The following is a 56,875-nucleotide window of genomic DNA, read 5'->3' on the forward strand; positions in this document are numbered from 1 at the left end:
ACTCGGGCAGCGGCCGCTGCGACAGCGGGTGCTGGTCGCCGTGGCCGGTTTGGCCGGCCTGCTGGGTGTGACCCTGCTCGCCGGCTACCCCCGCTCCATGGTGGCCACCGTCGGCGCGGTGGAGTCGAACATCCTGCCCACCAACGCCGCCATTGCTGCTCTAGCGGTGTTCCAGCTGGGGCTGCTGATCACCGTGACCCCGGCCGCACAGCGGCTGCTGCGGTGGCAGGTGCTGTGGAAACCCGTAGTCGTGCTCAACGCGGTGGCGCTGACGGTGTTCCTCTGGCACATGACCGCATATCTGGCCGTGGTGTGGGCCTACGAGCGAACCGGCGCGACGCTGTTGGCCGAGCCGGACCAGGCCTGGTGGGCGCAGCGCTGGCTGTGGCTGCTGGCACCGTTGGTGGTGCTGGTGGCGCTCACCGCTGTGTTCGCCCGAGTCGAGGCCGCCGCCCGGCGTCCGCGGGGGTGAGTCCTGGATCCAGCGCCGCGGCACAACGCAGCACCACGACACCACGCAGCACAGCGACGCAATGCCCACTCAGCAGCGTCGAGTCACCGCCCACCGTGGGTTCACCCCAGGCCAGCAGCACCTCCCCGGTGACGGGGACGTCCACGGTGTCGGTACCGAGGTTGCAGGCGATCGCGAGGTTGCCGCGATGCATGACCAGCCATCTCTGAGTTTCGTCGAAGTCGATCCGCAGGTGATCCAGCCATGGATCGCCGAAGTCGATTTCGCCGCGGCGCAGGGCGATCAGGCGCCGGTAGAAGCCATGCAACCGGCGGTGGTCTCCGTCGTCGACCTCGTCCCAGTTCAGCTTCGAGCGCTCGAAGGTGGCGGGATCCTGTGGGTCTGGGATCTCGTCGGTGTCCCATCCGTGCTCGGCGAACTCGCGCTTGCGGCCCTCGGACGTGGCCCGGGCCAGTTCCGGTTCCGGATGGGAACTGAAGAACTGGAACGGAGATGATGCTCCCCATTCCTCACCCATGAAAAGCATTGCTGTATAGGGTGATCCCAACACGAGCGCGGCTTTGATCGCAAGCTGGCCGGTGGTCAGGTTTTGCGAGGGACGATCGCCGATCGCCCGGTTTCCCACCTGATCATGGGTCAGCGTGTAGGCCAGCAGGCTGGTCGCCGGGATCTTGGCGGTGTCCAAAGGGCGACCGTGGCGGCGTTGCCGGAACGACGAATAGGTACCCGCGTGGAAGTACCCGTGCCGCAAGGTCTGCGCCAGTGTCTCGAGAGTGCCGAAATCGCAGTAATAACCCTGGCGTTCTCCGGACACCGCGGCGTGGATGGCGTGGTGGATGTCGTCGTCCCACTGTGCGGTCATACCGAGGCCCCCGCGGTCTCGTGGAGTGATGAGCGCAGGATCGTTGAGGTCGCTTTCCGCGATGAGGGACAGTGGCCGCCCGAGTTCGGCTGCCAGAGAGTCAGTTTCGGCGGCCAGCTCCTCGAGAATGTGGTGGGCGGTGGTATCGACCAGCGCGTGGACGGCGTCCAGGCGGAGGCCGTCCACGTGGAAGTCGCGCATCCAGCCAAGCGCACAGTCCAGAATGTAGCGCCGCACCTGGTCGGCCCCGGCATCGGCGATGTTGATCGACTCGCCCCACGGGTTGCTTCCGGCTGACAGATATGGCCCGAACTTGGGCAGATAGTTGCCTGAGGGTCCGAGATGGTTGAACACCGTGTCGATGAGTACGCCGAGACCGCGGGCGTGGCAGGCATCGACGAGGCGGACAAGTCCGTCCGGACCACCGTATGGTTCGTGCGCCGCATACCAGAGCACGCCGTCATAGCCCCACCCGCGGGGGCCACTGAACGCGTTTACCGGCATCAACTCGACAAAATCGATGCCGAGGTCGGCCAGATAGTCCAGCTTTGCGATTGCGGAGTCGAATGTCCCTCCGCCGGTGAATGTCCCGACGTGAAGCTCGTAGATCACAGTGCCCGCAACCGACCGGCCTTGCCAATCCACGTCGCTCCAGGCGCCGGTTCCCGGACGCCACAGCTGGGAGCGCTCGTGCACTCCTTCGGGTTGACGCACCGAGCGGGGGTCGGGCAACACTGTGGGGTCGTCGTCGAGTACGAACCCGTATCGCGCGTCCGGTGCGGCCTCGACGGTCGCGCGCCACCAGGCGTCATCGCTACGGGTCATCGAGTGCAGCACACCGTCGAGGTCCAGACGGACAAGGGCGGGTCGTGGCGCCCAGACTGCGAATTCGTGCTCAGGCATCGGCACGGGCCAGCAAGGCGACGGGCATTTCAGCGAACAGCTCGCCGGCGGGAACCTGGCCGCTGAAGGTGGCCTCGGTGAGCACGTCAGTCCAGGCCCCGGCCGGCAACGTGAGAGTGGTGTCACCCCAACCGTGGTCAGCCAACCCAACGGTCCACCGGCTGACAGCGACCAGCACATCGTCGCCGCGCAGGAAAGCAACGATATGCTCGGCGGCGGTGCCGTCGGCCGGCACGGCCTGATATCCGCCGGCCAGGAACGTGTCGGGCCGCTGGCGTCGCAGCCGCAGCGCGGCGTGCACCACCCGCAGTTTGGGGTGTGCCGCTGGATTCGAGACAGCAGCCAGCTGAGCTCGCCGCACCGTGTAGTCGACCGGACGTCGATTGTCCGGATCGACCAGGCTGTCCTCCCAGAGCTCGGTGCCCTGATAGACGTCGGGAATTCCGGGGGCGGTCAGCGCGATGAGCTTCTGGCCCAGTGCGTCGGCCTTGGCATGTTGGTCCAGTCTGGCTGCGGCCTCGGTCAACTCGACCGCGACCGGGCCGTCCAGTACCGAGTCCAGCCAGTTGTGCACCGCCGCCTCGAACTCCGGTGCGGGATCGTTCCACGTGGTGTGCACAGCGGCCTCGCGGATCGCCTTTTCGGTGTAGCCGTGCAGGCGGCCGCGCAGTTCGGTGCTCACCGTGCCGTCGGCGGGCCACACGCCGAAGATGTTCTGCCACAGAAACAGTCCGGTGAGCGGATCCGGCGACGGGGAGGTGATCTCCCAACGTTGCACGAGTTCGACCCACAGGGACGGGACCTGCGAGAGTACTCCGATGCGCGCGCGGACGTCCTCGCCCCGCTTGGTGTCGTGGGTGGTCAACGTGGTCATGGTGCGCGGCCAAAGAAACGCTCGGTCGGAAGCCCGCTGGTGGAATTCGGCGGCAGTGACCCCGAACTGGCCGGGCTCACCTCCGACCTCGTTGAGTGACACCAGACGCGCGTCCCGGTAGAAAAGGCAGTCCTCCATCGCCTTGGCGGTGGCGGCACCGCACAGCTGGTGCAGCCGTGCGCCCACCTCGGCATCCGTGCTCAGCGCTGCCGTGAGAATTGCGAGCGGATCGGCCAGTGCGGTGTCCTCGGCTGCGGTTTCGGAGATAGCGACGGGCAGAACGGATGTCAGCGTCAGGTAGTCCGAACGGTAGACGCCGATATGGCTCACCAGGGCGGCGACCGCGCGCGGCAGACGCTCATGGTCGCGACCGGTAGCTGCGGCCACCGCCCGGCACAGCCGCCGCAACTCACTGGCCAGCGTCTCGGTGACGGCCTGTACTTTGAGTTCACGCGCCGTCGCGGGCTGCGCCGAGTAATTCAGCCCGGCCGATTCGACAAGCCCGGTGAGTGCGTTGACACCGGCGGGGTCGACGAAGAGTCCACCGATCTCGCGCAGTGCGTCGTATCCGGTGGTACCGGCCACCGGGAGACTGGGGTCCAGCGGCTCATCGACGGCGAGAATCTTCTCGATGACGATCCACGCGTCCGGTCCGGCGAGTTCCCGCAACCAGGCCAGATAACCGGTGGGAGAGAATAACCCATCCGGGTGGTCGATGCGGATCCCGTCGACCAGGCGCTCTGCGAACCATCGACCCACTTCGGTGTGAGCGGCGTCGAACACGGCGCGGTCCTCCTGGCGCAGGCCGGCCAGCGAGGTGATCGAGAAGAACCGCCGATAGCCGCAGGTTCCGTTGCGCCAACCGGTCAGCTTGTAGTGCTGCCGACGGTGGACTTCGCTGCCGGAGAGTCCCGGTTCACCGCCGGTATCCGGATCGACCGGAAACTCGAGGTCGCCGAGTCGGAGGACCTTCTCCTCGCCTGCGCCGCGGGCTCCCTGGCCGCCTCTGGTGTGGACGACGAGGTCGGTCACATCATCGTCAGAACCCAGAACGGGCACTACGATTCGGCCGTCTGGGTCGGCGTTCCAGTCGATATCGAAGTAGGAAGCGTAGGCCGAGTGCCTGCCGTGGGTCAGCACGTCCCACCACCACCGGTTCTGCCGAGGCACGTCGACCCCGACATGGTTGGGCACGATGTCGACGATGAGGCCGATATTCCGATCTCGCGCCGCCTCGGCGAGGCGCCGGAAGCCGTCGGGTCCGCCGAGTTCGGCGGACACCGTGGTGGGGTCGGTCACGTCGTAGCCGTGGCTGGAGCCCTCGCCGGCAGTGAGGATGGGGGACAGGTACAGGTGTGAGACACCGAGTTCGGCGAAGTAGTCGATCAGTTTCTCGGCATCGGCGAACGTGAACGCCGCGCCACTGGCAGGCCCCCGCAGTTGTAGCCGGTACGTCGACAGCACGCGCATGGGTCAGGCGTTCTTACACAACACGAGGACCGACCGCGGCTGCAGCGAGATCTTCTCGCCGGCAGCCACGACCAAGTCGGTGCTACCTGTCGGGTCGGCGGTGTCCAGTTCGGCAGTCCACCGCTGTGCGTACTCGCCCGCCGGCGCCACGAAGTCCTGTATCTCGTCTCGGGCGTTGAAGCACAACAGAAAGGAGTCGTCGATCACCCGTTCGCCGCGCTGGTCGGGGGCAGAGATGGCCTGGCCGTTGAGGAAAACTGCGACACACTGCCCGAGTTCGGCTTCCCAGTCCTGGTCGTCCATCTCGCTGCCCGACGTTGTCAACCAAGCGATGTCGCGGATCTGGTCACCGCTGCGAATCGGCTTGCCCTCGAAGAATCGCCTGCGCTGGAAGACCGGATGCCGGGTGCGAAACTTCGCCATTTTTCGGGTGAAATCCAGCAATTCGCCATTGGTCTGGGCCAGTGACCAGTCCATCCAGGACAGCTCGTTGTCCTGACAATAGACATTGTTGTTGCCGCGCTGGGTGCGGCCGAACTCGTCGCCGTGCGAAATCATCGGAGTGCCCTGCGACAACATCAGGGTGGCAATCACGTTGCGCATCTGCTTGCTGCGCAGCGATATGATCTGCGGGTCGTCGCTCGGCCCCTCCGCGCCGCAGTTCCACGACCGGTTGTGGCTCTCGCCGTCGCGATTATCCTCGCCGTTGGCCTCGTTGTGCTTCTCGTTGTAGCTGAATAGGTCGTTGAGTGGAAAGCCGTCGTGGCACGTGACGAAGTTGATGCTGGCGCTGGGCCGACGTCCCGTCGCCTCGTACAGGTCTGAGGACCCGGTGAGCCGGGACGCGAACTCGCTCAGCGTCGCGGGTTCTCCGCGCCAGTAGTCACGCACGGTGTCGCGATATTTGCCGTTCCACTCCGTCCACAAACCGGGAAAGTTACCGACCTGGTAGCCGCCCTCGCCGATGTCCCACGGTTCTGCGATCAGCTTCACCTGGCTGATGACCGGGTCCTGCTGGACCAGGTCGAAGAACGCGGATAACCGGTCCACGTCGTAGAATTCGCGCGCCAACGTGGCCGCCAGATCAAACCGGAACCCGTCGACGTGCATCTCGAGCACCCAGTAGCGCAGCGAATCCATGATCAGCTGCAGCGTGTGTGGGTGGCGGGCGTTGAGGCTGTTTCCGGTGCCCGTGAAGTCCTTGTAGTACCGGTTGTCGCCGTCGAGCAGTCGGTAATAGGCGGCGTTGTCGATGCCGCGGAAATTGATCGTCGGGCCGAGATGGTTGCCCTCGGCGGTGTGGTTGTAGACCACATCGAGGATCACCTCGATGCCGGCTTCATGAAAAGCGCGCACCATGGTCTTGAACTCGGCGACGGCGCCGCCGGCATTCTTGGTCGCCGCGTAGTCCTGATGCGGTGCGAAGAAGCCGAATGTGTTGTAGCCCCAGTAATTCCGCAGATCCAGCTGCAGGAGCCGGTGGTCGTGAAGGAATTGATGTACCGGCATCAACTCAACCGCGGTGACGTTCAGTGAGGTGAGATGCTCGATGATCGCGGGGTGCGCGAGGCCCGCGTAGGTGCCGCGCAACTCCTCGGGTATGTCGGGGTGCGTCTGTGTCATGCCCTTGACGTGGGCCTCGTAGATGACCGTCTCGTGATACGGCGTGCGGGGGGCGCGATCTGAACCCCATTGAAAGAACGGGTTGATCACTACGCTGGTCATGGTTCGGCCGAGCGAGTCGATCTGTGGCGGCTCGCCGCCGCTGACCAGATCCTCGGCCTCCAGATCGTAGGAGTACAGGGCCTGGGAGAAGTCGAACGCGCCGTGAAACGACTTCCCGTACGGGTCGAGCAGCAGTTTGCTCGGATCGCAACGGTGCCCCGACGACGGACTCCAGGGGCCGTGTACCCGGAAGCCGTACCGTTGGCCGGGGGTCACCGTAGGTAGGTAGCAGTGCCAGACATAGCCGTCGACTTCCTCGAGTTCGACGCGATGCTCGCCACCATCTTTGCCGATCAGGCACAGTTCGACCCGGTCGGCCACCTCGGAGAACAGCGAAAAGTTGGTGCCGGCACCGTCGTAGGTGGCGCCGAGGGGGTATGCGGTCCCCGGCCAGACGGTGGGTACCGGCGCCGGCCCGGGGGATGGCATCAGCGTTACCACCAGCCCGTGATGGCGGCGATCTGACGGCCCAGTTCATCGGTCATCGTGCGCATGTAGGTGCGTGAGATGTGGTGAGAGTCGTGATATATCAACACGTTTCCCTCCACGACCCGGCAGTGATCGGCCCGACACACAGCATCGCTCATGTCGAGCGGATTGAGTAGCGGGAACTTCGCTACGTAGTCCAGTGTCGGGTTGCGATCCGACAGCACCTTGGATCTTTCGACCCCGCAGGATTCGGCGTCATCGCCTCCGGCCAGGCAGTCGGTGGGGAAGTGGGGCTTCCCGTCGCGCACCAGCCACGGCGTGTCCCGCATCGCCAAGACCGGAATATCGTTGTCGGACAATTCCTGCCAGATGCCGAGGTAGCCGGCGGGCATCACATCCCCGGGTTTGATGTTCCACGGGCGGGTAGAGGTGGTGAAGACATAGTCGGGGCGGTCGGCGATGAGTCTGGGCATGACCCGCTTGTTCCATTCCCGGCACTCGGAATACTTGCTGTTGTTACCCATCACCCGCGGCGCCTTCACCGTTGTCAGCGGGCAGCCCATCTTCAGGTAGGTCACGACTTTGAAGTCATGCTGCCGGCCCAGTGTGTCCAGCGCAGTGATCCAGTGCTCGGCGTGCGAACCGCCGGCCAGCGCGATGGTGCGGGTGGCCGATGGGTCGCCGTAGGTGCAGTTGATCACGTTGACGGTTCTGAAATCGCTGATGCAGCGATCGAGGGTGGATTGCGGGACGTCCTTCTTGGCCTCGTGCACTGTTGGGCGCATCGGCAGCTTGGGCACCCTGGCGTCGCTCAACAGTGCCCGCGCGCCCGGATAGTCGGTCGTCGATAGTCCGGAGAGCTCTTTGCCGTTCGCGCGTAGTACCGTCACGTGCTCGCGCCAGGTGAACGACGTCGCGGTCAGCGCCACCCCGAGCAGTGCGACGGTCGATCCCAGCACGATCGTCGGCCGGCGCAACCGGCTGCGCAGTGTGGCCGCAGAGCCACCAAGGACATTGGTGACAGCTGCCCCCGGCGAGTGGCGAGCCCGCAGTGGCTCTTCGACGTACCGGGTCGTCAGCCAGGCCAGCAGACCTGAAACCAGCAGCACGGCTGCGCCCTCGATGAAGTTGACGTTTCGGTTGCCGGTGTAGGCGAGGTAGAAGATCAGTAGGGGCCAGTGCCACAGGTACAGCGAATACGCCATGGCCCCCAGCGCCAGGAACGGGGCGGATGCCAGTAACCGGTTTGGTGCGGGCATCTGGCCCCGGGTGTGGGGATCGGCGTACCGGTTGGCGGCCGACAGAATGAACAGCAGTGTGGCACCCACCGGGACCAACGCCCACGGGCCGGGAAACTCGTTCACCCCGTCGATCAGCGCGCCGCAGGACAGGATCGCGGCCAACGCGACCACGGCCAGAACGGTGCGCAACCACATCGGCAAGCGCAGGGAGGGGACGAGCGCACCCACCAATGCGCCCAGCAGCAGTTCCCATGCCCGCGCGAAGCTGTTGTAGTAGGCGGTGGCCTGGTCGGCGTTGTGCGCGATGATCGCGTACACGAACGAGGCAATCGTCAGTGCGCTCAGCAGCACCACGAATGCCACCCGCATGTGCCTTCCGAGCAATCGCCGGAAGAGGAACGCGAACAACAGGATCAAGATCAGGAAGGCAATGTAGAACTGGCCCTGAACTGACATCGACCAGATGTGCTGCAGCGGACTGACCCCCTCCCCGGCCCGCAGGTAGTCCGACGCGGTGCCGGCGAGTTCCCAGTTCTGGTAGTACCCCAGGCTTGCCAGACTTTGGTCGGCGAAGACCTCCCAGCGGGTCTCGGGTTGGATCAGGATCGTCAGTACCGCCGAGGCGGCCAGCACGACCACCAGGGCAGGCAGCAACCGGCGGATCAGTCGGGTGACCTCGGGTCGCGGCCGCAGCGCGGCTCCGGGCGTCAGTGCGCCGCGCAGCAGGCGTCCGCCGAAAAAGAAGCCGGACAGCACCAGGAAGACGTCGACGCCGCCGGACACTCGGCCGAACCAGACGTGGAACACCGCCACCAGGGCGATCGCGATACCCCGGAGTCCGTCCAGGTCATGGCGGTAGAACCCCGACGAGCGCGTGCTGACGCGAGGCGTCACAGCACGCGGAGGTGGGCCCGGATCGGGGCGGTAAGCCGGCCGGGCAGGGGCAAGGGTCATCATGGTCGACGGCTAATCTACCGAAGGTGCCTGCATTGACGCCCGCCGAGATCAGCGCTGTGGACGCCGCTCACATCTGGCATCCGTACAGCCCCATCGGGGTCGACGCGTTTGCCCCGGTCGTGGCGGTGGGTGCGCGCGGCGCCTGGCTGACCCTCATTCACCAGGGCCGCAGGGTCGAGGCACTGGACGCGATGTCCTCCTGGTGGACCGCGGTCCACGGGCACGCCCACCCGGTCCTGGACGCCGCGATCACCGGGCAACTGGCAACGATGAACCACGTCATGTTCGGCGGGCTCACCCACGAGCCGGCAGCCCGGCTGGCAAAGCTCCTGGTCGAGGTGACACCTGAGGGCCTGGAGACGGTGTTCTTCAGCGACTCCGGATCGGTGTCGGTCGAGGTCGCGGTCAAGATGGCGCTGCAGTACTGGCGCAGCACCGGCCGCGGCGGCAAGCGCCGGTTGATGACGTGGCAGGGCGGCTATCACGGCGACACGTTCACCCCGATGAGCGTGTGCGATCCGCAGGGAGGCATGCACGAGTTATGGGCAGGTCAGAACTCCCTGCTGGCCGATCAGGTGTTCGCTCCGCCGGTGCCGTCGGCCTACGACCCCGGTTACAGCGCGTCCTTCAGGCGGCAGCTCGCCGAGCACGCCGAGGAGCTCGCGGCGGTGATCGTCGAGCCGGTGGTGCAGGGAGCAGGCGGTATGCGCTTCCACGATCCGCGCTATCTGGTCGATCTGCGAGAGGCGTGTGACGAGCACGGAGTGCTGCTGATCTTCGATGAGATCGCAACCGGGTTCGGTCGCACCGGTGCCATGTTCGCCGCCGACCATGCCGGCGTCTGTCCCGACATCATGTGTGTTGGTAAAGCACTGACCGGCGGGTACCTCACGCTGGCGGCGACGCTGTGCACGCGCGACATCGCGAGCACCATCAGCAACAACGCTCCGGGTGCGCTCATGCACGGTCCCACGTTCATGGCCAACCCGCTGGCCTGCGCAGTGAGCGTGGCATCGGTGGAGTTACTGGCTTCCGGAGACTGGCGCTCGCAGGTGTGTGCGATCGAAGCCGGCTTGGCCGAAGGGCTGGCACCGGCCAGAAACCTGGCCAACGTCGTGGACGTCCGTGTCCTGGGTGCCATCGGGGTGATCGAACTGGACCGTCCGGTCGACCTGCGGATCGCCACACCTGCGGCCGTCGAGCGCGGGGTGTGGCTGCGTCCGTTCCGCAACCTGATCTACGCGATGCCGCCCTACATCTGCACCGGTGCCGAGGTGGAACAGATCACCTCGGCGATGGTGGGCGTGGCAGGTGCTCTAACCTGAACGGTGTTCAAGTGCGGGTCGGGCCGGAAGGAGCCTGCGTGATGCGCTCTGATCTTTCCCAACAGGTGGGCCTTCACCAGCATGTCGGTCCTGCGCCGTTGGCCTGGCTCGATGAGGTCAAGGCGCAGCGACGCACCGCCGGGTTGCGACGTACGTTGCGCGCCCGCCCTGCCGTCGGCGCCGAATTGGACCTGGCCTCCAATGACTATCTGGGGTTGTCGCAGCATCCGGCGGTCATCGACGGTGGCGTCGCCGCACTCCGCACCTGGGGAGCAGGTTCGACCGGTTCCCGGCTGGTCACCGGCAACACCGAGTTGCACGAAGCCTTCGAGGACGCGTTGGCCGAGTTCGTCGGGGCCGACTCGGCGCTGGTGTTCTCATCGGGGTATACCGCCAACCTGGGTGCGGTGGCGGCGCTGTCCGGGCCCGGTTCGCTGCTGGTCTCGGATGCGCGCAGCCATGCCTCCCTGGTCGATGCGAGTCGCTTGTCGCGGGCGCGGGTCGTGGTTACGCCCCATGCCGATGTGGCTGCCGTCGAGGAGGCGCTGGCCGCACGGGCCGAGGACCGTGCGGTCGTGGTGACGGACTCGGTGTTCTCGGCCGACGGGGAGATCGCGCCTTTGCGGGCGCTACACGACGTCTGCCGCGGGCACGGCGCGCTGCTCATCGTCGACGAGGCCCATGGGCTCGGGGTGCGCGGTGAGGGCGGCCGAGGGCTGCTGCACGAGATGGGCCTGGCCGGTGCGCCGGACGTGGTCATGACGACCACGCTGTCCAAGGCCCTGGGCAGTCAGGGCGGTGTCGTGCTGGGCCCCTCGGCGGTCCGCGACCACCTGATCGATGCGGCGCGACCGTTCATCTTCGACACCGCAGTGGCGCCCGCGGCCATCGGTGCCGCGCACGCTGCGCTGCACGTGCTTGCCGCTGAGCCGTGGCGGGCACAGCAGGTGCGCCACCATGCCGCGGCGCTGGCATCGATGTGTGGCCTCGCCGATGTCCCGGACTCGGCTGTGGTGTCGGTGATCCTCGGTGAGCCCGAGGTTGCCCTGGCCGCCGCCACCGCATGCTTGCAGCGGGGACTGCGGGTCGGGTGCTTCCGGCCGCCCACGGTGCCCGCCGGTACGTCACGGCTGCGGTTGACAGCACGCGCGTCGTTGACCGCCGAGGACATGGCGCTGGCGCGCGCCGTGCTCTGCGACGTGCTGTCGCCGAAGTGAGCGTTCTGTTCGTCACCGGAACCGGCACCGGTGTCGGTAAGACCATTGCCACCGCGGCCCTGGCCTGCAACGCGAGATTGGCCGGCGTCGAAGTCGCGGTATGCAAGCCGGTCCAGACCGGGATCCGGGATGGCGAGGACGACCTCGCTGAAGTGGCCCGGCTGGCCGGCATCGCCGACGTGCATTCGCTGGCAGCATTTCCCGAGTCCCTGGCCCCGCTGGCAGCCGCTCAGCGGGTGGGATCGGCGCTGCCGGGCAGGGCAGCGTTGGTCGACATGGTGGCTGGGGTGGATCGACCGGGCATGCTCACCCTTGTGGAGGGGGCCGGCGGGCTGCTGGTCGAGATCGGCGACGCCGGAGTGACACTGCGGGACCTCGCCGGAGACCTCGGCGCCCCGGTGCTGACCGTAGTCGCCCCGGGGTTGGGCACGCTCAACCACACCGCCTTGACGCTGGAGGCGCTGGCCACCAAGCGGGTCGGCAGCGCCGGTCTGGTGATCGGCGCATGGCCTGCCGAGCCAGGGGCGGCCGAGGTAGGAAATCGCGAGGCATTGGCGCTGCTGGGGCCGGTGCGCGCGGAGTTGCCCGCGGGTCTCGGCTCGTCGACCGCGCCGGAATTCGAGTTGATCGCCGCGCAAGCCTTCGACCGATCGTGGGTCGAGAGCCTGGTCGGCTGATGGTCGACTCCGTCGAGTTGCTGTTCGATACGGAAACAGAAGCCGCCCTACGACGCATCTGGGACGACCTTTCGGCCGAGGGGTTGCCCAGTCAGGCCAGCCACCGGTCGGCGAGCAATCGCCCGCACGTCACGCTCACCGCGGCCGGACGACTGGCCGAGGCCGCGACGGTCGCGTTGCGCCCGGCGTTGACACAGCTGCCGCTGGACTGCCTGATCGGGGCGCCGATGCTGTTCGGCGGCCGGATCCTGGTGCGCCTGGTGGTGCCGTCGGCGCAACTGCTTGCCCTGCAAGCCCAGGTGCACCGGATCTGCCTACCGCACATGCTGGACATTCCGCTGCCGCATGTTGAGCCCGGAAACTGGACGCCGCACGTCACCCTCGCGCGACGAATTGCGCCCGATCAACTGCCGACTGCCCTGGCGCTGCCCCGACTCGGCCGTGACATCCGTGGCCGCCTGACGGGCTTGCGGCACTGGGATGGCACCGCCAAGGTCGTGCACCCGATCAGCTGAGCCGGTCCGGCCCAAGTCCGTCCCAGGAGTTCGTCACAGGGTGGCGCGGCTGTGAGCGGCGATCCCGTCCACCAGCAGGCTGAGGCCGAAGGCGAACCGGGCGCTGGAGTTCTCGGCCCAGATGGTGTGTGTCACCGCGGCACCCGCAGCGTCCCATTGCATTCGCGACTGCTCGTCGGCGGTGAAGCCGAGCACGTAATAGATGACCGTGCGTGCGGCCAGTTCCGCGTGGCAGGAATCGACACCGGCATGGGCGGCCGCGGCACTCAACCGGGCGAGAACCTCGCCCATGGCCGCTGACTGGCCGGCGGCGAAGCTGGCTGACACGAGTTCGGCACCGTCGGTGTGTGACAGCAGGGCGTCGCGGAGTTGTCCGCAGCTGTCGACGATATGGGCGCGCCAGCCGCCGGGCTCCGGGGCGGGGATGCCGACGGGCTGCAGGATCTGGTCAGCGACCGCACCGAGGAGTTGTTGTTTGTCGGTGAAGTGCCAATACAGCGCGCCGGGAGAGACAGCGAGCTCGCGGGCCAGGCGCCGCATCGACAGATCGGCGATCCCGTACTCGTCCAGCAGAGCGGTGGCAGCCTCGACGACGTCCCGTTTGTGGAGCTGCACATCAGTACCCTAACCTGAACGGTGTTCAATTGTCGGCACCGCCGACGAGACATGCGAGGAGGCCGACGGGTGAGCGACATTCTGGCGGTGGCACGAGAGCAGGTGCTGGAACGGGGCGAGGGTCTCGATCAGGACCAGACCCTGCAGGTGTTGGAACTGCCAGACGACCGCCTCGATGACCTGCTGGCTCTGGCGCACGAGGTCCGGATGGCGTGGTGCGGTCCCGATGTCGAGGTCGAGGGAATCATCAGCCTGAAGACCGGCGGTTGCCCGGAGGATTGCCACTTCTGTTCTCAATCAGGGCTTTTCGCGTCGCCGGTGCGCAGCGCCTGGCTGGATATCCCGAGCCTGGTGGAAGCTGCCAAGCAGACCGCCAAGACGGGTGCGACCGAGTTCTGCATCGTCGCGGCGGTGCGGGGCCCAGACGAGCGCCTCCTTGCTCAAGTCGCGGCCGGTATCGAGGCGATCCGCAACGAGGTCGACATCCAGATCGCTTGCTCACTGGGCATGTTGAGCCCCGATCAGGTCGGGCAACTGGCGGCGATGGGGGTGCACCGCTACAACCACAACCTCGAGACCGCGCGGTCGTTCTTCACCAACGTCGTGACCACCCACTCGTGGGAAGAACGTTGGGGCACATTGCAGATGGTTCGCGAGGCCGGCATGGAGGTGTGCTGCGGCGGCATTCTCGGCATGGGCGAGACGCTCGAGCAGCGCGCCGAGTTCGCGGCCAATCTCGCCGAACTGGACCCCCACGAGGTGCCGCTGAACTTCCTGAACCCCCGGCCGGGAACGCCGTTCGGTGATCTCGAGGTGCTGCCGGCCGCCGAGGCGCTCAGGGCGGTGGCCGCGTTCCGGTTGGCGCTGCCGCGCACCATGTTGCGCTTTGCCGGCGGGCGGGAGATCACGCTGGGCGATCTGGGTGCCAAGAAGGGCATCCTGGGCGGCATCAACGCTGTCATCGTCGGCAACTACCTGACCACATTGGGCCGGCCCGCCGAAGCTGACCTCGAGTTGCTCGACGATCTGCAGATGCCGATCAAGGCGCTCAACGCCAGCCTGTAGGCAGGTGGTGATGATCACGGACAGCGCAGATATTTCCCACCAGCCAGACTTGCCGGCGCCGGTCGGTGCGGGTCGCTACAACATGTACACCGGCGCCATGCAGACCCGCGCCATGCACACCCGCGCCGCGGCGAACAGTACCGGTCCCAGCGCTGCCCGGCTCGGGCTGGAGCCGCCCCGATTCTGCGCCGATTGTGGCCGGCGGATGATCGTGCAGATCCGCCCCGATGGTTGGTGGGCGAAGTGTTCGAGGCACGGATTGGTGGACTCGACGGATCTGGAGAAACAGCGATGAGCGCACCAGACGCCTCGGGCGAAGGTCCCGGGGTTTCGCGGGCCCGGGCGGCACTGACCGTCGTTGCCGGCATGGTTGCAGCCGGTGTCGCGGTGGGAGCGCTGTGGGCGTGGCTGGCGCCGCCGATTCACGGTTTGGTCGCGCTGACGATTAGCGGCGACCGAATCACGGCGTACCTGGGCAGCGAGTCAGATCACTGGTTCACTTCGGCGTTTCTGATCATCGGCATGCTGGCGGTGCTGGCTGCGGTCGCGGCAGTTCTCCTGTGGCAGTGGCGCGCTCATCGTGGACCGGTGATGGTGGCGGCGCTTGCGGTCGGCGGCGCGGCGGCAGGGGCAGTGGCCGCCGGAGTGGGTGCCCTGACCGCGAACTGGCGCTACGGGACCATCGACGTGGCTGCAGCGCCGGTTTCGGCAGATAATCGGGTGCATTACATCGTGGAAGCGCCCGCCGTGTTCTTCGGCCACTCGCCGCTGCAGATCGCGGCGACGGTGTTGGTTCCCGCCGGTGTCGCGGCGCTGGTGTATCTGTTGGCCGCGGCGGCGACCGTACGTGACGACCTCGGAGCCTGGCCGCCGGTCGAATACCCCTTGCTGCCTACTGGTCGAATCGGGACAGTGGCTGACGTTCCACCCGTCGCCCCGTTACGACCCTGGCGGTGATGACAGCGAGGGTCAGCATGCCCCGGTAGGTCGATGGATTCAGCAGCGTCGGCCACTTGGTGCGTGCGATGTGCACACGCATCGGCTGACCGGCGAAGCGTTCCCTCAGCCAGCGCAGCGTCATCGGCGCCGACATCGGATGCAGGAGCATGTGCTCGCTGAACAGGTCGCGGTGGTACGTGACGCTGGCGCCGCCGCGGGTGTAGGTCTCGGTCAACTCATCGATGTCGTCGACCGAGACGATCCGGTCATGCACGGCCTGGACGATGAGCACCGGCACCTTGGGTGCCAAGGTCCCCAGCTTGATGCTGTCGAAGACGTGTTGGACTTCGGGCGTCAGCAGGATTTCCTCGAGCGGCCGGTCGATCAGGTCCGCCATGTCTTTTCCGGCCAGCCGCAGCAAGGCGTGCGCGGTGGTCATCCTCTCGACCCGCGCGAGCATCGCCTTGCCTTCGTCGGTGGCGTGCTCGGAGATGACCCGTTCCAGGTCGGGGTAGATATGGGTCAGCGCGGCGACCACCATCGCGGGCAGGCCCGAGTAGACGCTGCCGTTGAGTCGTTTGAAGGTATGGCCAAGGTCACCCACCGGGGAACCGAGAACCGCGCCCACGACGTTGAGTTCCGGCGCGTAGGTGCCCTGGACTTCGGCGGCCCACGCCGATGCCAGACCGCCGCCGGAGTAACCCCACAGGCCGATCGGTGACTCCGGTGGGAGGCCGAGCGCCTCATGGTTGATTGCGGCGCGCACGCCGTCGAGCACGTGGTAACCGGGTTCGTTGGGAGCACCCCACATGCCCGTGGTGCCTTCGTGATCAGGTACTGAGACGGCCCAGCCCTCGGCGAGCGCGGCCGCGATGAGCAGAAACTCGAACTGGGCAATCGAGCCGACGGCTTTGGCGCCACGCCGCAGCGCGTAGGACGGGAAGCACCGCCCCGCCACCGCGTCGATGGCGCACTGGTAGGAGACGATGGGTAGCGGTCCAGCGGTGGCGCGTTCGGTGGGGACCACCACCGTAGTAACCGCGACCTGTGGTTTTCCGTTGAGATCGGTGGTTCGGTACAACAGCTGAGTGGCGCTGAACTTCTGCGGAACCAGCCCCATGAACGCGAGTGCGACATCACGCGAGCGCAGCACGGTGCCGGGGCGGGCGTGTTCGAAACCGGGCGGAGGCCGGTGAAAGGAGTCATGGGCGGGAACGACCGGACGGGCTTTGGGATTGAGCGGTTGATGCGGAGACCGGCCGATCCACTCGGCTCTGGCCGGCCGCGCCGCGCTGCCCAAGTCCATCCCCGCATTGTTACTTAAGGATGCGCTAAGAATCCAGTCGGCTCACCCGGGCGGTCGCAAGGCGGCGAACTCGTCGGTGACGCGGTAGCGCGAGTCGGTGAACCGGTATAGGGCGGCGGGTCGGCCGCCGCTGCGGCCCGATCGCGCCGTCGTGCCGGTCCTGGTGATCACCCTGCGGCGTTCGAGCACCCGCTGCAAGTTGGTGGCGTCCACCGGGTGACCCAGCGCTGCGCGGTAGATGTTGCGCAGCGTGGACAGCGCGAATTCGTCTGGCGCCAAGGCGAACCCGATGTTGGTATAGGAGAGTTTGGCGACCAGGCGATTGTGAGCGTGTTCGACCATCGGGCCATGGTCGAACGCCATCGGGGGCAGCTCGCTGACCGGGTGCCAGTAGGTGTCCGCGGGCAGTTCCGGGGTGGCGGGGGAGGGCACCAGGCCCAAGAATGTCGAGGCGATGGTGCGATTTCCGGGCACCCGATTCGGATCAGAGAACACCGCGAGTTGCTCGAGGTGGGCAATTTCACGCAAGTCCACTTTCTCGGCGAGCTGTCGGTGGACCGAACTCGTCATGTCCTCGTCTTCGCCCAGCCGGCCGCCGGGTAGTGACCACATACCTCGCTCCGGGCTGAGTGCGCGCTGCCACAACAGCACGTGAAGTTCCGGTTTCCGGCCGACGCCGGAGCTCTGGCGCTGACGAACCTGGAGCACGGCCGCCAGCACCTCGTGGTCGGTGCTAATATGGGGCATGTTTTCGATTATAAGTCGAAAACTAGGTTCTGAAACCCGGATAGAGTGAATCGAGGCGGCGGTGACGATCATCGACCAGTTGTCCGCTAACCATCTGATGGACCGCATCGTCGATGGTCCGGGCGGGTTCTCCGGAGTCGACGGCGATGCCGAATGGGCCGCCGAGGTGCGCCGCCTCGTCGAGCTTCGCGGCGCGACGCTACTGGCGCACAATTACCAGCTACCCGAAGTCCAGGACATCGCCGACCACGTCGGCGACTCGCTCGCGCTGTCTCGAATCGCCGCTGAAGCGCCCGAGGACACCATCGTGTTCTGCGGCGTGCACTTCATGGCCGAGACGGCCAAGATCCTCTCGCCGGCCAAGACGGTGTTGATTCCCGACCAGCGGGCCGGGTGCTCGCTGGCTGATTCCATCACCGCCGAGGAGCTGCGCGCCTGGAAGTCTGAGCACCCCGAAGCGGTCGTCGTCTCCTATGTGAACACGACCGCGGCGGTGAAAGCCGAGACGGACATCTGCTGCACGTCCTCGAATGCCGTAGAGGTGGTGGCATCGATTCCCGAGGGCCGTGAGGTCCTGTTCTGCCCCGACCAGTTCCTGGGCGCTCATGTTCGCAGGGTGACCGGCCGGAAGAACCTGCACGTGTGGGCGGGCGAATGCCACGTCCACGCTGGGATCAACGGCGATGAGCTGGCCGAACAGGCTCGTGCACATCCCGCGGCAGAATTGTTCGTACATCCCGAATGCGGTTGCGCCACTTCGGCTCTCTACCTTGCCGGGGAGGGATCATTCCCGGCGGACCGGGTGAAGATCTTGTCCACCGGCGGAATGCTCGATGCCGCTCGCGAAACCGGCGCCCGTCAGGTCTTGGTGGCCACCGAGGTCGGCATGCTGCACCAACTGCGTCGCGCGGCCCCCGATGTCGATTTTCGGGCCGTCAACGAGCGGGCATCCTGCAAGTACATGAAGATGATCACCCCCGCGGCGCTGCTCCGTTGCCTGGTGGAGGGCGCCGACGAGGTCCACGTCGACTCGGATGTTGGCGCAGCCGCCCGCCGCAGCGTGCAGCGGATGATCGAGATCGGCCAGCCTGGCGGCGGCGGCGAATGACGGCCCCAGGGGGCAGGAGCGTCGAGGGGACCTCCCGCCCGCAGGCCAGGGGGACGACCCGGGGGAGCGGCGGTGGCTGCGGTGGCGCCGGCATGTGGAGACAGCGTGCCGACGTCATCGTCATCGGCAGCGGCGTCGCAGGCCTCGCGGCTGCGCTGGCGGCGCACCGGAGCGGCCGCAAGGTGGTGGTGTTGAGCAAGTTCGGCGAGACCGCCACCTTCTATGCCCAGGGCGGGATCGCCGTCGTCCTGCCGGACGTCCTACAGGACAATGGCGACTCGATCGAAGCGCACGTTGCCGACACCCTCGCCGCGGGCGGGGGCATCTGTGACCCGGACGCGGTCGCTTCGATAGTGGCCGACGGCCACCGTGCGGTGGCCGGCTTGGTCGCCGGCGGGGCACGGTTCGACGAATCGGCACCGGGTCGATGGGCGCTGACCCGGGAGGGTGGTCATTCCCGCCGACGGATAATCCACTCGGGCGGAGACGCTACCGGCGCCGAGGTGCAGCGTGCGCTGAACAACGTCGCGTCCAGGCTGGACACCCGCTGCAACCACGTTGCCCTCGAGCTGCTGGTCGACTCGGGCACCGTGGCGGGCGTGCTGGTGCTCAGCGACGACGGTCCCGGGGTGATCCACGCTCCGTCGGTCATCCTCGCAACCGGCGGGCTCGGCCATCTCTACCAGGCCACCACGAATCCGGAGGGATCAACCGGTGATGGTGTGGCGCTGGCGATGTGGGCCGGACTTCCGGTCACCGACCTGGAGTTCATTCAGTTCCACCCCACGATGCTGTTCGACGGTCTCAGCGGCGGCCGGCGCCCGCTGATCACCGAAGCCCTGCGCGGCGAAGGTGCGAGTCTTATTGATTCACAGGGGAATTCGATCACCGCCGGTGTGCACCCGATGGGTGACCTGGCGCCGCGGGACGTGGTCGCCGGCGCTGTCCAGGCACGACTGGCCGTCAGTGGCGATCCCTGTGTCTATCTCGATGCGCGTGAAGTCACCAACCTGGCCCAGCGGTTCCCGACGGTCACCGCATCCTGTCTGGAGGCCGGGATAGATCCCACCCGCCAACCGATTCCGGTGCTGCCGGGAGCCCACTACAGCTGCGGCGGCGTGCCGACCGACGTCGACGGTCGCACCGAGGTCGCGGGATTGTTCGCGGCCGGCGAGGTTGCCCGGACCGGGATGCACGGCGCCAACCGGCTGGCTTCCAACAGCCTGCTCGAGGGACTGGTCGTCGGCGGTCGCGCCGGCGATGCCGCTGCCCGGCATGCCGCGGCCGCCGGCCCGGCCCGCATGGTCCTGCCGCCGCTGCCGGTGCGGCCGGCAGTGGCCCGCGCCGAGCTGCAGACAGCGATGACGCGATACGCATCCGTTGTGCGAAGCGGCGACGAACTGGGGCAGTTGGTGGATCTCGTTTCCAATGCTGATCCGCGAGTAGTCAGGTCGCGCAACGATTTCGAAGATTCCGCCCTGACCGCCGTTGCGGCGGCGGTCGCCACCGCGGCGCTGGCCCGCACCGAATCCCGCGGCTGCCATCACCGTTCGGATTTCCCTGATGCCGACCCCGCGCAGGCATTCAGCGTCACCCGCGCCGTGTCGAACCCGGCTCCAGCCGCGGTGTGTTGCTGATGGCACTCACCCCGGACGAGCTCACGCAGGCTCGTGCGGTCATCGTCGGCGCGCTCGACGAGGATCTGCGGTACGGGCCGGATGTGACGACGGCGGCCACCGTGCCCGCCGATGCCTCGACCACCGCGTCGGTGGTGGCTCGTGAACCCGGTATTTTCACCGGCGCCGAATTGGCACTCATGGTTTTCGACGAGGTGCTCGGGACTGGCCGGTACCGCGTCGTGCACCAGGTGCCCGATGGCACCCGGCTTGACGCCGGCGGGATCGCGCTCACCGTGCACGCTGCAACGCGCGGCTTGCTCACCGCCGAGCGCACGATGCTCAACCTGGTGTGTCACCTGTCGGGGATCGCGACCACCACGGCGGCCTGGGTCGAGGCCGCGTCCGGAACCCGAGCCCAGATCAGGGACACCCGCAAGACCCTGCCCGGCCTGCGCATACTGCAGAAGTACGCGGTGCGGGTCGGCGGCGGCGTCAACCATCGCATGGGCCTGGGAGATGCCGCCCTGATCAAGGACAACCACGTGGCCGCGGCCGGTTCGATACTGGCCGCGCTGCGGGCAGTGCGCGCCGCGGCGCCGGATCTGCCGTGTGAGGTGGAGGTGGATTCGCTCGAGCAACTCGACGATGTCCTCGCCGAGGGCGTGGAACTGGTGCTGCTGGACAATTTTGCGGTATGGCAGACCCAGATCGCGGTGCAACGCCGCGATAGGCGGTCCCCGCATACCAAGCTGGAGTCCTCGGGAGGTCTGTCCCTGCAGAGCGCCGCGGAATACGCCGGAACGGGCGTGGACTACCTCGCGGTCGGAGCGCTCACACATTCCGTGCGGGCGCTGGATCTCGGGTTGGATCTGTAGACATGAGCGAACCCGCGCCACGCAACCGACTGGTCTATGCGGCTCTTGTCGTGGCAGCGTTGTCGTTGGGCGTGGCCGTGGTCGCGCTGCTCCGGGCCGGCCCCCAGGAGCCGGAGTACACCGATGCTCAACGCAGCGCGGCCCAGGCAACAGTCTGTGCGGCCTTCGAGACCGTCAGCAGCGGTGTCGCGATGAATACCAACCTCGCGCCACCCGGCGGATCCGATGACATCGGCGGCGCGCTAGCGGTCGCGGCGAACGCGCGAGTCGCGCTGTACGACGGGGGGCAGTACCTGCTCGCGCGCCTGGCACCTGCCACACCGGCCGACCTCGCCGGCGAGATCCGCAACTTCGGCAACAAGCTGATGGACATCGGGGCGGCGGCCACCGCGGGGGTGCCCAACACCGACCCTGCGCAGGCCGGCCGGCTGATGGCCGCGGAAGCTTCCGGTACGGCAGTTTCCGGTATGTGTGGGTAAGGCGAACGCGAGGAAGAACTTGAGCCGGCTCAGGCGATATCGAGCCGGCTCAGGCGATATCAGCGACGAACACGCCGGAACGCTTGCCGACCACCTGCGCTATCCGCGGCAGCGAACGGTCCACCGTGCCCGCAGGCAGCACCCGGGGATTGACCAAGTGGAGGTTCTTCTTACCGATCTGGATGTCCGCTTCACCGGAGGCCAGCACGTTCTTGACCCAATTGGTCTTTCCGTGCGCTAACCCGACAGCCAGCACCTGGCCCTTGCGGTAGGGCGTGATGATGGTTTCGTAGTCCCTGCCCGAAGTACGGCCACGATGCTTGATCACGCCGATTCCGGGCATCCGCTTCGAAAACGGTCGCAGCAAGGGGTTGATGTATTTGATCTGGAGTCGCTCCAGCCGCGGCGGAATCAGCATCGGCACGCCGGGTGCGTCGTTGGGGTGGTCACGCTTCTTGGGCCGCTCCGACACGACGCCTCCAAATCGATTTGGCTCGCTCTGGGACAATGAACAGCGTGACTGTATCGCCAGGACTGCTTCGACGGATAGACCTGCGTGATACCGCGCTGTCGGCGGCTCGACTGCGCACCGCCCTGCCGCGAGGGGGCGTCGACGTCGACGCGATCGTGCCCACGGTCAAACCCATCGTGGACGCCGTCGCGCAACGGGGCGCCGAGGCGGCTCTGGAATATGGCCTAGCGTTCGACGGCGTCAGGTCCGACCAGGTCAGAGTGCCGGTGGACCGCCTGACCGAGGCGCTGGCCGAACTCGACTCCGATGTGCGGGCGGCGCTCGACGTGGCGATCGAACGAGCCCGGGCGGTACATGCCGCGCAGCGCCGCACCGACACCACGACCACGTTGGCGCCCGGTGCGACGGTGACCGAACGCTGGGTTCCGGTCGAGCGGGTAGGGCTGTATGTGCCCGGAGGTAGCGCCGTCTATCCGTCCAGCGTCGTCATGAACGTGGTGCCGGCGCAGACGGCCGGAGTGGAATCGTTGGTGATCGCGAGCCCGCCGCAGGCAGAGCATGACGGCTTACCGCATCCGACCATCCTGGCCGCCGCCGCGCTGCTCGGGGTCAGCGAGGTGTGGGCCGTCGGTGGCGCGCAGGCGGTGGCGCTGCTGGCCTACGGAGGCAACGACCCCGACGGGACCCAGCTGGCCCCGGTCGACATGATCACCGGCCCAGGCAATATCTACGTGACGGCCGCCAAGCGGATCTGCCGGTCCCAGGTCGGCATCGACGCCGAAGCCGGCCCGACCGAGATAGCGATCCTGGCCGACTTCACCGCTGATCCGGCCCACGTCGCGGCGGATCTGATCAGCCAGGCTGAGCACGACGAGATCGCCGCCAGTGTGCTGGTCACCGACAGCGCCGAGCTGGCCGATGCCACCGACCGAGAGCTGGCACTCCAACTGGAGACGACGGTGCACCGCGAGCGCGTGACGGCGGCGCTGACCGGGCAGCAGTCGGCGATCGTGTTGGTCGACGACATCGATGCGGGGGTGCGGACCGTCAACGCGTACGCCGCCGAGCATCTTGAGGTGCAGACCGCGGACGCCAGGTCTGTGGCGACCCGGATTCGTTCCGCCGGAGCGATTTTCGTCGGCCCCTGGTCACCGGTCAGCCTCGGTGACTATTGCGCGGGGTCCAACCACGTGCTGCCCACCGCCGGATGCGCCAGACACTCCAGCGGTCTGTCGGTCCAGACGTTCTTGCGCGGCATCCACGTCGTCGACTACACCGAGGCGGCGCTGAAGGACGTGTCGGGTTATGTGATCACCCTGGCGCAGGCCGAGAACCTGCCCAGCCACGGTGAAGCGGTGCGCCGGAGGTTCGAGAGGTGAGCGCTGGAAGCCCGGGCGGCCTCTCGGGTCTCGGGCTGACGCTGGACGAACTGCCATTGCGGGACGATCTGCGCGGCAAATCGCCCTACGGAGCACCGCAGCTGGCCGTACCGACGCGGCTGAACACCAACGAGAATCCTCACCCGCCCACACAGGCCTTGATCGACGACATCGCCGATTCGGTGCGGGCGGTCGCCCCTGAATTGCACCGCTATCCCGACCGTGATGCGGTGGCGTTGCGCGCGGACCTGGCCGGCTACCTGAGTTCACAGACCGGAACTGCGGTCGGCGTCGAGAACGTTTGGGCCGCTAACGGTTCCAACGAAATCCTGCAGCAGCTACTGCAGGCCTTCGGCGGGCCCGGCCGCAGCGCGATCGGCTTCGTGCCGTCCTATTCGATGCATCCGATCATCTCCGACGGCACCCGAACCGGCTGGCTGACCGCCAACCGCGCCGACGACTTCAGCCTCGATTCCGGTGTCGCAGCGCGGGCGATCAAGGAGCACAATCCCGACGTCGTGTTCCTTGCCAGCCCGAACAACCCTTCGGGCCAGAGTGTTTCGCGCGAGGACCTGCTACTGCTACTGGACGCCATGGCGGACGGCATCATGATTGTCGATGAGGCCTACGGCGAATTCTCCGCCCAGCCCAGTGCGATCGGGCTGATCGCCGACTACCCGACGAGGCTCATCGTGACCCGCACCATGAGCAAAGCGTTCGCCTTCGCCGGCGGCCGGTTGGGTTACCTCGTCGCGGCCCCGGCCGTCATCGATGCGATGCTGCTGGTTCGACTGCCCTACCACCTCTCGGCGGTGACCCAGGCAGCTGCCCGTGCCGCGCTGCGCCACGCCGGGGACACCCTGGGCAGCGTTGCCACCTTGATCGCCGAACGCAACAGGGTGTCCGAGGCGCTGACCGCGATGGGTTTCTTGGTGATCCCCAGCGACGCTAATTTCGTATTGTTCGGCCGATTCGAAGACGCACCGGGTACCTGGCAGCGCTATCTGGACGATGGCGTGTTGATCCGCGATGTCGGAATCCCCGGATATCTCCGCGCGACCATCGGCCTGGCCGAGGAGAATGATGCGCTGCTGGCCGCCAGCGCCCGAATAGGAGCATCGTGACTGAACCCAGTGCCACACCAACCGGTTCCACACCGACCGGTCCCGCGCGGCCGCGCGCGGAGGCCCGTCGTGCGCGAATCGAACGCAGGACCAAGGAGTCCGACATCGTCGTCGACCTCAACCTCGACGGCACTGGGCAGGTCAGCGTCCATACCGGGGTGCCGTTCTTCGACCACATGCTCACCGCGCTGGGCAGCCACTCCGGCTTCGACCTGACAGTGCAGGCCAAGGGCGACATCGAGATCGAGGGCCATCACACCATCGAAGACACCGCGATCGTGCTCGGCCAGGCACTGGGACAGGCGCTGGGCGAGAAGCGGGGAATCCGTCGCTTCGGGGATGCGTTCATCCCGATGGACGAGACACTCGCCCACGCCGCGGTCGACGTATCCGGACGGCCGTACTTCGTGCACACCGGGGAACCGGAATACATGGTCGAGTTCACGATCGTCGGGTCTACCGGATCCCACCACACGCCTTATCACACCGTGGTGAACCGACACGTCTTCGAATCGCTGGCGTTCAATGCCCGGATCGCGCTGCACGTGCGCACTCTCTATGGGCGCGACCCGCACCACATCACCGAGGCGCAGTACAAGGCGGTGGCGCGGGCACTGCGCCAGGCGGTCGAGTATGACCCCAGGGTCAGCGGGGTGCCCTCGACCAAAGGCACCTTGTGACCAAGGCTCGCCGGAAATGACCTTGCGCAAGATCGTCGTCTTGGATTACGGGTCGGGCAACCTGCGGTCGGCTCAGCGCGCGCTGGAACGCGTCGGGGCCGATGTCGAGGTCACTGCCGACCCGTCGGCGGCGCTGGCTGCCGACGGCCTCGTGGTGCCCGGGGTGGGCGCATTCGAGGCTTGCATGATGGGTCTGCGCAAGATCGGCGGCGAGAAGATCATCGCCGATCGGTTGACCGCGCAACGTCCCGTGCTGGGCGTGTGTGTCGGCATGCAGATTCTGTTTGCCCGAGGCGTCGAGTTCGGTGTCGAGACGAGCGGTTGCGGGCAGTGGCCGGGCGCGGTCATCCGTCTGGACGCACCGGTGATCCCGCACATGGGGTGGAACGTCGTGGACGCCGCGGCGGACAGCGTGTTGTTCCGTGCAATGGATGCCGACACCCGTTATTACTTCGTGCACTCCTACGCCGCGCAGCAGTGGGAGGGTAATTCCGATGCGCTCCTGACGTGGGCCAGCCACGAGGTGCCGTTTCTGGCCGCGGTCGAGGACGGTCCGCTGTCGGCGGTCCAGTTTCATCCTGAGAAGAGTGGCGACGCCGGTGCCGAATTGCTGTCCAACTGGGTCGGGGCGCTAAGTTGACCGGCGTGAATCCAACCCGGGTCAATCAGACCGACGCAAAGCTGATCCTGCTGCCCGCCGTCGACGTGGTCGAAGGCCGCGCGGTGCGATTGGTGCAAGGACAGGCCGGTAGCGAGACCGCCTACGGCTCGGCGCTCGACGCGGCGATGACCTGGCAGCGTGACGGCGCCGAGTGGATCCACCTCGTGGACCTCGACGCCGCATTCGGCCGCGGGTCCAACCGGGAACTGCTCGGCGAAGTCGTCGGGAAGCTCGATGTCGCCGTCGAGTTGTCCGGCGGTATCCGCGACGACGAGTCGCTGGCGGTCGCGCTGGCCACCGGATGCGCGCGCGTCAACCTGGGTACGGCCGCGCTGGAGAACCCGCAGTGGTGTGCCAAGGTCGTGGCTGAGCACGGCGAACGCGTGGCCGTCGGGCTCGATGTGAAGTCCACCGATGGGGAGCAGCGGCTTCGCGGCCGTGGTTGGGAGACCGACGGCGGTGAGCTGTGGCCGGTATTGGAACGTCTCGACCGCGAAGGGTGTCGGCGCTTCGTCGTCACCGACGTCACCAAGGACGGCACCCTCAACGGGCCGAACCTCGACCTACTGACCAAGGTCGCCGAAAACACCGCCGCTCCCGTCATCGCCTCCGGTGGTGTGTCGAGCTTGGAAGACTTGCGCGCGATCGCCACATTGACCGACCGCGGTGTGGAAGGTGCAATCGTCGGGAAGGCGCTGTACGCAGGACGATTCACGTTGCCCCAGGCGCTGGCCGCAGTCAGCAGATGACAGTGGATCCGCGCCAGCTGACCGAGTTGCTCGACACCGCGGCCGAGGTGCTCGACGCCGTTTCGGCGCAATTCATCGCCGGCCATCGCGCAGATTCCGCAGTTACCAAGAATGGCAACGACTTCGCAACAGAGGTCGATCTGGCGATCGAACGTCGGGTGGTGGCCGAGCTGACGAAGTTGACCGGCATCGGGGTGCACGGCGAAGAGTTCGGCGGTGAACCGCTTGATTCGGAGCTGGTGTGGGTCCTTGATCCGATCGACGGGACCTACAACTATGCCGCCGGCTTACCCACAGCCGCCATCCTCCTCGGGTTGCTGGCCGCGGGTACTCCCGTTCTGGGGCTTATCTGGTTGCCGTTCACCGCTCAGCGTTACACCGCGATGGTCGGGGGACCGGTCAAGTGCAATGGCGAGGCATTGGACCAGTTGGAGACGGCTGCGCTCTCGGACTCCGTCGTCGCCATCGGCACCTTCAACATCGAGTCACGGGGGCGGTACCCGGGCCGGTACCGGGCGGCGATCCTGGAGAACCTGAGTCGCGAGTGTTCACGATTGCGGATGCACGGCTCCACCGGAATCGACTTCGCCTACGTGGCCGCCGGAATCCTCGGCGGCGCAATCAGTTTCGGCCACCATATCTGGGATCACGCGGCCGGGGTAGCCTTGGTGCGTGCGGCCGGCGGCGTCGTCACCGATCTCTCCGGCCGGCCCTGGACGGTCGAGTCACCGTCGGCCCTGGCGGCGGCCCCGGGTGTGCACGAGCAGATGCTGGCGCTCATCAGATCGGTCGGCGACCCGGAGGAATACCTGTGAGGGCCGCCGGCGATGTCGCGACCCGGGTGATCCCGTGCCTGGATGTCGATGCAGGTCGGGTAGTTAAGGGTGTCAATTTCGAGAACCTGCGCGACGCAGGTGATCCCGTCGAACTCGCTGCCGCCTATGACGCTGAGGGTGCCGACGAGCTGACCTTCCTCGACGTGACGGCATCCTCGTCTGGCCGTGCCACGATGCTGGAAGTGGTGCGGCGAACCGCTGAACAGGTGTTCATCCCCCTCACAGTCGGGGGCGGGGTCCGTTCGGTCGCCGATGTTGACATCCTGCTGCGTGCCGGCGCCGACAAGGTCGCGGTCAATACCGCGGCGATCGCGCGTCCAGAGTTGCTGTCGGAGCTGTCTCGGCAGTTCGGTTCGCAGTGCATCGTCTTGTCGGTCGACGCGCGCACCGTTCCCCAGCGAGCGCAGCCGACCACCTCGGGTTGGGAGGTGACCACCCACGGCGGACGCCGCGGTACCGGCATTGACGCGATCGAATGGGCCGCTCGGGGAGCCGAACTCGGTGTGGGCGAGATCCTGCTCAACTCGATGGACTTCGACGGCACCAAGACCGGTTTCGATCTGAAGATGCTGCGTGCCGTGCGCGGCGCTGTGTCGGTGCCGGTGATCGCCAGTGGTGGCGCCGGCGGTGTGGGCGACTTCGCGCCGGCAGTCGTTGCAGGTGCCGACGCCGTGCTGGCAGCCAGTGTCTTCCACTTTCGGGAGCTGACGATCGGCCAGGTGAAGGCGGCGATGGCGGCCGAAGGGATTGTGGTGAGATGAGCGCCGATGTCCGTGAATTGGGCGTGGTTACCGACGCTCAGCGAGCGAAAGCACGCCGAAATCACCGAGGGCAGCGCTGATGACACTCGACCCCTCGATTGCGACGCGGCTCAAGCGCGACGCCAACGGCCTGTTCAGCGCGGTGGTGCAGGAACGTGCCACGGGTCAGGTGCTGATGGTCGCCTGGATGGACGACGAGGCATTGGCCCGAACGTTGGAAACCCGTGAGGCAACGTATTATTCGCGTTCTCGCGGGCAGCAGTGGATCAAGGGCGCCACGTCGGGGCATACGCAGCATGTGCACTCTGTGCGCTTGGACTGCGACGGAGACGCGGTGCTGATCGAGGTGGACCAGGTCGGAGGCGCGTGCCACACCGGCGACCATTCGTGCTTCGACGCAGGCCTCCTGCTGGCCCCGGAGGGTCCGGCGGTGCAGGCCCCGCAGGGTCAGGTGGACTGACGCCGCCGCAACACCTCGAGCGCCTTGTCGGCATGGCTGTCCATGCTGAACTCGCTCGAGATCACATCGAGCACGGTGTGGTCGGTGTCGATGACGAATGTGGTCCTTCTGACCGGCATCAGCTTTCCGAGCAGGCCACGCCTGACCCCGAACTGCGTCGCCACGACACCCTCGGTGTCCGACAGCAGTGGGTAGTCGAACTCCTGCTGGTCGGCGAACTGAGCTTGCGTCTCGACCGGATCGGCGCTGATGCCGACCCTGCTGGCGCCGACCGCGGCGAACTCCGCCGCGAGATCGCGAAAGTGGCACGCCTGCTTGGTGCATCCGGGCGTCATCGCGGCAGGATAGAAGAACAACACGATCGGTCCGGCGCCGAGCAGTTCCGTCAGCGTTCTGGCCGTTCCCGTCTGGTCCGGTAGTTCGAACTCGGCCACCCGCCGGCCGGGCTTGATCGGTGTCATGGTGCAACGGTACGTCTGGGAGGATGTCTGGGTGCAGACGACCGCCAACCTGCCCGATGGAGGTTCACCCCAGGGCTCATCGCCGGCAGCAACGACGTCGCGTGAGGACTTCCGGGCGCTGGCCGCCGAGCATCGGGTCGTTCCGGTGACGCGCAAGGTGCTTGCCGACAGCGAGACGCCGGTGTCGGCCTATCGCAAACTCGCGGCCAACCGTCCCGGGACTTTCCTACTTGAGTCGGCGGAGAACGGCCGGTCGTGGTCGCGATGGTCGTTCATCGGTGCCGGTTCCTCGTCGGCACTGACAGTGCGCAATGGTGAGGCGGCGTGGCTGGGTGTCACACCCAAGGATGCGCCCGCCGGCGGTGACCCGCTGGAGGCACTGCGGAAGACGCTGACGCTGCTGGAGACTGCGGCGCTGCCGGGTCTGCCGCCGCTGTCGTCAGGGCTGGTCGGGTTTTTCGCCTACGACATGGTGCGGCGACTGGAGCGACTGCCTGAGCTGACTGTCGACGATCTGGGTCTGCCCGACATGTTGCTGCTGCTGGCGACCGATATCGCCGCCGTCGACCATCATGAGGGCACCATCACTTTGATCGCCAACGCCGTCAACTGGAAGGGCGGTGACGAACGCTGGAAGGGCAAGGACGAACGCTGGAGCGGCAATGACGAACGCGTCGACGCAGCCTACGACGACGCGGTGCACCGGCTCGACGTGATGACCGCCGCGCTGACCGAACCGCTCAAGTCGACGGTTGCCACGTTCAGCAGGCCCGCGGCGCCGCATCGGTGCCAGCGCACCGTCGAGGAGTACACCGCAATCGTCGACAAGCTGGTCGGGGACATCGAGGCCGGTGAGGCCTTCCAGGTAGTCCCGTCGCAGCGTTTCGAGATGACGACCAGCGCCGATCCCCTCGATGTTTACCGGATGCTGCGGGTGTCCAATCCGAGCCCCTACATGTATCTGCTCAATGTCCCGGATGAATCTGGGGGACTGGACTTCTCGATCGTCGGTTCGAGTCCGGAGGCGCTGGTCACCGTCACCGACAGGCGCGCGACCACGCATCCGATCGCCGGTACCCGGTGGCGTGGGGACAGCGAGGAGCAGGATCTGCTGCTGGAGAAGGAGTTGCTGTCCGACGACAAGGAGCGCGCCGAGCACCTGATGCTCGTCGATCTGGGCCGCAACGACCTGGGCCGCGTCTGCGCGCCGGGCACCGTGCGCGTCGAGGACTACAGCCACATCGAGCGGTACAGCCATGTGATGCACCTGGTGTCGACCGTGACAGGGCTGCTTGCCGACGGCAGGACTGCCTTGGACGCGGTGACCGCCTGCTTCCCGGCGGGGACACTCTCAGGGGCGCCGAAGGTTCGGGCGTTGGAACTGATCGAACAGGTCGAAATCACTCGCCGCGGTCTCTACGGCGGTGTTCTGGGCTACCTCGACTTCGCCGGAAACGCCGACTTCGCGATTGCGATTCGTACCGCTCTGATGCGAGACGGGACCGCCTATGTACAGGCCGGCGGTGGGGTTGTCGCCGACTCCAACGGACCCTACGAATACACCGAGGCAGCGAACAAGGCACGCGCGGTCCTGAGCGCGATCGCCGCAGCCGAGACATTGAGCGACCCGTGATCCGCGTTGCCCAGCTCGTCCTGCTACTCGCCGCGGCCGGTCTGTGGGTGGCGTCACGGCTGACGTGGGTGCAGGTCAGCTCGTTCGACGGTCTCGGCCATCCGAGGACGGCCGATCTGACCGGAGCGGCGTGGTCGACGGCGCTGATACCGCTGGCGCTGCTGGTAGCGGCGGCGGCGATCGCGGCGCTAGCCGTACGTGGTTGGCCCTTGCGGTTGCTGGCGCTGCTGGTCGCAGTGGCGAGCGCCGGAATGGGCTACCTCGGGATCAGCCTGTGGGTGACGGTCGACATCGCCGTGCGTGCCGCGCGCCTGGCAGAGGTGCCGGTGGCTGACCTGATCGATACCCAACGCCACTACGGTGGCGCCGTCGTGACGTTGGTCGCCGCGGCCCTGACATTGCTGGGTTCGGTCCTGCTCATGCGCTCGGCGACCAGGGGGGGCTCCGATGCCGCGAAGTACGCTCGGGGACGTCCCGCAGAGTCCGACCAGTCTGCGGCATCGATGTCGGAACGGATGATGTGGGACGCCCTCGACGAGGGGCGGGACCCGACCAATCAGGACAACAAGGGGCGGTGATAGCCAGTGGCGTGGTGGCGACTACCCTTCGTTAGGAATCAAGCGGCCGTCAGGAGAAGGGAAGCGACAGCTATGGGTTCGGCGACCGTGCTCGACTCCATTCTCGAGGGAGTCCGTGCCGATGTTGCCGCTCGCGAGGCCGTCGTCAGTCAGGCCGACTTGAAGGAACGCGCGAAGCGCACCCCCAAGCCACTGGACGTGATGGCCGCACTGCGTGCTCCGGGGGTCGGTGTGATCGCCGAGGTGAAGCGGGCCAGTCCGTCGCGCGGCGAGTTGGCTTCGATCGCCGATCCCGCGAAGCTGGCGTGCGCCTATCAGGACGGCGGTGCGCGGGTGATCAGCGTTCTGACCGAAGAGCGCCGCTTCAATGGGTCGCTTGCCGACTTGGACACAGTACGCGCGGCAGTGTCGATTCCCCTGCTGCGCAAGGACTTTATTATCCGGCCCTATCAGATCCACGAAGCTCGTGCGCATGGGGCCGACATGCTTCTGTTGATCGTCGCGGCGCTCGAGCAGCCGGCCCTGGTCTCGCTACTCGAGCGCACCGAATCGCTGGGCATGACGGCGCTCGTCGAGGTGCACACCGAGGAGGAGGCGGACCGTGCGCTGCAGGCCGGCGCCTCGGTGATCGGGGTTAACGCGCGCAACCTCAAGACTCTCGAGGTCGACCGGGACTGCTTCGGCAGGATCGCCCCGGGCCTGCCCAGCAATGTGATCCGGATTGCCGAGTCGGGGGTGCGGGGGACTGCCGACCTGCTCGCATACGCCGGGGCGGGGGCTGACTCGGTCCTGGTAGGCGAGGGGTTGGTCACCAGTGGTGACCCGCGCAGCGCTGTCGCCGACTTGGTCACCGCCGGTACGCATCCGTCGTGCCCGAAGACCACCCGTTAAGTGGCCGCGAACGCCGGCCCCGATCTGCCGCGCGCCAGTGCGGCAGTGGCCGAACCCACCGCCCACGACCCGGATGCGCGGGGGCACTTCGGCGCATACGGCGGCAGGTACGTTCCCGAGGCGTTGATGGCGGTGATCGAGGAGGTGACCGCGGCCTACGAAAAGGCTCGTGGTGATCAAACCTTCCTCGACGAGCTGGATCGACTGCAGCGGCACTACACCGGGCGACCGTCACCGTTGTACGAGGCCGAGCGGCTCAGTGAGTACGCCGGAGGCGCCAGAGTCTTCTTGAAGCGAGAAGACCTCAACCACACCGGATCCCATAAGATCAACAATGTGCTGGGCCAGGCCCTGCTTGCCCGACAGATGGGTAAGAGCAGGGTGATCGCCGAAACGGGAGCCGGTCAGCACGGGGTGGCGACGGCGACCGCGTGCGCGCTGTTGGGGCTTGAGTGCGTGATCTACATGGGTGCCGTGGACACCGCGCGGCAGGCGCTCAACGTCGCTCGGATGCGGCTTTTGGGTGCGAAGGTGGTGCCGGTCGCGTCCGGATCCAAGACGCTCAAGGACGCGATCAACGAGACCTTTCGGGACTGGGTGACCAACGCCGACGACACCTACTACTGCTTCGGCACGGCCGCGGGCCCGCACCCGTTCCCAATGATGGTGCGGGACTTCCAGCGGGTGATCGGACTCGAGGCCCGGGCGCAGATTTTGGATCAGGCAGGACGTTTGCCCGACGCGGTGGCCGCGTGTGTTGGTGGCGGCTCCAATGCGATCGGTATCTTTCACGCGTTCATCGACGACCCATCGGTACGTTTGGTTGGCTACGAGGCGGCGGGCGACGGTGTCGAGACTGGCCGCCATGCAGCGACGTTAGCCGGCGGTTCGCCGGGGGCTTTCCAGGGGTCGTATTCGTATCTTCTGCAGGACGATGATGGCCAGACCATCGAATCTCACTCGATCTCTGCGGGTTTGGACTATCCAGGGGTCGGACCGGAGCATGCGTTGTTGAAGGACGTGGGTCGGGCGCGCTATGAACCAATCACTGACAGTGAGGCGATGGACGCGCTGTCGCTATTGAGTCGGAGTGAGGGCATCATCCCGGCCATCGAATCCGCGCATGCTGTCGCGGGAGCGCTCAAGCTGGGTTCCGAGCTCGGAGCGGGTTCGATCATCGTGGTGAACATGTCTGGTCGGGGGGACAAGGACGTCGAGACGGCGGCCAAGTGGTTCAGTCTGCTCGGAGGCGAAGAAGAATGAGTCGGTTGGCAACGTTGTTCGATTCGTGTCGCCACGAAGGCCGTTCGGCACTGATCGGATATCTGCCGACGGGCTTTCCGGATGTGGACACCTCGATTTCAGCGATGACCGCTCTGGTCGAATCGGGATGCGATTTGATCGAGGTCGGAATCGCGTACTCCGATCCGGGCATGGACGGACCTACCATCGCGGCGGCAACGGAAACGGCGCTCAGTCGGGGTGTTCGGGTGCGTGATGCACTCACCGCGGTAGAGGCGATCAGCAATGCTGGTGGCCGTGCCGTCGTAATGACTTATTGGAACCTGATGTTACGCAAGGGAGTTGATACTTTCGCCCGTGATCTCGCGTCGGCCGGCGGGCTCGGCTTGATCACTCCCGACCTGATCCCTGACGAGGCCGGGGAATGGCTTGCCGCATCTGAAGCCCATGATCTGGACAGAATCTTCCTGGTTGCACCGTCGTCGACGCCGCAGCGGTTGGCCGAGACGGTAGCGGCATCGAAAGGATTCGTCTACGCGGCATCCACGATGGGCGTCACCGGTACCCGCGACGCCGTGTCGAACGCTGCACCTGAGCTGGTCGGCCGAGTCAGAGCGATCTCCGATATTCCGGTCGGCGTCGGACTCGGGGTGCGCTCGCGTGAGCAGGCGGCAGAGATCGGCGCCTATGCAGATGGCGTGATCGTCGGGTCAGCTCTGGTGTCCGCACTCAAGGACGGTATCCCCGCACTCCGGACGTTGACCGAGGAACTCGCTGACGGAGTGCGGCAGAGGATCACGGCGTGACGACTACCGTCCTTGCGTATATCCCGAGTCCGGCGCAGGGCGTCTGGCAGTTGGGTTCTGTGCCACTGCGCGCGTACGCACTCTTCATCATCGTGGGGATCATCGCCGCGCTGGTGATCGGCGATCGGCGATGGGAGGCCAGGGGAGGCGAACCCGGCGTCGTCTACGACGTCGCGATGTGGGCGGTGCCGTTCGGGCTCATCGGTGGCCGCATCTATCACGTCTTCACCGACTGGCCTACCTACTTCGGTCAGGGCGGAGCAGGATTCGTCGCTGCGCTACGAATCTGGGACGGCGGGCTCGGCATCTGGGGCGCGGTTGCGCTGGGAGGCATCGGAGCGTGGATTGCATGTCGGCGGCGGGGGATACCGTTGCCTGCATTCGGCGACGCGATCGCGCCGGGAATCGTTCTGGCCCAGGCAATCGGCCGGCTTGGTAACTACTTCAATCAGGAGCTGTACGGTCGCCCGACTACGCTGCCCTGGGGCTTGGAGATTTACGAGCGACGCAATGCCGCCGGCGCGCTCGATTCGCTCAATGGGGTGTCGACCGGACAGCTGCTCGCAGTGGTCCATCCGACATTCTTGTATGAATTGCTGTGGAACCTGCTGATTTTCGTCGTGCTGATCGTGATCGACCGCAGGTTCAAAATCGGGCACGGTCGACTGTTCGCCATGTACGTCGCGGGGTACTGCCTGGGGCGGTTCTGGATCGAGCTGATGCGCAGCGACGCCGCGACCCTGTTAGCGGGCATCCGAGTCAATTCATTCACCGCCACTTTTGTTTTCATCGGTGCGGTTGTGTACATCATGGCCGCGCCCAAGGGCCGCGATGATCCAGCGACTCTGCGTGGCAGGCAGGACACTGAGGACACGCAGGAAATCGAAGGCCAGGAAACGGCCGGCGTTGAGGAGATCGCCGAGGAAGTGGCCGTTGGCGCGTCCACGACCGGCTTAGTCGCGGCGGCGATGGTGGCAGACGCCGAGGCTGGCTCCGTGGCTGAGGCGGATGCCGAGGCTTCAGCTGATGGGGTTGAGGACGCTGAGGCTAGTGACGCTGATGCTGGCGAGGACGCCGAGGTTGAGGAGTCTGAGGCTGAGGAATCCGAGTCCGTCGAGGAGGTAGCCGAGGCCGACGTCGAGGCTTCAGCTGATGGCGGGGAAGACGCTGATGACGCGGATGACGCCGAAGCTGCCAACGCTGATGGCGTGGGGGACGCCGAAGCTGGCGACGCTGATGGCGTGGAGGACGCCGAAGCTGCCGACGCTGGTGAGGACGCCGAAGCTGGCGACGCCGATTCTGGCGAAGACGCCGAGGTTGAGGAGTCTGAGGCTGAGGAATCTGAGTCCGTCGAGAAGGTAGCTGAGGGCGACTCGGTGGCTGAGGCCGATGCCGAGGCTTCAGCTGATCGCGGTGAGGACGCCGAAGCTGGCGACACCGATGGGGCCGATGGCGACCAGGTTGAGGTAGATCAGGTTGAGGTAGACCAGGTTGAGGAAGACGGGGCCGAATCCGCTGGGCGACTCCGTCGGTGGCTGCGTCGGCGCCGAAGCCGTTGAGCTGGCTCCTACCGGCAGAGAACGGGATTACGTCGGCTATCCACGCGAGATAGATATCGACGACATCCACATCAAGGCCGATGCCTGCGGAAGCGATGCAACTATCCGGTCCCATGGCCATCTGCGAGTTTCCAGGGATGTGGCACACACCCGGTTCGCCATCTGCGGCGACCCGATCAAGATCTGGGGCGTCCAATGTCGGCGAAGCGTCGGATGATCAAGGCGACGGTACCGGCCGCAATGCCCGCTTTCGCCACGCCATTGTTCGCCGCGGCCCAGCCCTTCCGGCCGGATCCGCTGCCCTTTACTTCCTGGCGACGTCCTTGGTGATGCCTTTGCGGGAGGCAGCTTCGACTGCCAGGTGAACCTCATCGAGCCTCCGCTCCCCGCAACCACCGGCGCCCGAGGCGCAATGATCAACAGCAATGCGTCGGGAGCCCAACCGCTGAAGGGGCTACCTGGTAGCAAGCTTGGCAACACCGACCGGTCTCAAACAACCAGCCGCCTGCGGCAGGACCGGCCCGGAGCCTGTCGCACCAGTGGTCGATCCGAACGTACCCATGGTCCAACCCGAGGATTATCTCGGATAGCGCTGCTGGGCCGAGCCGGCGCAACCGACGAACCTCTGCACTTCTGCCCGGTCAGTACTTCTGGCATGCTGGTCGGCATGACCGAACCCCAGTTCGGCGGCAACGAGGGCGACCGCTCACAACCGCCGCCACCGCAGCAGCCGGGTTATCCGCCGCCGGGTCAGTACCCTTCGCCTGGGCCGTATCCCCCGCCAATGAGCGGGTATCCGCCGGCATACATGGACCCTGCCGCGCCATATGGCCGGCATCCCATAACGGGTGAGCCGTTCTCGGAAAAGTCCAAGGTGGTTGCCGGGCTCCTCCAGCTGCTCGGGCTGATGGGCCTGGCCGGAATCGGCCGCATTTACCTCGGGTACACCGGTTTCGGCATCGCCCAGCTCGTGGTCGGTCTGATCACGTGCGGTATCGGTGCCATCATCTGGGGGATCATCGACGCCGTCTTGATCCTCACCGACAAGGTGCGGGATCCCGTCGGACGTCCGCTGCGCGATGGCACTTAGCTCCCCACCCAACAAACGCTTGCTCGGCGCCCTCGGAACGGGCGCGGTAGTTGTCGGCGGTCTCGCCTACGTCGGATTGGGGAATCCGCACAGCACGAGTTTCGTGTTCCCGCCGTGTCCGTTCAAGGCGCTGACGGGATGGGACTGTCCGGCATGTGGGGGCCTGCGGATGACCCACGACCTCCTGCATGGCGATCTGGCCGCCGCCTTCGTGGACAATGCCTTTCTGCTTATCGGCCTCCCGGTGCTGTTGGCGTGGGTATTGGTGCGCCGCAAGAGGGGCGAACCGGTGTCGACCACTCCAGCGGTTGTAATGATCATCGCTGCCGCCGTTACGTGGACTGTCGCACGAAATCTCCCCGGATTCCCTTTGGTCCCTGCGGTTCTCGCCGGGTAGCCAGCCCTCGACAGGCGCGATGCCACCGGTCAGGCTTGGCATGCTTGCGCTGGACGTAGTTCGAGTCAATAACGACTATGCTCAAGCCGTGAATAGACGCGGAAAGATCGTCTGTACTCTCGGGCCCGCCACGCCATCCGATGAGGCCGTCAGGAAACTGGTTGAATGCGGGATGGACGTCGCTCGGCTGAACTTCAGCCACGGCGACTACTCCGACCATGAGGCCAACTACACGCGAGTTCGGACCGCCTCTGACTCGACCGGACGCGCCGTCGGAATTCTCGCCGACCTGCAAGGGCCCAAGATCCGGCTCGGCCGGTTCGCCGACGGGCCCACCGTATGGGAGAACGGTGAGACGGTACGCATTACCGTCACGGACTGCGCGGGCAGCCATGACCGGGTGTCGACGACCTACAAGCGCCTGGCGCAGGACGCCACGCCGGGCGACCGCGTCCTCGTCGACGATGGGAACGTCAGTCTGGTCGTCGAGCACATCGACGGCAACGACGTGGTCTGCTCGGTCACCGAGGGCGGAAAGGTCAGCAATAACAAGGGCATGTCGCTGCCGGGGATGAGCGTCTCGGCTCCCGCCCTGTCGGAGAAGGACATCGAGGACCTCGAGTTCGCTTTGCATCTCGGTGTCGACCTGATCGCCCTGTCGTTCGTGCGTTCCCCCTACGACGTCGAATTGGTGCACGAGGTGATGGACCGGGTTGGTCGCCGCGTACCGGTCATCGCCAAACTCGAGAAGCCAGAAGCGGTCGACAATCTCGAGGCCATCGTCCTGGCGTTCGACGCGATCATGGTCGCCCGTGGCGACCTTGGCGTGGAACTTCCGCTCGAGGAAGTTCCACTGGTGCAGAAGCGTGCCATCCAAATGGCCAGGGAGAACGCGAAGCCCGTCATCGTGGCAACCCAGATGCTGGAGTCGATGATCGAGAACTCGCGGCCCACCCGGGCCGAGGCATCCGACGTGGCCAATGCCGTGCTCGACGGGGCGGACGCCGTGATGCTCTCTGGTGAGACCTCGGTGGGCAAGTACCCTTTCGAGACGGTCAAGACCATGTCCCGCATCATTTCGGCCGTCGAGGACAATTCGGTGGCGGCCCCGCCGCTGACCCACACCCCTCGAACAAAGCGCGGGGTGATCTCCTATGCCGCCCGCGATATCGGCGAACGGCTCGACGCCAAGGCGCTGGTCGCTTTCACTCAATCCGGTGACACGGTACGCCGGCTCGCCCGGCTCCACACGCCGCTGCCGGTGCTGGCATTCACTGCCCTGCCCGAGGTGCGCAGCCAGTTGGCGCTGACGTGGGGAACGGAGACTTTCATCGTCTCCCACATCGCGACCACCGACGGAATGATCCGGCAGGTTGACAAGTCGTTGCTGGACCTGGGCCGCTACAAGCGGGGTGACCTGGTGGTCATCGTCGCAGGCGCCCCGCCGGGCACAGTAGGCTCCACGAATCTGATCCATGTTCACCGCATCGGGGAGGACGACGTCTAGTCGGACGGCGATCAAGCGGCGAGGGACGGGCGTAGCGCGGAGTCCGTCCATCTGATCAGGGGAGTTCCTTTGTTTGAGTCGGCGTGTGACCCGAAGTCCCCGCGCAGCGATTTCAGTGAGTTGCTGGCAGTGCTGGAACTCGAGAGCTTGGGTAGCGACACTTTCATCGGTGCCCATCCGAGCAAGAACCCCATCCGTACCTTTGGCGGTCAGATGCTGGCGCAGGCTTTCGTCGCGGCTGCCCGTAGCCTCGATAAGCCTCTCCCGCCCAGCGCGTTGTCGGCGCATTTCATCGCCGGCGGCGATCCGACGCGCGATCTTGAGTTCCATGTCGTGCGGCTGCGAGACGAACGCCGGTTCGCCAACCGTCGTGTCGACGTGATGCAACAAGGGCGACTACTGACGACCGCGCTGGTGTCTTATCTGGTCGGTGGCGACGGTCTTGAGCACGGCGTGGTGGAGCCGCCGCCAGACGATCCGCAGACGCTGCCACCGATCGACGATCTGCTGCGCGGATACGAGGATGTGGTCCCACATTTTGCCAATGCACTGCGCCCCATCGAATGGCGCTACACCAACGATCCGGCCTGGGTCATGCATGACAAAGGTGAGCGGCTGACCCACAATCGGGTCTGGATGAAGGCCCGGGGCGTCATGCCCGACGATCCGGTGTTGCACGGTGCCGCGCTGGTGTACTCCTCGGACACCACGGTCCTCGACTCGATCATCACCACGCATGGGTTGTCGTGGGGATATGACCGGATCTTCGCGGTCACCACTAACCACTCGGTGTGGTTTCACCGTCCGTTGCAGTTCGACGACTGGGTGCTCTACTCGACAACGTCGCCGGTGGCGGCGGATTCTCGCGGCCTGGGGACCGGGCACTTCTTCGACCGGTCGGGCCGACCGCTGGCCACCGTCGTGCAGGAGGGAATCGTGAAGTACTTCCCGGGAGGGCCTACGGTGTCGGCGTGACCGTGATGGAGAATTGGTCCTCCACACGCTGAGTGAACGCGTCGGCGCACTCCTGGATGGCCTGCTCGTCGGAACCGGCACGGCTCACGCAGTCGACGTAGTCGGTGCCACCGACCTCGTTGAAGCCCCATACCGCAATGGCGATCACAACGATCGAGACGACAATGCTCAGCAACCCCAGCACGATCCCCGCGATCGCGACGCCACCGTTGTCGGCCTCGCCGCGCTTAACCCTTCCCCGGCCCAGGAACCCGAGGATGACCGCGACGACTCCCAACACGATGCCCCCGACGACCGAGAACAGCGCGATGATGGCCACGACGAGCGACGCCACACCCAGGCCGTTTTTCGGGGCGGCTGCGGCGGGTGGGGGGTAGCCGCCGGGATACCCGCCGTATTGCGGTGGCGGGGGCGGATAGCTGCCCTGGTAGGCGCCGTACTGAGGAGGCTGCGGCGGTTCGCTCATACCGGTGAGGTTACTCGCCGAACGCCTTCCTGGTCAGCGATCGACACCGAGATGCCGAGTGGCCGAACGTGCTGTTGACGTCACGCCCGGGCGCGAGCGTGAAGATAGCCGCACGCTCGGCCGGGGCTGCACGAACTGGACGCTGGGTTGTCATTCCGCAGTAGCGGCTGCGACCCTGTCCTTGATTTCGGCCACGTCCTTGCTGGCGCTGCGAATTCCGAACGCCGATACGACCTCGAAGACGCCGAGGACGATGAGCCAGATGCCGACCACCAACGTCAACGTCGCCAGTGAGTCGAATGGTGAGGCCAGCACGATCACGCCGGCGATCAGGCTGATCACGCCGATGAAGATGCCCCAGCCGCGGCCGGGAAGCGTCGGGTCACTGATCGCCGACACCGCCGTGGCCACCCCACGGAAGATGAATCCGATACCAATCCAGATGGCCAACAGCAGGATCGAGTTCTCCAGGCTGCGGAAGCACAGAACCGCCAGGATCAGCGAGGCCGCGCCGCTGAGGAACAGCAGCACGCGGCCACCGGCGGAGACATGCAGGCTGAACGCGAAGATCACCTGGGCGATGCCGGTGACCAACAGATACGCGCCGAAGAAGATGGCTGCAATGAAGATGGTCGGGCCAGGCCAGGCCAACACCATGGCCCCGAGTATTACCGCCAGGACTCCGGAGGCGAGAGTCGACTTCCAAAGATGCTTCATCATGCTCGGTGGGGCGAAGGTGTCCATGTTCGAAGTTTGGCATACCGGACGGCGGGATTACCTGATTTCGCCGTACGGCTGTGACGGATGAATGCGCTCGTTAATGTTCGGTTACCGGCGCCGCACGTCGGGTTATCGGTCGTTAATGTCCTTGGCTGGAGATACCCGGAGGGGATTTCTGGTCCCAGTCTGTCGGCCCGAAGCAGAAAGTTGAGGCTCACGTGTTGGGTGGATTCCAGGACTGCCGGCCAAAAATCTGGCGTTTGGCGATTGCGTTCGTTGCCACCGGTGCGTTGGCCCTCTCGGGGTGTTCGAGCAGCTCTGATTCGAGCGACTCATTGACCCAGACAGAGGCTGCGACGGCCGAGAAGGTCGATGCCATTGCCAACACCGTGCCCGAGGACATCAAGTCGTCGGGCAAGCTCATCATCGGTGTCAACATTCCTTACGCACCGAATGAGTTCAAGGACCCCGACGGCAAGATCGTCGGGTTCGATGTGGACCTCATGAACGCGATCGCTGGCACGCTCGGGCTGACACCGGAATACCGCGAGGCCGACTTCGCAAAAATCATCCCGTCAATCCAGGGCGGAACGTTCAACGTGGGCATGTCATCGTTCACCGACAGCAAGGAGCGCGAGGAGCAGGTCGACTTCGTCACCTACTTCAATGCGGGCACCTTGTGGGCGCAGTTGGCCGGTGGTGACGTCGATCCGGAGAACGCGTGTGGAAAGAAAGTCGCGGTGCAGGCGACCACGGTTCAGGAGACCGAGGAGTTGCCGGCCCGGAGCCAGAAGTGCACCGACGCAGGCCAGTCGGAGATCGTGATCATCCCGTTCGACAGCCAGGACGCCGCCACCAACGCCGTGGTTCTCGGTCAGGCCGATGCCATGTCGGCGGACTCACCGGTCACCCTGTACGCGATCAAGCAGACCAACGGAAAACTTGTGCAAGCCGGTGAGGTGTTCGACTCGGCACCCTACGGTTGGCCGGTGGAGAAGGACTCAGCGTTGGCGCAGTCGCTTCTACAGGCTCTCGAGCACCTGATCGAGACGGGCCAGTACAAAGAGATCGCATCCAATTGGGGTCTTGAGGAGGGGATGATCGACAAGCCGGTCATCAACGGCGCGATCTCCTGAACTGCTTAGGCCGGAACGCATGAGCGAAGTCGGCACGCCGCCGCAACCCATCGACGCCGTCCCGCTGCGCCACCCGTGGCGATGGGTGGCGGCGACCGTCATCATCGTCCTGGTAGCGCTGTTTTTGTACGGTGCGGCGACCAATCCGGCCTACGGCTGGTCGACCTACTGGGAGTACCTGTTCAACGAACGCGTCCTGCTCGGGGTGTTCAACACCCTGCAGCTGACCGTGTACGCGATGCTGATCGGCGTGGTGCTGGGCGTGGCACTCACGGTGATGCGGTTGTCGTCCAACCCGGTGATGAGTGCGGTGTCGTGGGTGTTCCTGTGGATCTTCCGAGGCACACCGGTGTATGTACAGCTGGCGTTCTGGGGGCTGGTTCCCACCATCTATCGGAACCTCCAGCTGGGCGTGCCGTTCGGGCCGTCGTTGCTCGAAATTGACCTCCAGGCTTTTTCCTACCCCTTCGTTCTGGCGGTCATCGGCTTGGCCCTCAACGAAGCCGCGTACATGGCCGAGATCATTCGGGCCGGCATCACCTCTGTTCCGGAAGGTCAGATGGAAGCGTCCACCGCCCTTGGCATGTCGTGGGGGATGGCGATGCGGCGCACCGTGCTGCCCCAGGCAATGCGGGTGATCATCCCGCCGACCGGCAACGAGCTCATCAGCCTGCTCAAGACCACGTCTTTGGTCACGGCGGTGCCATACGCGTTCGATCTGTACAGCATTGCCACCCGCGAGATCGCCGCACGCATTTTCGAACCGGTCCCGTTGCTCTTGGTGGCCGCCACCTGGTACCTCGCCATCACCAGCGTTTTGATGGTTGGGCAGCATTACCTGGAGCGGTACTTCTCCCGCGGGGTGTCGCGCACGCTGACCGCCAAGCAACTCGGCGCGCTGGCCGACGCCCAGCAGCCACTGTCGGGGCGAGGGGAAGCACCATGACCGCTGAGGTGGCGAACGCGAGGCCGATGGTCAAGGCGGAAATGGTCTGCAAGAACTTCGGAGCGCTCAAGGTACTCAAGGGCATCACCCTGGAAGTTCAGAAGGGCGAGGTCCTGGTGCTGGTCGGACCGTCCGGTTCGGGGAAGTCCACATTTCTGCGCTGCATCAACCACCTGGAAACCGTCAACGCCGGGCGGCTCTACGTCGACGGCGATCTCGTCGGGTACCACGAGAAGAACGGCAAACTGCACGAGATGAAGCCGCGCGACGTCGCCAAACAACGTCGCGATGTGGGAATGGTCTTCCAGCACTTCAACTTGTTCCCGCACCGCACAGCGCTGGGCAACATCGCCGAGTCGCCCGTTCACGTCAAGGGCGTCAAGAAGAAGCTCGCACTTGACCGGGCCAGGGAGCTGCTGGACCGGGTGGGTCTGGCCGACAAGGCTGATGCCTACCCCGCGCAGTTGTCGGGGGGCCAGCAACAGCGAGTCGCGATCGCGCGGGCGTTGGCGATGGACCCAAAGCTCATGCTGTTCGATGAACCGACTTCGGCGCTGGACCCCGAACTCGTGGGCGAGGTGCTCGCCGTGATGCAGAAGCTGGCGTCCGAAGGCATCACCATGGTGGTGGTCACCCACGAGATGGGATTCGCCCGCGAGGTCGCCGACGAGGTGGCGTTCATGGACGGTGGGGTAGTCGTCGAACGCGGAGACCCAAGCGAGCTGTTGAGTAACCCTAAACACGAACGGACGAAAGCGTTTCTCTCCAAGGTGATGTAGTGCGCGACGCGTCCACGCCGCTCTGGCGTGCCGCGCAGGTATTCCGTCTGCTCAGTTGCATCTATGCGGTGGGCTTCCAGCTCACGATCAATCAGGACCTCGAGCATCCGGCAGCCGGCTGGGTGCTGTCAGCGGTCCTGATCGCGTGGAGTGCCTTGTGTGCCCTCGGCTATTTGCAGGGCTGGGGCCGTCGGCCGGCCTGGGTGGTCGCCGAGATGGTCGTCGTGGTGGCGCTGATGCTCTCGACCGAGGTGATCGCCTCTGACCAGTGGGTGCTGGACAACCAATCCTGGCCGACCACGCTGTGGGCCACCAACGCGACCGTCTCCGCAGCGATCCTGTTCGGACCTGTCGGCGGGATGCTCACCGGTGTTCTGGTCATGGCGACCAGCGCTGCGCTCAAAGGGTATGTCCACATCGATCTGGCCCAAAACGCCACGATCGTGATCGAGCTGGCCGTCGGCCTCGCGGTCGGGCTGGCGGCTCAGACGGCGCGTCGCGCCCACGCCGAACTGGAGCGGGCGGCCCGGCTGTCCGCTTCACTCGAGGAGCGGGAGCGGCTGTCCCGGCAGGTTCACGACGGTGCGATCCAGGTGCTGGCGCTGATGGCGCGCCGCGGGAGTGAGATTGGCGGCGAGACAGCTCAATTAGCCGAATTGGCCGGGGCGCAGGAGCGCGCGTTGCGTCGTCTGGTCAGTGCCGGCGATACAGAAGCACGCCATGCCGGCAGCGCCGACCTCGGAGCGCTGCTGCGACGGCGGGCCTGTGATCAGGTGTCGGTCAGCGTGCCGGCCGACCCGGTTCTGCTGGACTCGGCGGTGGCAGACGAACTCTTCGCGGCGGTGTGCAACGCGCTCGACAACGCCGAGGTACACGCCGGGCCCGGCGCCCATGTCTATGTACTTCTCGAGGATCTTGGCGACCGCGTCACGGTGAGTGTTCGCGATGACGGCGTCGGAATCCCTGAGGGACGGCTCGAAGAAGCGGTCGCGCAGGGGCGGATGGGCATAGCGAAATCGATTGTGGGAAGAATGGATTGGTTGGATGGAGAGGCCCTGCTGAGCACAGGTCCGGAATCGGGTACGGAGTGGGAGTTGACATTGCCGCGCAGTGGGAGCCTCGGTGATTGAGCAGGGTACCTCCGTCATGGTGGTCGACGATCATCCGATCTGGCGCGACGCAGTGGCCCGGGACCTGGCCGACGACGGCTTCGTGGTGGTCGCGACAGCAGACGGGGTGGCAGCGGCCAAGCGTCGGGCGGCGGTCGTGAAGCCCGACGTGGTGGTCATGGATATGCGGATGGCCGACGGTGGCGGTGCACAGGCGACGACCGAAGTGCTGGCCGTGTCGCCGTCCACGCGCATCCTGGTGCTCTCGGCCTCCGACGAACACGACGACGTCCTCGAGGCGGTAAAGGCGGGGGCCATCGGCTATCTGGTCAAGAGCGCGTCCAAGCAGGAACTCGCCGAGGCTGTCCGGGCGACCGCGCAGGGGCGAGCGGTGTTCACCCCCGGTCTGGCCGGCCTGGTTCTCGGTGAATATCGCCGAATTGCCAGGGATTCCCGGGATGCGGCCGGAACTGCCGGGCCGAGTCTGACCGAACGGGAAACCGAGGTGCTGCGCCACGTCGCGAAGGGACTGACCGCCAAGCAGATCGCGTCGCGACTCTCGTTGAGCCATCGCACGGTGGAGAATCACGTACAGGCGACGTTCCGCAAGTTGCAGATCGGCAATCGGGTGGAACTGGCGCGTTACGCGATCGAACACGGCCTCGACGAGTAGTTGTACTCATCGGCTTCTGACTCGCTGACTGCGAAAATGAGAGGATGACAGAACCGCACAATGCCGTAATTTCCCGGCTATCGGCGGATTTCGCCGCGTTATCTCATCAGCTGGCTCGAGTGTCTGCCGATCTCACCACGCTGGATCGGACCCTCGCCGGGAGCCCGCCGCCGGCGGCCCAGGAGCCGGTCACACCACCTCTTCGCCAATATCCCGCGCCGCCTTTTGCCCGATATCCCGCGCCGCCTCATCGTCAGTATCCCGCGCCGCCTCATGCCCGACATCCCGCGCCGACGCCCCCGCAGCCCCCGCCGCCGGCCATGTCTTTCCGGCCGCAGTACCCGCCGCCACCGCCCGGATATCCTCCCCAGCCGACCCCGCCCCCGGCCAAGTCGCCGTCGGAACGTTCGGAAGGCTGGATCGGCAAACTGCTCGCCATAGCCGGAGTCGCGGTCACCCTGATCGGTGTTGTGCTTCTGGTGGTGCTGGCCGCGCAGGCCGGAATTCTGCGGCCAGAGTTCCGGGTGGCCGCCGGCGCGGGGCTGGCCGCGGCCCTGGTCGGCACCGCTTGGTGGCTCAGCGCCCGCCCCGGCGGACGAGTGGGGGCTATCGCGCTGGCGGCCACCGGCATCGCCGCGGCCTACATCGACGTCATCGCAACCACCACGATCTACGGTTGGGTCTCGGCACCTGTTGGACTGATCCTCGCGGCCGCGATCGCCGGCGGTGGTCTGACGCTGGCCCGGCGATGGGATTCCCAACACCTCGCGCTATTGGTGCTGGTGCCGCTGATCGTGCTGGCGCCAGTAGTCACCGACGGCATCACTCTGCTGTTGATCGCATTCATGATTGCCCTGTCCGCGGTTTCGGTTCCGGTTCAGCTCGGTAAGGACTGGATCTGGCTGCATGCCGCCCGCACCGCGGCCGCCGCCTTGCCGTTGATGTTGGCACTCATCGCGCGTTATCTCGATTCCCGCGAGGACCTCTGGCTTGCCGGCGCATGCGCCATCGCGGCGCTGGTGGCCCTGGGATCCGCGCTGATCCTGCTGCCCAGCACCGGAAACCGCGCGGCGATGGCGTTGCTGACCGTGGCCGGTGTGACTCCGGTGTTGTGCGCGGCGCTGGCGGTCGACCACGTGATCGCGGCGTTGATGGCAGCCGCTCTGGCTGCTGCATTGCTGGCGATCGTGCTTGCCGCGCAGTGGTTTCCGGGCGTTCCCGGCGTGGTGCGGCAGGTGTACTCGGCGTTGTCGGCGGTCGCCGTGCTGATCGCGGTGACGATGGCCTTTGACGGCAGAACCGCAGGACCGGTGCTGCTGGCGATTGCGGTCGTGGCAGCCGTAGCGGGCCGCCGTGACACCGTTGCGCGGTGGGCGGCCCTCGGGTTCGCGAGCATCGGCGCCGGTACGCACTTGAGCTACTCGCCGCCGAGTTCTCTGCTGACGCCAACTGTGAATACCACGGCAGCAAGTATTTCCACGATGGTGTCGAGCATCCTGCTGGTGATCTGCGCAGCGGCGCTGGCGTGGTCGTGGGGCCGCGCGGTGCGCGCTGTCTGGGTTGTTGCAGCAGTGGTTATCGTCTACGCCGTCACCTCGTTCACCGTCACAGCCGGTCTGTTGATCGGCGGCGGCGAGCAAGGCTTCTTTGCCGGACATATGGCCGCGACCATCTGTTGGATCGCCATGGGTGCGGCGCTGTTCGGTTACGCCGCGCGCTTGCCGCGCGCCGACCGCTCGGTGCCGATCGGCGGTGGACTCGGTCTGGTCGCCGCCGCCATGGCGAAGCTGTTCCTCTTCGACCTGGGCACGTTGGACGGCATCTTCCGCGTCCTGGTGTTCATCGTGGTCGGGTTGATCCTGCTGGCGATGGGTGCTGGCTACGCGCGACTGCTGGAGAAACAGGACAGGCAAAATGTGAACGCTGCCAACGAATCTGCCGCAGAATGAAGCCGGTATTCTTCGACCGCCCATCGTCGACATGGGTGGGGCCGGCGTCGCTGCTCAACTCGGAGAGCCAGAAGGCGCAACCATGTCGGCTCGTTGGCCGACCAGGTACCAGGTGCGCATGAGGCCCTTGCCCTTGATGTCCACGTAGCCACGTTCCTCGAGCACAAAAGACTCGGACAGCCGCTCATAAATGTTGTCGGGCAGCTGAATTCGGCCCTCTATGTCGGTGGCCTCCATGCGGGACGCAACATTGACCGCGTCGCCCCACACATCGTAGAAGAACTTCTTGGCCCCGACGACACCCGCGACGACGGGACCTGCCGCCATACCTATGCGTAACGGTACGTCGCGTCCCTCGGAATCCTTGAGATCGGCAACGGAGTCGGCCATGTCCAGGGCCAGCAACGCTAGCGCCTCGAGGTGGTCATCGCGCGGGGTGGGGACCCCGCTGACCACCATGTAGGAGTCGCCACTGGTTTTGATCTTCTCGAGGCCGTGCCGATCGACGAGCGCGTCCAGATCCGTGTACAGGCGATCGAGGAACCGGACGAGCTCAGCTGGCGCGGTGTCGCTGGCACGCTTTGTGTAGCCGGCGATGTCGGCGAACAAGATCGACGCGTCGTCGTACTTGTCGGCGATGACGGTGTGGGACGGATCCTTCAGTCGGGCGGCGATGGTCTCGGGAAGGATGTTGGCCAGCAGTCGCTCAGAGCGGCCGTACTCGGCCTCCATCGCTGCCTCCGCGCGTTCGATCTCGCGCAGTGTGTACCAGATGGTGGCGACGATCATCACTGCGGCCGAGACCGTCGAGCTGATGAATCCCGCGGTGAGGATCCAGGAAGGACCCAAGCCCCGGTCATGGGGCACCGTGACTTCGAGGATGATCGTGATCGCCACGCCCACGGCGACGATCATCGAGGCCATCAACATGCGTTCGATGCCGAACACCAACACCACCAGTGACGCGGCGACCAGGAAGTAGAACTGTAGGCCCGTTCCGGTCCCTACGGTGAAGCAGATGAACCCGACCGACAAATAGGCGAACACGACGAACGTCAGAGGTGCGACCAACTCGCCGAACCCGCCCAGCCGCGGAATAATCAGGAACACCGCGGCGCAGATGACGTTGACGGCACCCAGCCACCACAAGGTGCCGCCCAGCACGAGTTGAAACACTCCGAAGGAGGCCGAGACGGCGGCCGCTATCCAGCTGGCGATCGTGAGCACCTGCAGCCGACGGTCGACCCGATCATCGCGGTGCCGGGATGGAGACCAGGCGCGGCTGCTGAGCGCCACGTCGGGGACGCAGATCGGTCGCAGCTTGGCCACGGCCGGAGCCTATCGCCCGATGGCCCCTGAACTGAGGCCCTCGGCGAGATTCGACGAAGGCCGCCGGGCACCGCCACGCCAATCCTTACCGGGATGTTTGCGATGCAAGCAAAGCCAAGCAAACACCTGGCACGGTCGATACGCTGGGCAGTAATCCCCGGAAGGATTCTGACATGAAGACTCGATTGACTACCCTCGCCGGTCTCCTGGTTGCCGGCGGCGCCGCCTTCGCCATCGTTGCGGCACCCTCCGCACTCGCCAACCCAGGGCTCGTGCCGACCTGCGAAGCGACCGAAGCAGGTGGCGGCAGGGAGGGCGGCATGACCACGCTGTGCGAGCAGCCGGGCAACGCTGAACTCAACTCGCGGCCAAGCGTCCTTGCGCCCGGTGCCATGGGCGGCATGGGTGGTTTTGGCATCATCTGATTGACGAGGCGGACGCCGGTGCGGCGCTCCGCGTCGGCGATCAGCGTATGAACTCGGCCTAGGCGTGAGTAGTCGCCACGGCGATCACCACCATGGGCTCCTGGTGGCTACCCTTCGCCAAGGCTCGGCTCCGCCTGCCCAAGCCCCGGCCGCGGGGCCGCGGTAAGGCCCGGTGTATAGCGGCCGGTTTTGGTGCCCTCGGTGAGATTCGAACTCACACTGGACGGGTTTTGAATCCGTTTCCTCTGCCAGTTGGGATACGAGGGCCTCGGCACCACCTGCGCAATGCGCGGTCTCTCACGATAGAGGATGGACCCGCGGTCGCTCATCTGGCCCGCGACCGCCAGAATGGCACCTATGACCGGGTCACCGACAGACTCACCAACCGTGGCAGCCAATTCACATCGCGTACTGATCGCCGAGGACGAGGCGCTCATCCGAATGGACTTGGCCGAGATGCTGCGCGAAGAGGGCTACGAGATCGTCGGCGAGGCCGGTGACGGCCAGGAGGCCGTGGACCTGGCCGGGTCGCTCAGGCCCGATCTGGTGATCATGGACGTCAAGATGCCGCGGCGCGACGGTATCGACGCCGCGTCCGAGATTGCTGCCAACCGGATCGCGCCGATCGTGATCCTCACCGCGTTCAGCCAGCGCGAGCTCGTGGAACGCGCCCGCGACGCCGGCGCGATGGCCTACCTGGTCAAGCCGTTCAACATCAGCGATCTCATTCCTGCCATAGAGTTGGCGGTCAGCAGATTCGGCGAGATCGCCGAGCTCGAAAAGGAAGTCGCGACGTTGTCCGACCGCCTGGAGACTCGCAAACTGGTGGAGCGGGCCAAGGGCCTGCTGCAGGCCAAGCAGGGGATGGCCGAGCCCGAGGCGTTCAAGTGGATTCAGCGTGCCGCAATGGATCGGCGTACCACCATGAAGCGAGTCGCCGAGGTGGTTGTGGAGACCCTCGACACGCCCGCGTCGTCCTGATTTCCGGCCGACAGGACGGTCAGGTTAGTTTGAGTTCCGTGATGTCACATATTGGTCACGGGCCCTTGCTGGGGACTCGTGCCCGTCCGACACCAGTTACGGTCGGTTTTGATCCATTCGGGGCGATCCACCATCCGTTCGACGCTGAACACATCAGGATTGACGACACATCAGGATTGACAAACCAGGAGCCTTCTCGATGAAGCATGGAACCCTCACGCGCGCCTTCGCTGTCATGGGTATCGCCTCGCTCGCGCTGACCGCCTGCTCGAGCAACTCAGGCGAGGACACAGCCGCATCCGGCGAGACCACGGCCGCGGAATCGGCCGAGATCGTCAGCACCGACTGTGAACCCGCCCAGGCGACCGCGGGAGCGGTACCGGTCACCACGCCACTCAAGATCGGCACCCTGCTACCCGAGACCGGCACGCTGGCCTTCCTCGGGCCGCCCGAGGTGGCCGGCGTGCAGGTGGCCATCGACGAAGTCAACGAGGCCGGTGGCGTGTTGGACCAGCCGGTGCAGTTGATCACCGGCGACTCCGGTGACACCACCACCGACACCGCGAACGTCACCGTCGATCGCCAGCTGGCCGACGGGGTCAGCGCGATCATCGGCGCAGCGTCCTCCGCGGTTTCACTCAAGGTGATCGACAAGATCGCCAGCGCCGGCGTCGTGCAGTTCTCCCCGGCCAACACCTCCGACCAGTTCGTCTGCTATCCCGACGAGGGTATGTACTTCCGCACCGCACCCACCGATGTGCTGCAGGCCCAAGCGCTCTCGCAGTTGATCACCCAGGACGGCGCGCAGCGTGTGGTGGTCATGGCGCTCAACGATCCGTACGGGACCGGCCTGGCCGCGAACACGGTCGCCGACCTCGAGGCGGCGGGTATCCCGTCAGACCAGATCAAGAAGATCATCTACGACCCCAACGCCCAGTCCTTCAACGCCGAGGTCGACCAGGCCAAGGAGTTCAACCCGGACGCGGTTGCGGTCATCGGCTTCGAGGAGAGCGCCAAGATCCTCAGCCGCATGCATGAGGTCGCAATCGGGCCGTCTGACGGGATGCTGGTGTACGGCACCGACGGCAACATGGGCAACGCCCTCGGCGAGAGTGTCGCGACCGGACTGCTGACGGGGATGAAGGGCACGACTCCGTTGACGGCGATCGGCCCCGATTTCGAGAACCGCCTCAAGGCCGTTGATCCCGCTTTGATCGACTTCAACTACGCGGGGGAGTCCTACGATGCGGTCGTCATCACCGCGTTGGCGGCCGAACAGGCCAAGTCGACGGCCGGGGTGGACATCGCCGCCAACATCATCGGTGTGACGCGGGACGGCGTGAAGTGCACCACCTTCGCCGACTGCCGGGACCGGATCGTCGCCGGCGAGGACATCGACTACGACGGTGTGACCGGTGAGTTGGCTTTCAGCCCCGCGGGAGAGCCCAGCGTCGGGTCATACGGCAGCCTCGAGTTCGGTGAGGACAATGCGCTCAAGACCAACGACTTCATCGTCGTCCAGGGCTGAGCTGTAGTCGCAGCGCCGGGGCCGCAGTGCACCTTCGGGTGCGGGGCGCCCCCGCGCTGGCTTCAGCGCTCGCGGCTGCCGGCCAGGGTGCCCAGGTACAACTCGATGACCTTGGGGTCGGTCATCAGGTTGCTGCCGGTGTCGGTGTAGGCGTTGACGCCCTGATCCAAGACGTACCCACGGTCGCAGATCTGCAGGCAGCGCCGGGCGTTCTGTTCGACCATGACGATGGAAACGCCTGCGGCGTTGATCTGCTTGCAGCGGATGAACACTTCGTCCTGAAACATCGGCGACAAACCCGCTGACGGCTCGTCGAGCAACAACACGGACGGCTCCATCATCAGCGCCCGGCCCATCGCGACCATCTGACGCTCACCGCCGGACAGGGCGCCCGCCTTGACCTTTCTGCGCTCGGCCAGCAACGGGAACAACTCACTGACCATGGCGAAGCGTGAGGCGAACTTGGACCGGCTCAAGTACACGCCCATCTCCATGTTCTCCTCGATGGTCAGCGAGGAGAACACGTTGCGGTTCTGCGGCACGTAGCCGACGCCCTTGGTCACCATCACGTGGGCCGGCGCCGACGTGATGTTCTGCCCGCGCAGCGTCACCGCGCCCGAACGAACGGGGATAAGCCCGAACAGGGTCTTGAGCAGGGTGGACTTGCCGGCGCCGTTGGGGCCGATGATTCCGACGATCTCGCCGTCCCGCAGGAAGAAGTCGCAGCCCCGCAGGATGTCGACCTCCGGGAGGTAACCGGCCACCAGGCCGTCGGCCCTCAGCAGTGAGCCTGCTGCCAGGCGTGCGTGCTCCTCGGACGTCGCCGCGAGCTCGGCCGGCGACAATTCGTGTGGTGGGTCCGCGGATTCGCTCATCGCTTCGTGCCCTCGTCGTCGTTTTTTTCCCGGGCCGCCTGCTCGATCTGTCTTGCCAGGCGTGCCGTCGCGCCGACGGGGTTACCGTGGTCGTCGAATTCGAGCGGTTGGTCATGGTGGCTGCCCAGATAGGCGTCCACCACCACCTCGTTGCCGGCCAGCACCTGCGGTGTGGATTCGGCGATGATCGAACCCTGGGACATCACCACCACCCAGTCGCTGATATCGCGGATCACGTCCATGTCGTGCTCGACGAAGATCACCGTCATCCCCTCTCCGGGTAGGGATTTCACGTGCTCGAGCAGACTCTGCGTCAATACCGGGTTGACCCCGGCCATGGGCTCATCGAGCATGACCACCCGGGGATCGCTCATCAGCGCCCGGGACATCTCGAGCAGCTTGCGCTGTCCACCCGATAGCGAGCCGGCCAGGTCCTCTGCCTTGGTGTCGAGCTTGAAACGGCGGAGCATCTCGTGCGCCCGTTCGGTGATCTGCGCTTCCTGGGCACGCCAGGTCATGGGTAGTAACGCGGACAGGATCCGCTCACCCGTCTGGTGTTGTGCGCCCAGCCGGACGTTGTCGAGCACCGACATCCGCGCCAGCGCTTTGGTGAGCTGGAACGTGCGGACGACCCCCCGACGCGCCACCTGGTGCGGGTACAGCCTGCCCAGGTTTTCGCCGTCGATCTTCCAGCTGCCGGTATCCGGCCGATCAAATCCGGTCAGAAGGTTGAACAGCGTCGTCTTTCCCGCGCCGTTGGGGCCGATCAGCCCGGTGATGGCGCCGCGCTGAAACTCCAGATGGTCGACGTCGACGGCCTTCAGGCCGCCGAACGATCGCGAGACGTTCTCCACTACCAAGATGGGATCGGATTTGGGTGAACCCGGCTCGGGAGGGGTGTCGGCGAACAACGCTGCCCGGTCGGCAGCGGTTGTCGGGGGAGTGTCAACCATCGAGTTGCACATCCCGTTTTCGCCCCAGCAATCCCTGCGGCCGGAACACCATGAGCAACGCGATCAGGATGCCCAGCAGGATGAATCGGGTCGCACCGACCTGCGCATCAGTGAGGGGCAGGAGGGGGTCGGGGCCCGCGATCGCCTGGCGCAGCACCGCATCGGGGATGGCCAGCAGGAACCAGAACAGCATGGCGCCCACGACCGGGCCGAAAACCGTTGCGGCGCCGCCCAGAAGCAATGCCCCGAACGCGTAGAAGGTCTGGGCGGTTGAGTAGAAGTCGGGGTTAACCGATTTGGTCTGCAAGGCGTTGAAGACACCGCCCATGCCGCCGATGACGCCGCCGAGTACGAGCGCCTGCAGCTTGTAGACGAAAACGTTCTTGCCGAGGGCGCGCGGGGCGTCCTCGTCTTCGCGGATGGCCCGCAGCACCCGTCCCCATGGGCTGCGGGAGAGTAGGTAGACAAAGGCGCACAGGATGAGGACCAGGGTCCAGCCCACAACCATCGCCCAGACGTCGTCACCGACGAACCGTATGCCCAGGAACGAGTACTGCTTGCTGGAGTCGAACGGGCTGAATCGGGTGAAATCGTCGGCGAAATCGTACAACCCGTTCGTCGACCCGGTCACCGGGTCCGACGCGGTCGACCGGAAGATCAATCTCAGCACTTCGGCGGCGGCGATGGTGGCGATCGCCAGGTAGTCGGCACGCAAACGCAGGGTGGGGATGCCCAGCAGGAGGGCCAACACCGCTGCCGCCAGCAACCCGACGATGATCCCCACCCAGAGCGGCTGCTGGTAGGTCACGGTCATGATGCCGACCCCGTAGCCGCCCAGCAGGGCGAAACCGATCTGCCCGAAGTTCAGCAGTCCGGTGTAGCCGAAATGCAGGTTGAGGCCAATGGCGAGCAGCGCGTAGAAGATTGCTGAAGGGCCGACCAACTGGGCCAGCGATGTCTGCAGGGCAGCGACCAGGTCCACGACGAACTCACCCGACCCGTTCTCGGGAACCGAGGATGCCCTGCGGCCGCACGACGAGGATGAAGATGAGGATCAGCAGGCCGCCGACATACTTGAGGTCCGGGTTGATCACCAGAGTGGACAACTGCACCAGCATGCCGACGATGAGGCAGCCCAGGAGCGCGCCGTACGCGGTGCCCAGGCCACCGAGGATGATGCCGGCGAACATCAGCAACAGCAGTTTGAAGCCCATCTCCCACTGGACCCGTCCGCCGAGTTCTGAGAGGGCGAGCAGCACCCCGCCGAGTGCGGCCAGCCCGCCGCCCAGGCACCAGACGAACATGATGACCCGTTCGACATTGATCCCGGAGGCCGCCGCGAGGTCCTTGTTGTCCGCCACCGCTCGCATCGCCTTACCGATTGGCGTCTTCTGCAGCATCAGGGCGACCGCGACGAGCACCACCAGGCTGATCCCGATCGTGAGCAGATTGGTGTCGGTGATGGCTATCGGGCCCCACTGGCGCTGATGGCTGACGGTGGAGTCGGCGAAAGCCTGGGTCCGGTCGGAGAACAGCGCCAGAATCAGGTAACGAAGGCTGATGGCCAGGCCGATGGACACGACCAGTTGCGGGATGAGTCCGACTCGTCGCCGCCGCAGCGGATGCCAGAGGCCGGCGTTGTTCAGCCAGCCCACACCGACACCAGCGATGATGCCCAGCACCGCGGCGCCCACCAGCGGAATGCCGAAGGTCACGTTGAACATCCAGGTGAACACCGCGCCCAGGGTGACGAGCTCTCCATGGGCGAAGTTGGTGAGGCCGGTCGTGCCGAAGATGAGGCTGAGACCGATCGCCGCGACCGCGATGACCAGACCGAACCGCAAGCCGTCGATCATCAGCCGGATGACGCGCTCGTACAGCGGTGTCTCTATCGAAGTGCGGACCTCACCGAAGAGGAAGACCACCGTGTTGGTACGGCCGGCGGCGACATCGCGGGTCACATCGCTCTGCACGCTGACCCCCTCCGGCAGGCTCTCGGGGTCGACTTCGAAGGTGTAGGTGCCGAGGGGCAGATCAAGCTTCCACCGCCCGCGTTCGTCGGAGGTCGCGGTGCCGGCTTCCTCTCCGCCCTGGTCGAAGATCCGCACGACGGCGTCGGCCACCGGCTCGCCGGCGTTGACGAGTCGTCCCGCGACCGGCGCGGTCTCGGTCTCCTGGGCCGCTGCGACGCCCGCGCCCAAGAATGCGGCCGACACTATGAAGGTGACCAGGAGCAGACAGCGTGCGGCGGCATGAGCGCACAGGCTCACTGAGGCAACACCTCCGTCGTTGCGAAATCTGCTCGAAGCGTTTCGGCGACTGTATAGCGTTCGGGTGCATGAAGCCGGATTCTGGATCTCCGGCGCGTATCGACTGTGTTCGGTGCGTTGCTCGCCGGGGTAGCTGATTCCGCCCGCAGACCGTTACGGGCTGGTCTGCCACAGCCGCATGTCACTGGTTGCATTGCTATGTTCTACCGAAGCCACGGCCCCTGCCCGCGGTGGTTCGAGTTCGACACGAGGAGAATGCGTGCGCTGTCGCGTTGCGCGGAGCGCGGTTGCGCTCGGTTCGGCAGTGTTGCTGACAGTCGGGTCAGCGGCGTGCGGTGGGACGCCGACCCTGCCCCGAGTGTCGTCGAATGACCTCACGATCGAACCGCAGGTGGAGATCGACCGCGACGGCGCGGCGGTCGAGGTCGCCGGCGGGGCCGAGCCGGTCAGCCCGGCAGGTGACGGCAACGCAGTGTGCCCACCGTTGTCGATCGCCATGGCAGGCGGGCCTCAGGGGTCCGAACCCGTGCTGGGCATCGACATCAGGAACGGGATCCAGCTGGCAGTGGACCAGCACAACGCGGCGAACCTCGGTTGTCAGGTTCAGCTGAAACCCTTTGACAGCGATGGGGATCCGACCAAAGGCGCAGAGCTTGCCGCTCAGATCGTGGATGACGCGTACACCGTCGGTGTGGTGGGGCCGATGTCCTCGGGCCAGGCGCAGGCGGCCGGTCCGGTGTTCGATCGCGCCGGTCTGGTCGCCGTGACTCCGTCGGCCTCTGCTACCGCGCTCAGCGAGCGCGGCTGGCGAACCTTCTTCCGGGGGATTGCGAGCAACGCGGTTCAAGGCTCGGCCACCGCCGACTACCTGGCGACCACGCTGGGCCACCGCAAAGTCTGTGTCGTCGACGACAGCTCCGACCAGGGGCTCGGCCTGGCCTCGGCGGTTCGTGAAACCCTTGGGCCCAGGTCAGATGCGGCCTGCAACATCGCCGTCGCTCAAGACGGCGCCGATTCCGCTGTGGTGGCCCAGATCAGCGGCGCAGCCCCTGATG

The 56,875-nt window shown here is 65.9% G+C and carries 55 protein-coding genes, 1 tRNA gene and 1 pseudogene (1 of these 57 cut by a window edge); 40 read left to right on the forward strand and 17 right to left on the reverse strand.

What is annotated here, in order from left to right; genetic code table 11:
* Positions 1-472: pseudogene (locus tag ACPGXI_RS03420) on the forward strand (hypothetical protein); the annotation flags it as partial.
* Here ACPGXI_RS03420 and treZ read toward each other — a convergent pair.
* The 4 genes from treZ to sucT are packed head-to-tail and all read right to left on the reverse strand — an operon-like array spanning position 420 to position 8,933.
* Positions 420-2,237 (reverse strand): malto-oligosyltrehalose trehalohydrolase, encoded by a 1,818-nt coding sequence (gene treZ, locus ACPGXI_RS03425; RefSeq protein WP_526649821.1) that lies wholly within the window; start codon positions 2,235-2,237, stop codon positions 420-422. The pseudogene ACPGXI_RS03420 and the gene treZ overlap by 53 nt on opposite strands.
* On the reverse strand, positions 2,230-4,581 hold the full coding sequence (treY, locus tag ACPGXI_RS03430) for a malto-oligosyltrehalose synthase (protein ID WP_526649823.1): 2,352 nt from the start codon (positions 4,579-4,581) through the stop codon (positions 2,230-2,232). Before treY ends, treZ begins: the two co-directional genes overlap by 8 nt.
* Before the next feature lie 3 nt (positions 4,582-4,584).
* The gene (gene glgX, locus ACPGXI_RS03435) at positions 4,585-6,735 is read right to left on the reverse strand and encodes a glycogen debranching protein GlgX (protein ID WP_526649825.1); all 2,151 of its coding nucleotides are present in this window, start codon (positions 6,733-6,735) and stop codon (positions 4,585-4,587) included.
* A 5-nt stretch (positions 6,736-6,740) separates the two neighbouring features.
* Positions 6,741-8,933, reverse strand: a complete 2,193-nt coding sequence (gene sucT / locus ACPGXI_RS03440) for an acetyltransferase SucT (protein WP_526649827.1) — start codon at positions 8,931-8,933, stop codon at positions 6,741-6,743.
* A gap of 23 nt (positions 8,934-8,956) precedes the next feature.
* Between sucT and bioA the strand changes: the two genes are divergently transcribed.
* From bioA to ACPGXI_RS03460, 4 genes are read left to right on the forward strand one after another with little or no spacing between them, the layout of a single operon-like run.
* Complete coding sequence (gene bioA, locus ACPGXI_RS03445) at positions 8,957-10,258, forward strand: adenosylmethionine--8-amino-7-oxononanoate transaminase (protein ID WP_526649829.1); 1,302 nt, start codon at positions 8,957-8,959, stop codon at positions 10,256-10,258.
* Positions 10,259-10,299: 41 nt separating this feature from the next.
* A complete protein-coding gene (gene bioF / locus ACPGXI_RS03450; RefSeq protein ID WP_526649985.1) occupies positions 10,300-11,475 on the forward strand; it encodes an 8-amino-7-oxononanoate synthase in 1,176 nt (391 codons plus the stop codon).
* Positions 11,472-12,152, forward strand: coding sequence for a dethiobiotin synthase (gene bioD, locus ACPGXI_RS03455; protein WP_526649831.1), 681 nt, complete (start codon positions 11,472-11,474; stop codon positions 12,150-12,152). The genes bioF and bioD overlap by 4 nt, the downstream gene beginning before the upstream one ends.
* Positions 12,152-12,667: a 2'-5' RNA ligase family protein gene (locus tag ACPGXI_RS03460; RefSeq protein WP_526649833.1), complete on the forward strand. Its 516-nt coding sequence runs from the start codon at positions 12,152-12,154 to the stop codon at positions 12,665-12,667. Before bioD ends, ACPGXI_RS03460 begins: the two co-directional genes overlap by 1 nt.
* Before the next feature lie 33 nt (positions 12,668-12,700).
* Here ACPGXI_RS03460 and ACPGXI_RS03465 read toward each other — a convergent pair whose 3' ends face one another.
* Positions 12,701-13,282, reverse strand: a complete 582-nt coding sequence (locus tag ACPGXI_RS03465) for a TetR/AcrR family transcriptional regulator (protein ID WP_526649835.1) — start codon at positions 13,280-13,282, stop codon at positions 12,701-12,703.
* Between the two features lie 69 nt (positions 13,283-13,351).
* Between ACPGXI_RS03465 and bioB the strand changes: the two genes are divergently transcribed.
* The 3 genes from bioB to ACPGXI_RS03480 are packed head-to-tail and all read left to right on the forward strand — an operon-like array spanning position 13,352 to position 15,304.
* Positions 13,352-14,347: a biotin synthase BioB gene (gene bioB, locus ACPGXI_RS03470; RefSeq protein WP_526649837.1), complete on the forward strand. Its 996-nt coding sequence runs from the start codon at positions 13,352-13,354 to the stop codon at positions 14,345-14,347.
* 10 nt (positions 14,348-14,357) lie between these two features.
* Entirely contained in the window at positions 14,358-14,642 is a 285-nt protein-coding gene (bsaP, locus tag ACPGXI_RS03475) for a biotin synthase auxiliary protein BsaP (protein WP_526649839.1), read from the forward strand.
* On the forward strand, positions 14,639-15,304 hold the full coding sequence (locus ACPGXI_RS03480) for a DUF2567 domain-containing protein (protein WP_526649841.1): 666 nt from the start codon (positions 14,639-14,641) through the stop codon (positions 15,302-15,304). The genes bsaP and ACPGXI_RS03480 overlap by 4 nt, the downstream gene beginning before the upstream one ends.
* Here the strand turns inward: ACPGXI_RS03480 and ACPGXI_RS03485 are convergent.
* On the reverse strand, positions 15,240-16,592 hold the full coding sequence (locus ACPGXI_RS03485) for a lipase family protein (protein ID WP_526649843.1): 1,353 nt from the start codon (positions 16,590-16,592) through the stop codon (positions 15,240-15,242). The two genes, ACPGXI_RS03480 and ACPGXI_RS03485, sit on opposite strands and share 65 nt — an antisense overlap.
* 42 nt (positions 16,593-16,634) lie before the next feature.
* The gene (locus ACPGXI_RS03490) at positions 16,635-17,339 is read right to left on the reverse strand and encodes an NrtR DNA-binding winged helix domain-containing protein (RefSeq protein WP_526649845.1); all 705 of its coding nucleotides are present in this window, start codon (positions 17,337-17,339) and stop codon (positions 16,635-16,637) included.
* Positions 17,340-17,436: 97 nt separating this feature from the next.
* Here ACPGXI_RS03490 and nadA point away from each other — a divergent pair, with 97 nt between their 5' ends.
* From nadA to ACPGXI_RS03510, 4 genes are all read left to right on the forward strand, one after another.
* Entirely contained in the window at positions 17,437-18,447 is a 1,011-nt protein-coding gene (nadA, locus tag ACPGXI_RS03495; protein ID WP_526649987.1) for a quinolinate synthase NadA, read from the forward strand.
* A 92-nt stretch (positions 18,448-18,539) separates the two neighbouring features.
* Complete coding sequence (locus ACPGXI_RS03500) at positions 18,540-20,084, forward strand: L-aspartate oxidase (protein ID WP_526649847.1); 1,545 nt, start codon at positions 18,540-18,542, stop codon at positions 20,082-20,084.
* Positions 20,084-20,941 carry a carboxylating nicotinate-nucleotide diphosphorylase gene (gene nadC, locus ACPGXI_RS03505; RefSeq protein ID WP_526649849.1) on the forward strand — a complete coding sequence of 286 codons (858 nt, stop codon included), beginning with the start codon at positions 20,084-20,086 and terminating at the stop codon, positions 20,939-20,941. The genes ACPGXI_RS03500 and nadC overlap by 1 nt, the downstream gene beginning before the upstream one ends.
* A gap of 2 nt (positions 20,942-20,943) precedes the next feature.
* Entirely contained in the window at positions 20,944-21,420 is a 477-nt protein-coding gene (locus ACPGXI_RS03510; protein ID WP_526649851.1) for a hypothetical protein, read from the forward strand.
* A gap of 49 nt (positions 21,421-21,469) precedes the next feature.
* Here ACPGXI_RS03510 and ACPGXI_RS03515 read toward each other — a convergent pair whose 3' ends face one another.
* Complete coding sequence (locus tag ACPGXI_RS03515) at positions 21,470-21,838, reverse strand: nitroreductase family deazaflavin-dependent oxidoreductase (RefSeq protein ID WP_526649989.1); 369 nt, start codon at positions 21,836-21,838, stop codon at positions 21,470-21,472.
* A gap of 116 nt (positions 21,839-21,954) precedes the next feature.
* On the opposite strand from ACPGXI_RS03515, the gene hisD reads away from it, so the two are divergent.
* The 8 genes from hisD to hisI all read left to right on the forward strand — a co-directional run bounded on the left by hisD (position 21,955) and on the right by hisI (position 28,542).
* A complete protein-coding gene (hisD, locus tag ACPGXI_RS03520) occupies positions 21,955-23,271 on the forward strand; it encodes a histidinol dehydrogenase (RefSeq protein WP_526649991.1) in 1,317 nt (438 codons plus the stop codon).
* Entirely contained in the window at positions 23,268-24,395 is a 1,128-nt protein-coding gene (locus ACPGXI_RS03525) for a histidinol-phosphate transaminase (protein ID WP_526649853.1), read from the forward strand. The genes hisD and ACPGXI_RS03525 overlap by 4 nt, the downstream gene beginning before the upstream one ends.
* A 77-nt stretch (positions 24,396-24,472) precedes the next feature.
* On the forward strand, positions 24,473-25,075 hold the full coding sequence (gene hisB, locus ACPGXI_RS03530; protein WP_526649993.1) for an imidazoleglycerol-phosphate dehydratase HisB: 603 nt from the start codon (positions 24,473-24,475) through the stop codon (positions 25,073-25,075).
* 16 nt (positions 25,076-25,091) lie between these two features.
* Entirely contained in the window at positions 25,092-25,715 is a 624-nt protein-coding gene (gene hisH, locus ACPGXI_RS03535; protein ID WP_526649855.1) for an imidazole glycerol phosphate synthase subunit HisH, read from the forward strand.
* A 41-nt stretch (positions 25,716-25,756) separates the two neighbouring features.
* Positions 25,757-26,485: a bifunctional 1-(5-phosphoribosyl)-5-((5-phosphoribosylamino)methylideneamino)imidazole-4-carboxamide isomerase/phosphoribosylanthranilate isomerase PriA gene (gene priA / locus ACPGXI_RS03540; RefSeq protein ID WP_526649995.1), complete on the forward strand. Its 729-nt coding sequence runs from the start codon at positions 25,757-25,759 to the stop codon at positions 26,483-26,485.
* Positions 26,482-27,300 carry an inositol monophosphatase family protein gene (locus ACPGXI_RS03545; protein ID WP_526649857.1) on the forward strand — a complete coding sequence of 273 codons (819 nt, stop codon included), beginning with the start codon at positions 26,482-26,484 and terminating at the stop codon, positions 27,298-27,300. The genes priA and ACPGXI_RS03545 overlap by 4 nt, the downstream gene beginning before the upstream one ends.
* A complete protein-coding gene (gene hisF, locus ACPGXI_RS03550) occupies positions 27,297-28,082 on the forward strand; it encodes an imidazole glycerol phosphate synthase subunit HisF (protein WP_526649859.1) in 786 nt (261 codons plus the stop codon). The genes ACPGXI_RS03545 and hisF overlap by 4 nt, the downstream gene beginning before the upstream one ends.
* Before the next feature lie 79 nt (positions 28,083-28,161).
* Positions 28,162-28,542: a phosphoribosyl-AMP cyclohydrolase gene (hisI, locus tag ACPGXI_RS03555; protein ID WP_526649861.1), complete on the forward strand. Its 381-nt coding sequence runs from the start codon at positions 28,162-28,164 to the stop codon at positions 28,540-28,542.
* Here hisI and ACPGXI_RS03560 read toward each other — a convergent pair.
* Positions 28,530-28,994, reverse strand: coding sequence for a peroxiredoxin (locus ACPGXI_RS03560; protein WP_526649997.1), 465 nt, complete (start codon positions 28,992-28,994; stop codon positions 28,530-28,532). The genes hisI and ACPGXI_RS03560 overlap by 13 nt on opposite strands.
* Positions 28,995-29,034: 40 nt before the next feature.
* On the opposite strand from ACPGXI_RS03560, the gene ACPGXI_RS03565 reads away from it, so the two are divergent.
* The 10 genes from ACPGXI_RS03565 (at position 29,035) to ACPGXI_RS03610 (ending at position 39,681) form a co-directional block, all read left to right on the forward strand.
* Positions 29,035-30,636, forward strand: coding sequence for an anthranilate synthase component I (locus ACPGXI_RS03565; protein WP_526649999.1), 1,602 nt, complete (start codon positions 29,035-29,037; stop codon positions 30,634-30,636).
* The gene (locus ACPGXI_RS03570) at positions 30,633-31,214 is read left to right on the forward strand and encodes a TIGR02234 family membrane protein (RefSeq protein ID WP_526649863.1); all 582 of its coding nucleotides are present in this window, start codon (positions 30,633-30,635) and stop codon (positions 31,212-31,214) included. The genes ACPGXI_RS03565 and ACPGXI_RS03570 overlap by 4 nt, the downstream gene beginning before the upstream one ends.
* A gap of 72 nt (positions 31,215-31,286) precedes the next feature.
* Positions 31,287-32,105: an indole-3-glycerol phosphate synthase TrpC gene (gene trpC, locus ACPGXI_RS03575; protein WP_526649865.1), complete on the forward strand. Its 819-nt coding sequence runs from the start codon at positions 31,287-31,289 to the stop codon at positions 32,103-32,105.
* Positions 32,106-33,368, forward strand: coding sequence for a tryptophan synthase subunit beta (gene trpB / locus ACPGXI_RS03580; RefSeq protein ID WP_526649867.1), 1,263 nt, complete (start codon positions 32,106-32,108; stop codon positions 33,366-33,368). It abuts the gene before it with no gap.
* Complete coding sequence (gene trpA, locus ACPGXI_RS03585) at positions 33,365-34,153, forward strand: tryptophan synthase subunit alpha (protein ID WP_526649869.1); 789 nt, start codon at positions 33,365-33,367, stop codon at positions 34,151-34,153. Before trpB ends, trpA begins: the two co-directional genes overlap by 4 nt.
* Positions 34,150-35,712 (forward strand): prolipoprotein diacylglyceryl transferase, encoded by a 1,563-nt coding sequence (lgt, locus tag ACPGXI_RS03590; RefSeq protein WP_526649871.1) that lies wholly within the window; start codon positions 34,150-34,152, stop codon positions 35,710-35,712. Before trpA ends, lgt begins: the two co-directional genes overlap by 4 nt.
* Before the next feature lie 667 nt (positions 35,713-36,379).
* A complete protein-coding gene (locus ACPGXI_RS03595; RefSeq protein WP_526649873.1) occupies positions 36,380-36,802 on the forward strand; it encodes an NINE protein in 423 nt (140 codons plus the stop codon).
* Positions 36,792-37,199: a DUF2752 domain-containing protein gene (locus tag ACPGXI_RS03600; RefSeq protein WP_526649875.1), complete on the forward strand. Its 408-nt coding sequence runs from the start codon at positions 36,792-36,794 to the stop codon at positions 37,197-37,199. Before ACPGXI_RS03595 ends, ACPGXI_RS03600 begins: the two co-directional genes overlap by 11 nt.
* A gap of 88 nt (positions 37,200-37,287) precedes the next feature.
* A complete protein-coding gene (gene pyk, locus ACPGXI_RS03605) occupies positions 37,288-38,706 on the forward strand; it encodes a pyruvate kinase (protein WP_526649877.1) in 1,419 nt (472 codons plus the stop codon).
* Positions 38,707-38,775: 69 nt separating this feature from the next.
* On the forward strand, positions 38,776-39,681 hold the full coding sequence (locus ACPGXI_RS03610; RefSeq protein ID WP_526649879.1) for an acyl-CoA thioesterase domain-containing protein: 906 nt from the start codon (positions 38,776-38,778) through the stop codon (positions 39,679-39,681).
* Here ACPGXI_RS03610 and ACPGXI_RS03615 read toward each other — a convergent pair.
* The gene (locus ACPGXI_RS03615; protein WP_526649881.1) at positions 39,665-40,147 is read right to left on the reverse strand and encodes a DUF4190 domain-containing protein; all 483 of its coding nucleotides are present in this window, start codon (positions 40,145-40,147) and stop codon (positions 39,665-39,667) included. The two genes, ACPGXI_RS03610 and ACPGXI_RS03615, sit on opposite strands and share 17 nt — an antisense overlap.
* Before the next feature lie 150 nt (positions 40,148-40,297).
* Complete coding sequence (locus ACPGXI_RS03620; RefSeq protein ID WP_526649883.1) at positions 40,298-40,891, reverse strand: HdeD family acid-resistance protein; 594 nt, start codon at positions 40,889-40,891, stop codon at positions 40,298-40,300.
* Positions 40,892-41,085: 194 nt separating this feature from the next.
* Between ACPGXI_RS03620 and ACPGXI_RS03625 the strand changes: the two genes are divergently transcribed.
* Genes ACPGXI_RS03625 through ACPGXI_RS03650 form a run of 6 tightly spaced genes read left to right on the forward strand, consistent with a single transcriptional unit; the run spans position 41,086 to position 47,459 of the window.
* A complete protein-coding gene (locus ACPGXI_RS03625; protein WP_526649885.1) occupies positions 41,086-42,003 on the forward strand; it encodes an ABC transporter substrate-binding protein in 918 nt (305 codons plus the stop codon).
* Between the two features lie 19 nt (positions 42,004-42,022).
* Positions 42,023-42,949 carry an amino acid ABC transporter permease gene (locus tag ACPGXI_RS03630; protein ID WP_526649887.1) on the forward strand — a complete coding sequence of 309 codons (927 nt, stop codon included), beginning with the start codon at positions 42,023-42,025 and terminating at the stop codon, positions 42,947-42,949.
* Between the two features lie 26 nt (positions 42,950-42,975).
* Positions 42,976-43,728: an amino acid ABC transporter ATP-binding protein gene (locus tag ACPGXI_RS03635; RefSeq protein ID WP_526650001.1), complete on the forward strand. Its 753-nt coding sequence runs from the start codon at positions 42,976-42,978 to the stop codon at positions 43,726-43,728.
* Positions 43,728-44,858 carry a MacS family sensor histidine kinase gene (macS, locus tag ACPGXI_RS03640; protein WP_526649889.1) on the forward strand — a complete coding sequence of 377 codons (1,131 nt, stop codon included), beginning with the start codon at positions 43,728-43,730 and terminating at the stop codon, positions 44,856-44,858. Before ACPGXI_RS03635 ends, macS begins: the two co-directional genes overlap by 1 nt.
* Positions 44,859-44,874: 16 nt before the next feature.
* A complete protein-coding gene (locus tag ACPGXI_RS03645) occupies positions 44,875-45,510 on the forward strand; it encodes a response regulator (protein ID WP_526650003.1) in 636 nt (211 codons plus the stop codon).
* Positions 45,511-45,554: 44 nt separating this feature from the next.
* A complete protein-coding gene (locus tag ACPGXI_RS03650; protein WP_526649891.1) occupies positions 45,555-47,459 on the forward strand; it encodes a DUF2339 domain-containing protein in 1,905 nt (634 codons plus the stop codon).
* 54 nt (positions 47,460-47,513) lie between these two features.
* Here ACPGXI_RS03650 and ACPGXI_RS03655 read toward each other — a convergent pair whose 3' ends face one another.
* Entirely contained in the window at positions 47,514-48,779 is a 1,266-nt protein-coding gene (locus ACPGXI_RS03655) for an adenylate/guanylate cyclase domain-containing protein (RefSeq protein WP_526650005.1), read from the reverse strand.
* Positions 48,780-48,961: 182 nt separating this feature from the next.
* On the opposite strand from ACPGXI_RS03655, the gene ACPGXI_RS03660 reads away from it, so the two are divergent.
* Positions 48,962-49,213, forward strand: a complete 252-nt coding sequence (locus ACPGXI_RS03660) for a hypothetical protein (RefSeq protein ID WP_526649893.1) — start codon at positions 48,962-48,964, stop codon at positions 49,211-49,213.
* A gap of 190 nt (positions 49,214-49,403) precedes the next feature.
* Here ACPGXI_RS03660 and ACPGXI_RS03665 read toward each other — a convergent pair.
* Positions 49,404-49,480: transfer RNA gene (locus ACPGXI_RS03665), tRNA-Leu, on the reverse strand.
* A 90-nt stretch (positions 49,481-49,570) separates the two neighbouring features.
* Between ACPGXI_RS03665 and ACPGXI_RS03670 the strand changes: the two genes are divergently transcribed.
* Positions 49,571-50,194 (forward strand): two-component system response regulator PdtaR, encoded by a 624-nt coding sequence (locus tag ACPGXI_RS03670; protein ID WP_526649895.1) that lies wholly within the window; start codon positions 49,571-49,573, stop codon positions 50,192-50,194.
* A gap of 199 nt (positions 50,195-50,393) precedes the next feature.
* Positions 50,394-51,722, forward strand: coding sequence for an ABC transporter substrate-binding protein (locus ACPGXI_RS03675; protein ID WP_526649897.1), 1,329 nt, complete (start codon positions 50,394-50,396; stop codon positions 51,720-51,722).
* Positions 51,723-51,784: 62 nt separating this feature from the next.
* Here ACPGXI_RS03675 and ACPGXI_RS03680 read toward each other — a convergent pair whose 3' ends face one another.
* From ACPGXI_RS03680 to ACPGXI_RS03695, 4 genes are read right to left on the reverse strand one after another with little or no spacing between them, the layout of a single operon-like run.
* On the reverse strand, positions 51,785-52,597 hold the full coding sequence (locus tag ACPGXI_RS03680) for an ABC transporter ATP-binding protein (protein WP_526649899.1): 813 nt from the start codon (positions 52,595-52,597) through the stop codon (positions 51,785-51,787).
* Positions 52,594-53,550 carry an ABC transporter ATP-binding protein gene (locus ACPGXI_RS03685; protein WP_526649900.1) on the reverse strand — a complete coding sequence of 319 codons (957 nt, stop codon included), beginning with the start codon at positions 53,548-53,550 and terminating at the stop codon, positions 52,594-52,596. The genes ACPGXI_RS03680 and ACPGXI_RS03685 overlap by 4 nt, the downstream gene beginning before the upstream one ends.
* The gene (locus ACPGXI_RS03690; RefSeq protein ID WP_526649902.1) at positions 53,543-54,532 is read right to left on the reverse strand and encodes a branched-chain amino acid ABC transporter permease; all 990 of its coding nucleotides are present in this window, start codon (positions 54,530-54,532) and stop codon (positions 53,543-53,545) included. The genes ACPGXI_RS03685 and ACPGXI_RS03690 overlap by 8 nt, the downstream gene beginning before the upstream one ends.
* Positions 54,533-54,539: 7 nt before the next feature.
* On the reverse strand, positions 54,540-55,820 hold the full coding sequence (locus tag ACPGXI_RS03695) for a branched-chain amino acid ABC transporter permease (protein ID WP_526649904.1): 1,281 nt from the start codon (positions 55,818-55,820) through the stop codon (positions 54,540-54,542).
* A gap of 259 nt (positions 55,821-56,079) precedes the next feature.
* Here ACPGXI_RS03695 and ACPGXI_RS03700 point away from each other — a divergent pair, with 259 nt between their 5' ends.
* A protein-coding gene (locus tag ACPGXI_RS03700) for a branched-chain amino acid ABC transporter substrate-binding protein (RefSeq protein ID WP_526649906.1) crosses the window boundary here: on the forward strand, positions 56,080-56,875 show its 5' portion. The gene runs 413 nt beyond the window's last position; 796 of the gene's 1,209 nt are visible here — the first part of the coding sequence; its start codon is at positions 56,080-56,082; the stop codon falls past the right edge of the window.

This window comes from Mycobacterium sp. (assembly GCF_049608025.1).
Taxonomy (GTDB): Bacteria; Actinomycetota; Actinomycetes; order Mycobacteriales; family Mycobacteriaceae; genus Mycobacterium.

Bases quoted from the DNA above. Each gene is read 5' to 3' on its own strand.
- treZ (WP_526649821.1), bottom strand. From the start codon at position 2,237: ATGCCTGAGCACGAATTCGCAGTCTGGGCGCCACGACCCGCCCTTGTC.
- treY (WP_526649823.1), bottom strand. From the start codon at position 4,581: ATGCGCGTGCTGTCGACGTACCGGCTACAACTGCGGGGGCCTGCCAGT.
- glgX (WP_526649825.1), bottom strand. From the start codon at position 6,735: ATGCCATCCCCCGGGCCGGCGCCGGTACCCACCGTCTGGCCGGGGACC.
- sucT (WP_526649827.1), bottom strand. From the start codon at position 8,933: ATGATGACCCTTGCCCCTGCCCGGCCGGCTTACCGCCCCGATCCGGGC.
- bioF (WP_526649985.1), top strand. From the start codon at position 10,300: ATGCGCTCTGATCTTTCCCAACAGGTGGGCCTTCACCAGCATGTCGGT.
- ACPGXI_RS03460 (WP_526649833.1), top strand. From the start codon at position 12,152: ATGGTCGACTCCGTCGAGTTGCTGTTCGATACGGAAACAGAAGCCGCC.
- bsaP (WP_526649839.1), top strand. From the start codon at position 14,358: ATGATCACGGACAGCGCAGATATTTCCCACCAGCCAGACTTGCCGGCG.
- ACPGXI_RS03480 (WP_526649841.1), top strand. From the start codon at position 14,639: ATGAGCGCACCAGACGCCTCGGGCGAAGGTCCCGGGGTTTCGCGGGCC.
- ACPGXI_RS03485 (WP_526649843.1), bottom strand. From the start codon at position 16,592: ATGGACTTGGGCAGCGCGGCGCGGCCGGCCAGAGCCGAGTGGATCGGC.
- ACPGXI_RS03490 (WP_526649845.1), bottom strand. From the start codon at position 17,339: ATGCCCCATATTAGCACCGACCACGAGGTGCTGGCGGCCGTGCTCCAG.
- nadA (WP_526649987.1), top strand. From the start codon at position 17,437: ATGGACCGCATCGTCGATGGTCCGGGCGGGTTCTCCGGAGTCGACGGC.
- ACPGXI_RS03500 (WP_526649847.1), top strand. From the start codon at position 18,540: ATGTGGAGACAGCGTGCCGACGTCATCGTCATCGGCAGCGGCGTCGCA.
- nadC (WP_526649849.1), top strand. From the start codon at position 20,084: ATGGCACTCACCCCGGACGAGCTCACGCAGGCTCGTGCGGTCATCGTC.
- ACPGXI_RS03510 (WP_526649851.1), top strand. From the start codon at position 20,944: ATGAGCGAACCCGCGCCACGCAACCGACTGGTCTATGCGGCTCTTGTC.
- ACPGXI_RS03515 (WP_526649989.1), bottom strand. From the start codon at position 21,838: ATGCTGATTCCGCCGCGGCTGGAGCGACTCCAGATCAAATACATCAAC.
- hisH (WP_526649855.1), top strand. From the start codon at position 25,092: ATGACCTTGCGCAAGATCGTCGTCTTGGATTACGGGTCGGGCAACCTG.
- ACPGXI_RS03545 (WP_526649857.1), top strand. From the start codon at position 26,482: ATGACAGTGGATCCGCGCCAGCTGACCGAGTTGCTCGACACCGCGGCC.
- hisI (WP_526649861.1), top strand. From the start codon at position 28,162: ATGACACTCGACCCCTCGATTGCGACGCGGCTCAAGCGCGACGCCAAC.
- trpC (WP_526649865.1), top strand. From the start codon at position 31,287: ATGGGTTCGGCGACCGTGCTCGACTCCATTCTCGAGGGAGTCCGTGCC.
- trpA (WP_526649869.1), top strand. From the start codon at position 33,365: ATGAGTCGGTTGGCAACGTTGTTCGATTCGTGTCGCCACGAAGGCCGT.
- ACPGXI_RS03595 (WP_526649873.1), top strand. From the start codon at position 36,380: ATGACCGAACCCCAGTTCGGCGGCAACGAGGGCGACCGCTCACAACCG.
- ACPGXI_RS03600 (WP_526649875.1), top strand. From the start codon at position 36,792: ATGGCACTTAGCTCCCCACCCAACAAACGCTTGCTCGGCGCCCTCGGA.
- ACPGXI_RS03615 (WP_526649881.1), bottom strand. From the start codon at position 40,147: ATGAGCGAACCGCCGCAGCCTCCTCAGTACGGCGCCTACCAGGGCAGC.
- ACPGXI_RS03620 (WP_526649883.1), bottom strand. From the start codon at position 40,891: ATGGACACCTTCGCCCCACCGAGCATGATGAAGCATCTTTGGAAGTCG.
- ACPGXI_RS03630 (WP_526649887.1), top strand. From the start codon at position 42,023: ATGAGCGAAGTCGGCACGCCGCCGCAACCCATCGACGCCGTCCCGCTG.
- ACPGXI_RS03635 (WP_526650001.1), top strand. From the start codon at position 42,976: ATGGTCAAGGCGGAAATGGTCTGCAAGAACTTCGGAGCGCTCAAGGTA.
- ACPGXI_RS03645 (WP_526650003.1), top strand. From the start codon at position 44,875: ATGGTGGTCGACGATCATCCGATCTGGCGCGACGCAGTGGCCCGGGAC.
- ACPGXI_RS03650 (WP_526649891.1), top strand. From the start codon at position 45,555: ATGACAGAACCGCACAATGCCGTAATTTCCCGGCTATCGGCGGATTTC.
- ACPGXI_RS03660 (WP_526649893.1), top strand. From the start codon at position 48,962: ATGAAGACTCGATTGACTACCCTCGCCGGTCTCCTGGTTGCCGGCGGC.
- ACPGXI_RS03670 (WP_526649895.1), top strand. From the start codon at position 49,571: ATGACCGGGTCACCGACAGACTCACCAACCGTGGCAGCCAATTCACAT.
- ACPGXI_RS03675 (WP_526649897.1), top strand. From the start codon at position 50,394: ATGAAGCATGGAACCCTCACGCGCGCCTTCGCTGTCATGGGTATCGCC.
- ACPGXI_RS03680 (WP_526649899.1), bottom strand. From the start codon at position 52,597: ATGAGCGAATCCGCGGACCCACCACACGAATTGTCGCCGGCCGAGCTC.
- ACPGXI_RS03685 (WP_526649900.1), bottom strand. From the start codon at position 53,550: ATGGTTGACACTCCCCCGACAACCGCTGCCGACCGGGCAGCGTTGTTC.